We start from the raw sequence: 56,122 nt of genomic DNA on the forward strand, positions 1-56,122 counted from the left end.
CCAACCCCGCGTCGCCACTGCCGATGTTGAAGTGGTGACGCGGGGCCGTTCGGTCAGGACAGCGTGGTGATGGTGAGGTCGCCGTCGGCGTACTGTGCGCGTAGGCGCTTTTTGTCGAATTTGCCGACGCTGGTTTTGGGGACCTCGGCGATGAAGGTCCATCGTTCCGGCAGTTGCCATTTGGCGAATTTGTCGGCGAGGAACTCGCGTAGTTCTTCGGGTTTGGTTTCGGCGCCCTCGGTGAGCACGATGGCGACGAGGGGGCGTTCGTCCCACTTCTCGTCGGGCACACCGATGACCGCGGCCTCGGCGACGGCGGGATGGCCCATGACCGCGTTCTCCAGATCGACCGAGGAGATCCATTCGCCGCCGGACTTGATGACGTCCTTGGAGCGGTCGACCAGGGTGAGGTAGCCGCTGGGGCTGATCTTGCCGACGTCGCCGGTGCGTAACCAGCCGTTGTCGAATTTGTCGGGGTCGATCTGCGCGCCGTCCGGGGAGTAGTAGGAGCCGGTGATCCAGGGACCGCGAACTTCCAACTCGCCCAGGGACTGTCCGTCATTGGGCACCACGGCGCCGTCGTCGCCGACCAGACGCGCCTGCACGCTGGCGGGGAAGCGGCCCTGGGTGAAGCGGTAGTCCCACTCGTCCTCACCGCTCACGCCGGCGGGCGGGTGGGCGACGCTGCCGAGCGGGGAGGTCTCGGTCATGCCCCAGGCGTGCAGGATCCGCACGCCGTGTTTTTCCTGGAAGGTGCGCATCATCGACGGCGGCACCGCCGAACCACCGACGACCACCGAACGCAGGTGGGAGATGTCCTGCGGTTTCGCGGCCAGTCCGGCCAGCACACCGCCCCAGATGGTCGGCACCGCCGCGGCGAAGGTCGGCTTCTGGGCAGCCATCATCTCCAGCAGCGGGCCGGGCTGCAGGAAGCGGTCGGGCATCAGGACATTCGCGCCCGACATCAACGCGGCATAGGGCAGGCCCCAAGCGTTGGCGTGGAACAGCGGCACGATCGCGAGCACATAGTCGGCCTCGCTGAAACCCATGCTGCCCGGCGAGATCACCTGCATGGCGTGCAGCCAGTTCGAGCGATGCGAATACACCACACCCTTGGGGTCACCGGTGGTACCGGAGGTGTAACACATTGCGGCGGCGGATCGTTCGTCGATCACCGGGTAGTCGTAGGTGTCGGGCTGGGTGGCGAGCAGTTCGGTGTAGGAGTGCACCTGCACACCCTCAGGGGCCGCCAGCGCGGCGGCGTCACCGTTGGCCACGATGACGTGGCGGACGGTCTTCAGGTTGGGCAGATACTGGGCGAACATCGGCACCAGCGTGCCATCGACGATCACCACCTGGTCCTGGGCATGGTTGGCCACAAAGACCAGTTGCTCAGGGAAAAGCCGAATGTTGAGCGCGTGCAGCACCGCACCCATCGCGGGCACCGCGATATAGGCGACCATATGCTCGTTGTTGTTCCACATGAAGGTGCCGACCCGATCACCGACACCAATCCCCAACCCGCGCAACGCATTCGCCAGTCGCGCCGACTCGGCGCCCAGCTCGCGGTAGGTCATGGTGCGCACGCCGGTGCCGGTCCAGGTCGATACGGTGGAATCGCCCATGAACGTCGATGCGTAGCGCAGCAACGTCGCCAACGACAACGGCTCGTCCTGCATGGTGCTCAACATCGGTACTCCTTTTTCTTCGGTGGCTACGGCGGCCTGCCGACCATGAGCCACATCACACCCCCGGATGCTACCCAAGCGTAGGTCGACCGGAAGCTCCGACCGCGAATCCCATTGGCAGGCGACTGCCCTCAGTTCCCTGAGCTCAGGCTCGATGTGCGAGGCGAGCCAAAGGGCGGCTCCTCGGACACGTAGGTACCGCCCGATGACTCCGCTCGATAGTCTGGCGCGCCGGTTTGTGCGGTGCCGTCAAACTGCGGAGTGGGCCGGGTAGGCGTGGATGAGTGCGGTGTCGAGTTTGGGGACGGCGTGGGTGAGGGTGTGCTCGGCGCCGTGGGCCAATCGGTGCGCGTCGGCGAGGGTGATGGTCGGGGCGACGTCCAGTTCGACGTCCGCGTGCAGGCGGTGGCCGATCCAGCGCATCCGGAGGCTGCGCACGCCGAGTACACCGGGTTCGGCGACCAGCGCCTGCTCGGCGGTGTTCACCAGTGCGGGTTCGACGCCATCCATCAAGCGGCGGAACACATCTCGTGCGGCGGTCCGCAGCACGGTGAGGATCGCGATCGTAATCAACAGTCCGACAATGGGATCGGCCAGCGGGAAGCCCAGCGCGACGCCACCCGCACCGATCAACACCGCCAGTGAGGTGAATCCGTCTGTCCGCGCGTGCAATCCGTCGGCGACCAGTGCCGCCGAGCCGATGCGCCGCCCGACCCTGATCCGATACAGCGCGACGGTCTCATTGCCGAGGAATCCGATCAACCCCGCCGCCGCGACCCAGCTCACATGCTGGATCTCGACCGGATCGATGAGCCTGCGCACCGCCTCGTACCCGGCGATGATCGCGGACAACGTGATCATCCCGACCACGAACAACCCGGCCAGATCCTCGGCCCGCCCGAACCCATAGGTATAACGCCGAGTCGCGGCCCGCCGACCGATCGCGAACGCGATCCACAACGGCACCGCCGTCAGCGCATCGGAAAAGTTGTGAATGGTGTCCGCCGCCAACGCAACCGACCCGGACACCACCACGATCACAACCTGCAGCACCGCCGTCAGGCCGAGCACCGCCAAACTGATCTGCACCGCCCGAATGCCAACAGCACTGGCCTCCAACGCATCATCGACACTGTCAGCGGCATCGTGACTATGCGGCACAAAGATCTCCCGCAACACCCAGCGCAGCCCACCCGGATGATCGTGGTCTCCACCGTGCCCGTGCCCGTGCTCCGCCCCGTGCCCGTGCTCTGCGCCGCCGCGCCTGCGCTCCGCCCCGTGCCCGTGTTCCACGCCGTGGCTGTGCTCCACGCCGTGCCCGTGCTCCGCCCCGTGCCCGTGCTCCGGGCCGTGGCTGTGCTCGGCGCCGTGCCTGTGTTCGACGCCGCGCTCGTGTTCCACGCCGTGCCCGTGCTCCACGCCGTGCCCGTGCTCTGCGCCGCCGCGCCTGTGCTCCGGGCCGTGCCCGTGTTCCACGCCGTGCCCGTGCTCCGCCCCGTGCCCGTGTTCCACGCCGTGCCCGTGCTCCGCCCCGTGCCCGTGTTCCACGCCGTGCCCGTGCTCTGCGCCGCCGCGCCTGTGCTCCGGGCCGTGCCCGTGTTCCACGCCGTGCCCGTGTTCCACGCCGTGCCCGTGCTCCACGCCGTGCCCGTGCTCCGCGCCGCGCTCGTGCTCCGCCCCGTGCCCGTGTTCCGCGCCGTGCCCGTGCTCCGCGCCGCGCTCGTGCTCCGCCCCGTGCCCGTGTTCCGCGCCGTGCCCGTGCTCCGCGCCGCGCTCGTGCTCCGCCCCGTGCCCGTGTTCCGCGCCGTGCCCGTGTTCCGCGCCGCGCCCGTGTTCCGCGCCGCGCTCGTGCTCCGCGCCGCGCTCGTGCTCCGCGCCGTGACTGTGCCCATGACCGCGCCCCAGTCGATGACTACGCCGGTGCCCACGCCCTGGCCCAGGGTCATGGCCTGCGCCGTGATTCTGTCCGTTGCCGTGCTGATGACCTCGCCTAGGTCGACGACTGTGGCTATGACCGGAAGCGAGTTCGCCTTTCTGCCCAGATCCGTGACCGTGCTCATGGCCGACCTCGAGTTCATGACCGTATTCAGCCCCATGACCGGGCCCGAGTTCGCGACCATCCTCGAGCTCACGGCTGGACTCGCGACCATCCCCGAGCTCACGGCTCGACTCGCGACCATCCCCGAGCTCACGGCTCGACTCGCGACCATCCCCGAGCTCACGGCTCGACTCGCGACCATCCCCGAGCTCACGGCTCGACTCGCGACCATCCCCGAGCTCACGGCTCGACTCGCGACCATCCCCGGGCTCGCGGCCGGGCTCGCGACCATCCCCGGGTCCGCGACTGCGCCCACGGCTGGGCTCAGGTTCATGTGCATGTCCACGCCCGAGGCTGAGATCGTGACCATCGCCTGGTCCGCAGCTGTGCCCATGCTCGGCTGCGTGGCTGTGCTCATGATCGCGGGATTCGCCGCCGACACCGTTGCGATGTCCGCTGTTCGCAATATCGTTGTGCCCCTGGACATTTCGAGACTCGGCGGCATCCGGAATGCCTTGCCAGCGTGCGGGATCGCGTTCGTGGCTCATTTCGATACCGCCCGATCGCGGGAGGGTAGTTCGCGCACGGCGGCACTGCCGCGGTGATGTGCGGGTACGCCGGGGCCAGCGTGTTCGGCGTTGTAGACGGCGTCGACGACCAGTTGGCGGACGTGTTCGTTTTCCAGGCTGTAGAAGATCGTGGTTCCGGAGCGGCGGGTGCGGACCAGGCGGGCCATGCGGAGCTTGGCCAGGTGCTGGGATACCGATGGGCCGGGCTTTCCGATGCAGTCGGCCAGATCGTTGACCGAGAGCTCACGGTCCACCAGTGCCCACAACACCTGCACACGGGTCGCGTCGGCCAACATCCTGAAGACCTCGACAACCAGCCCGACCTGGTCTTCCGCCAGCAGCGGACGCAGCGGCTCGCTATCTGCATTCATACGCAGATAATAGAACATCCGAGTCTAGAACGGAACGGCCCCTTCGGACCGGCCCGGCGGCGACACCCCCTGCACCGTCGCCGACAGACCGGTCCGCTCCACTTCGGACAGCTCATTGCCGCAGCCGAGTCAGTACCGGCGGGCCCCCGCATAGGGCATCGAGGACATCGGCGACATCGTCACACCCGTCCCGTAGGTCGAGGCGTGGATGACCTTGCCGTCACCGGCATAGAGGGCCGAGTGGCCGCCGCCGTAGAACGACACCACATCACCCGGCTCCAGTTCGTCCTCGCTGACCGGAGTACCCGCGGCCAGCTGCTCATAGCTCGTGCGCGGCACCTTTACCCCGGCCTGCCCGTACGACCACTGCACCAGCCCGGAGCAGTCGAAGGCATCCGGCCCCGTCGCGCCCATGCTGTATCCGGTGCCGACCTTGCCGCGCGCGGCGTCGACGGCAATCGCACCATGCGTCCGCTCCGGCGCCACCGCGGGTGCGGGCGTCGGTGCTGGCGGCTTGATGCCGAGAGCACCGGTGAGGAACGCGATTCCGCTACGGAGCGCATCGGTGGGCAACTGAATCCCGGTCCCCGGAATCTTCGAGGGCACCGATAGCTCCAGACCCGGAATGCCAAGGGGCACTGGACGTTCGGTCCCCGGAGTCGTCGAGGGCGCCGAACGTTCCGACCCCGGAACCTGCGTCCCCGGAACCACCGGAGGCGCCGACCGCTCCAACCCGGGCACCGCAAGAGGCACCGACCACTCGAACCCTGGAACCGCTAGCTCCAGACCCGGAATACCAAGGGGCACCGAACGTTCGGACCCGGGAGTCGTCGAGGGCGCCGAACGTTCCGACCCCGGAACCGGCGCCGAAAGCTGCGTCTCCGGAACCGCGGGCGGCGCCGACCGCTCCAACCCGGGCACCACAAGAGGCATCGACCACTCGAACCCTGGAACCGCGGGAGGCGCCGAACGTTCCGCCCCGGGCACCACAAGGGGCACCGACCACTCGAGCCCCGGGACCGCGAGCAGCGCTGAAAAGTCCGACCCCGGAACCGGGGGCGGCGCCGAACGTTCCGACCCGGGCACCGCAAGAGGCACCGTCCACTCGAGCCCCAGAACCGCGAGCGGCGCTGAAAAGTCCGACCCCGGAACGGCGAGCGGCATCGAAAGTTCCTTCCCCGGAATCGCGACGGGCGCGAACTCCGAAGGAGCTATGGGGTCGCCAACCGCAGGAACCCAAGGAAGGGTCGATTGTTCGATCCCCAGAACCCGCAGGGGCACAGAGAATTCCGAGCCGGGACCCGCGCGCGGTGCCGAAAGTTCCTTCACCGGAACCACGTTCGGCGTGAACTCCGAAGGAGCAACCAGGTTCTCGACCACAGGTACCAACGGAAGCGCCGAACGCGCAGCCGCCAAGGACCCGAAAGGCGCCGCGAGTTCCACACCCGGAACCCTGAGCGGCACTGCCAGTTCCTTCACCGGAACGCCGACCGGCGCGACCAGTTCCGCATCCGGAACCCCGACCGGCGCGGCCAGTTCCTTCATCGGAACCCCGAGCAGCGTCGCCAGTTCCTTCACCGCAACCACGGCCGGCGCGATCCCCGACGGAGCCACCGCATCCCCAACCGCCGGCACCAACGGAAGCGCCGAACGCGCGGCCGCCAGCGACCCGAAGGGCGCTGCCAGTTCCTTCACCGGAACCCCGAGCGGCGCTGCCAGTTCCTTCGCCGAAACCACGACCGGCGCGATCCCCGACGGAGCCACCGCATCCCCAACCGCCGGCACCAACGGAAGCGCCGAACGCGCGGCCGCCAGCGACCCGAAGGGCGCCGCGAGTCCTGCACCCGGAACTCCGAGCGGTGTCGTCCGTTCCTTCCCCAGCACCCCGACGGGCGCGATCTCCAGAGCAGCGACGGAATCCTCGACCGCGGAAACCCATGGCAGCACCGAACGCTCGATTCCCAGAACCCGCCGGGGCACAGAGAATTTCGAAGCCGGCATCGCGAGCGGCGCCGAAAGCTCCTTCATCGAAACCGCGACAGGCGCGAACTCCGCAGGAGAGACGGAATGCTCGACCGCAGGGACCAGTGGGAGCGCCGAACGCGCGGCCGCCGAAAATGCGAGGGGTACCGAGAGTTCCACACCCGAAGTCGTGGGCGGCGCTGAATGTTCCTTCCCCGGAACTTCAGCGGGCGCGATTTCCAAGGGAACTACGAATTCCTCGACCGCGGGAATGAATGTGTCCGACGAATGCATATCCATCGGAACCGCGGCGCCGGGAATACCGGCCGGAATCGAAAATTCGTCCGGGACTTCGAATGCCCCGATACCCGGGATCGTCAGCGGCTGTGCCGCGGCCTTTCCTCCCGTGAGCAGTGTCGCGGCGATCGCCGCGCCTGCGATGATCCCTGCGCCGACGGCCCATCGAACCGCGCGCCGCAGGAAGCGGGAATATCGACCCTCCGAAGATGATGCCATGATCCGGTCCTCCGATGCTCGTATCGAAGGTCCTAGCGGGCCGTGCGACGCCGCACTTGCTTTGGCGCCCAGGACTTCACCAAGACCTCGAATGAATTCGAAAACCATCACGGTGATCTGTAGTCCAGCGATCCGATCGCCCATATTTCGGCAATATCAACGAATTACCAGTAACGACACACTATGTCAAGATAACAATACCGTAACTAAACGCAAATACCCCGTCGCGGAATGGCTTTCGCGACAGGGTATTTCGGCAGAAAGATGGCTCAGGCGGTGATCTGCTCCTCGATCTGTTCGGCCAGAGTGCGTAGTTTCGCGGCGAATTCGCGCGCCGCCGCCGGATCGTTGTTCGAGCCCTTGACAACTCGTCGCGTCAGCGCGGCGAATCGCGATTCAACGGTGGCGAACAGATCAACGGCCCGCTCGTTCGCCCCGCCGCGCAGTTCCCCGCGCAGCCACGCCTGCAGCAACGCGACCACCTCGGCCTTGTCGAACCGCTCCGGCAGCAGCGCGACGGCCTCGCGGAGCTTGCCCGCGGTGACCTTCACATCCTCGGTGCCCGCGATCGTGGTGTACACCGTGACCGCCGCATCCTCACCGTGCTGGACCGCGACCGGCAGCAGCTCGCGGACCTGCCCCTCATTGATCGCGGGCGCGACCGGATGCAGTTTGGCGGCGAGCGGCCAGGCCCGAATCAGCTTGTGCGCGTAAGACCGTTGCATATCCCAGCGCTGCTCCACATACTCGTCGAAACTCGCGTGCCGATCCCGGTACAGCCGGCCGTCCCGCACGATCTGCAGCGCCCGCCCGGCCGCCCAGAAGGCGACCCGCAGGCCGTCGATCGACGATTCGCAGACCGTCAACTGCGCCTGCTCACGTTCGTCGAGCGGGCCCGCCAGCGCGGCTTCGCTCGGCGCGGGCAGCGGCATCGTCAGCACATCCGCATCGACGTTCACCTGCGCCAATGGTGCTACCACGTCCACGTCCACGACCACGGCACTCGGCGTGCTCGTGCGCCACTCGGCATCACGCAGCGGCGAGACCGGCGGCGTGTGCTCGGCGCTGTCCGCCAACGGATTCGCGCCGCCGATGACGCCCTTGCCGATGGAACCCTTCCTACGTTGCGGAGGCATCAGGCAGGCACCCCCACCGCGACCCGATACGGACTCACCAACTCGTCGCCGACCTGGAGATACTCCCCCAGGTCCGCGATCGGGTTCTCGGCGCCTTCGCCGACCTCACCGTCGGCCGCCTCCCGATACCATTTCCAGGCGCTCAAATAGGACACGAATACGTCGTAGCCCGCATCCTCCAGATTCCCGCGCTGCGTACGATATTCGGTCGAGACGTTCACGCCTTTCTTCATCGTCACCGGCACCTTGGTCATCAGCACGCGCACCCGGATTTCGCGGCCACTGTCGGCGGCAGCCTCCTCGGCGGCCTTGTACGTACTCGGCACCCGCTTCACTTCCGAGGGACTCACGCTGGTCAACAGAATGAGCTCATCGCTCTGCGGAATGGCGGCCTTGAATATCTCGGCCGACTCGCCACCGGCATCGACGATGATCACGTCATATTTCCCGGAATTGTCGGTGATGCAGTCGTTGACGTGCCGCGACGGGAAGGCGATCAACTCGAAGGGCACCTCGATCTCGCCCTTGACCAGTCGCCGATACCAGGAATATCCGGTCTGACTGAGCGGGTCGGCGTCGATCACGAGCACTCGCAATTCATGGATCTGCGCGAAATATGTGGCCAGGAAAAACGCTGATGTCGTCTTTCCGACGCCGCCTTTGAGATTCCCCAGCGTGATGACCAGGGGTTCGGGCAGATCCAGTGGCGCAACAGAATTCTTCATGGACAGTCCTCCCAAGGGTGAGGAGTGCGGCCGTAGCGACTGCTTGCAGGTCGCTCGAATGATCAGCTGTGCGGGGCAAGTTTCGCACAGCTGAGATCAATTACCGCTGATTGCCGACGCGCCATTTATCCGCGTCCGATGCGGCGCTGTGTCCAATTGGACACAGGCGACCACGCCGCCGCTATCCCACACCGAGCGGGTAGAACGGGTGGCGGCGATCAGCCGTACGAGGTTTATCTGCAGGTGCTCGAGGAGTTGGCGAGCCGGTGGGCCGCGGTCGCCGTGGCGGTCAGCGTGCACAGCCTGTCCTGCCACCCGCTGTTCACCTTCGGCACCGACGAGCAGAAGCAACGCTGGCTCGCGAGCATGCTCTCCGGCGAAACCATCGGCGCCGATAGCCTTTCCGAGTCGCACGCCGGATCCGATGCGGCCGCGATGCGCTGCCGGGCCAGCGCTGTCGAGGGGGGATACCGGATCAACGGGTCGAAGGCGTGGATCACCAATGGCGGTCGCGCCGACTTCTACACGCTCTTCGCCAGGACCGGCGAGGGTTCGCGCGGCATCTCCTGCTTCCTGGTGCCTGCCGATACCGAAGGCCTGAGTTTCGGTAAGCCGGAATAGAAGATGGGCCTGCGCGGCATCCCGACCACCACGGCCGCCTACGACGACGCCTTTCTACCTGATGAAAGACTGATAGGCGTTGCGGGACAAGGACTTTCGATCGCATTCAGCGCTTTGGACTCGGGTCGGCTCGGCATCGCCGCAGTCGCGACGGGCCTCGCCAGCGCGCCCTAGATGATGCCGTCTCCTATGCCAAGGAACGAAAAGTATTCGGCCGCAACATAATTGATCACCGGGGTCCCGGTTTCGTGCTCGCCGATATGGCCGCGGCGGCGGATTCGGCCCGCGCGGCCTATCTCGACGCCGCCCGCCGTCGTGATGCCGGACTGCCCTACTCGCGCCTACTCGCGCCAGGCCAGCGTCGCCAAGCTCATCGCCACGGGCGCCGCCATGCAGGTCACCACCGATGCGGTGCAGGTCTTCGGCGGCTATGGCTACACCCGGGACTTCCCGGTGGAGCGCTATATGCGCGAGGCGAAGGTCATGCAGATCTTCGAGGGCACCAATCAGATCCAGCGCCTGGCCATCGCCCGCCAACTCGCCGGACAATAGGTACGGCGGGGTCCCGCACCCCGCCGTCTAGCTCAGCCGAGTCTCAGCAAACCCCCAGTAAGCTGGGGGCGACCTGGATCGAGGACGAAAGGGGCGCGAGCGGTGCTGTGGCTACTGATCGGCGTTGTCATTCTGCTCGCGGCGGCCTACGTCGTCTTTCTGACGCAGCAGAGCAAGCAGCGCGCGGCAAGGGAATTCGACGACGCGGCCGCCGACGCCAGGCAGATGATCGAGCGACTCGCGGGCCAGGTCTACAACCTCACCGGCAGCAACGAGGCAGCGAAACAGGCGCTCGCGGACGCCTCGGAGCGCCATATCGCGGCCGGATCGCAGATCGAACAGGCGCGCACGCCCGCCCAGGCGCGACTGGCGAAGCAGACCGCGGTCGAGGGGATGTACTACATCCGCGCGGCGCGCACCGCGATGTTGATGGATCCGGGCCCGGTGGTTCCGGCGCTGGACGGCCAGGACACCGCCGGTCGGGTCACCGAGAAGCGGGTCGTCGACTACGAGGGCCGCGAAGTCGCCGCTTCGCCACTCCCCTCCGCGGAGACGCCGAATTACTATCCGGGCGGCCGGGTGGCGGGGCGGCCGGTGCCCGCTGGCTGGTACTCCGAACCGTGGTGGCGGCCCGCATTACTCGCTGGCGCTTGGGGTTTGGGTTCGGCACTGCTGTTCTCGTCGCTGTTCTCCGGAATGGCCGGGGTGGGGTATGACGTGCGGGGGTTCGAAAGTGGTTACGGCGAGGGATATCAGGATGCGCTCGACGCTGCGGGCGGGGATCAGGGGTACGACTCGGGAGATCAGGGCGGGTACTCCGACGATCAGGGCGGGTACGACTCGGGTGCCGGTGGGTTTGATGGTGGAGGATTCGATGGGGGTGGGTTTGATGGTGGGGGGTTCGATGGCGGCGGATTCTGACGGCGCGTTCCGGCGGCCGACTCCGACCACCGACTCCGACGGCCGGGATCTAACGGGCGGGCTCTGACGGCTGGGTTCCGACCGCGGGTTCCGACGACAGATTCTGACCGCCGGGCTATGACCGCGAATTCTGGGATCTGGCACACATTCCGTGACTCCGCGGGATCGCCCACTCACTCAACAGGACTCACCTCTGCACCAAATCACCTTCCGCGCTGTTGGTCGGCCGATCACGTGGAACTGGTGGCGGCATCGGCCGAGAGAGTGCCGCCGTCAGTTCCACGTGATCACTTGTCCAGTAGTGCGTCTCGGGCGGACCGCAGCGGCCGACGATCACGGAATGTGTGCCAGATCCGAATTCTGACCGCGGGTTCCGACCGCCGGGATCTAACGGCGGGCCCCGACGGCAGGTTTTGACCGCCGGGCTCTGACCGCGGGTTCCGACCGGAGGCTCTGACGCGGGTTCCGACGGCAGGCTGCGACGGCGAGCTCCGACGGCAGGTTCTGACCGCCGGGCTATGACCGCGAGTTCCGACCGCAGGCTCTGACGCGGGTTCCGACCGCAGGCGCTCCGACGGCGGGCTCCGACCGCCGGGATCTAACAGCGGGCCCCCGACGGCAGGTTTTAGACCGCCGGGCTATGACCGCGAATTCTGACCGCGGGCTCCGACGACAGATTCTGACCGCCGGGGCTATGACCGCGGGTTCCGACCGCAGGCTCCGACCGCAGGCTCCGACGGCAGGTTCTGACCGCCGGGCTATGACCGCGAGTTCCGACCGCAGGCTCTGACGGGGGTTCCGACCGCAGGCGCTCAGACGGCGGGCTCCGACCGCCGGGATCTAACGGCGGGCTCCGACGGCAGGGTTTTGACCGCCGGGCTCAGCGCGGGCCGATATGAGTGGAGTTGCCCGTGCTGGCACAGGCCGATGCGAACCGGCAGTTCGGCCCGAAGGCGGCTCTTGGCGCTCGCTTCACCGACTGAGACAGTTGGCTAGTTCTCGGCTCCAGTTTTCTGCCATGGCCTTGTATGGGCAACGAGGCCTGGGTCGAGGAGTGGACCAGGGAGGGCTCAATGGCGATGACCACTGCGGATATCCCAGTCGAGAGCTTTCTGCACCGGGCCAGGCGCTGGGGTCGAGAATGCTACGAATGGGCCAAGGTGCCCTTCCTGCCCCGGGTAACCGAGTCAGGCACGTCTACGACGTAGTCGGCCCGCAGACCTCTTCGGCGAGGACTCACTGTTCACTCGGCTACCGGCGCGACCAGCCCGACACCTTGGACGAGGCCAGCCGAGACCTGACCCGTCTGGTGGTACGCGAGGCCGAACTCGGCCCGGACAACATCCGACTCGATGTCGTCTTCGGCTACGGTAATCAGGATTTCCTGTGGGCCAACGAGTTTCGGTCGAAGCAGACCATCGGCATGACTATCGCAACCGAGCAGATCGAGATCGCCAGCCGCCGCGCCGCCGAACTGGAGCTGGAGCATCGAATCCACTACGAATACGGTTCGGCGGTCGATCTACCGCGCGAAGACGAATTCGTCACCAAGGTGACCGTCCTGGAGTTGCCGCTCCACTTCCCTTCCTACACAAGGTTTTTCACCGAGGAGGTTCGGCGTGCTGCAGCCCGGCCGCAAGCTTGTCACCGCGGATATCGTGCCACGCCAACCGTTTATCGAATGCCGTTGTCCGCCTGTCGAATCGCCCATTCGTCCGCAATCTGCCCGCCACGCTGAACGAACGAGACTTCTTCGACATCCGGCGCTATCACCGAGCGCCAATCGATGCCGGTTTCAGCGACGTCACCACGTATTCCATTCGCCGCGAGGTCTATTCACCCCTTGCCGAACACCTGAGCAGGCGCCTACACGATCCCGACATGCGCAAAGTCAACCCGGTCTTGCGCGAAACCCTTCAACCGTCCCGGACTCATACTCTGGGGCCCATGGGCGGACTACATCGTCGCCGTCGGCACGAAGTGATGCACCTTCTCGGGATCCGCACCAATAGATCGGTGCGGATCCCGAGAAGGGCTGCCACAGCTTTCCCGAACCGGGTGGCAGAAGCCGACCTCACGCCAGGGGCCGACGCCTGGCGGAGGTCGGCTCCGCACCAGAGGCGACCTCGGGGTCGACATCTCCGGAGTTGAACGCCCGGCGCACATCCGAGCCGCGTCAAACCGACCGCACCTCAGGAGCCGACCCGCGACCAGGGACCGACCTCCCCGGAGCAGGCCGACTCCGCACCAGAGGCAGACACCAACGCGGGCCCGCTTTCTCCGGAGTCGCGGGCGGATCGATATCGAGCACCAGGCGGCCGTCCCGCAGCGCTCGCGATTCGCAGATCAGGGTGTCGCCCCGGGCGTGCTGTGCGGTGTCGCGACGCTCGACTGCTCCCGCGAGCACCTTGGAGGTGGCACAGAAGCCCTGCCGACACGAATACGACGTTCCCGGAACGGCTTCGGCGACGACATCGAGAATGGCGGGGTGGGCGGACACCAGCGCGACCGGCCCACCCCGCCCCAATTGCATGGTGAAGACCATGCCATCCACGATCGGCAGCGGCGAGAAGCGCTCGTAGCGGAGCGACACCGTCGCGCGGCGCCACCTCCGCACGCACCACTTCCAACATCGCGAACCCGCCCCCGGCCAGCGACAGGATCAGACTCAGCCCCGAAATCGCGTGTGCGGCAACAGGTTCGTCGGGAATCCAATGCGACGGCGAGCGAATGAAATCGAATCGTGGCCGCAGGACCACCGCGTCCTCCGCGGCCCGCACCCCGGCGGGCTTCTCGGATCGAATCCCGTCCATGGCCCACCTCCAGCCTGCGTCATCGCATGCCTGCCGACCCGACAAAACAGACCGAGCCCACCAACAGTCTCAGACAGTCTGCTACTCCGGGTCAACCCCAAACCGATGTCGACCTAGTGACGCCCCCATCACGCCCCACCCAAATCGATGCGGCTCCTACGCACCCGACCCGGTAGACTCCCCGAAGTCCCGGTAGGCGCCCCAGGCACCCACCAGATCAGCCCTCGTAGCTCAGGGGATAGAGCACCGCTCTCCTAAAGCGGGTGTCGCAGGTTCGAATCCTGCCGAGGGCACTTACCTGTTACACGTTTCCGCAGGTCAGCAGGTTTTCTTTACCCGTACATCGCTCTCGCGATTGCCAGCAAAACGAAAAGCGCAGGTCAATCGGTTGCCCGTGCGAATCCACTAGGAAACACAAAACATGGGCAACTGGTGTCGGCAGCACGTGAAAAATGGATCCGGCACAGACTTCGTGATTGACCGGCTTCGGGATGCGAAGGGGCGGTGGATAGTTCATGATGTCGCGGGTGCTCTGATCTTGGTCCGCTGAGTGTCCTGTTTCCCCATCTGGATGGTATGCGGATCGAGGTGATCCGTGCGGCCGGTTCAACAGTGCGGATCGCCGAACAGGTGCCACAGTTGGCGGCTCGGCATGCCCGCCGCCCGCTGATCCTCCAACGTGGATACCTCGGCTAGCGCCGTCGGCACGGTGCGGGTCACCGGGCGGGAGCCAGGACACCCTCGTCGCGCACGCCGCGGCCGCCAGTGTCCCGCTAGACGGCTTCCAGCGGTGGCAGCATTGCAGCTGATAGGGACTGAACCCGGGCCGCGCTGATTCCAGTCTCGACTGTCGAACGGCGCGGTCGAGGCCATGCGCGCCGCACTTGTGAGATCTGGATCAACGGAAGGAACGCCAGGAAGATGACAACCATGCGGTCTCTCGTCGCCGATACATTGGGCGAACCGTCCGAGGTCCTGAACCTGCGGGGCCGCCCGATTCCGGAGCCCGGCCCGGCGAGGTCCGGATCCGGGTGACGGCTGTAGCTGTCCATGCCAACGATCTGCATACCATCCGGGGCAGGTACGGATTCACTCCAGAGTTCCCATCACACCAGGAATCGAATCCGTGGGTGTGATCGACGAACTCGGTAGCGGCACAGATGGTTTGAGCACCGGGGCAACGCGTCATCACAATCGGAGTCCCGGGCACGTGGCAGGAGTATGTCGTTGCCGAGGCCGGGCAGGTCTGGCGTGTTCCCGCAGGCATGAGCGTGCCCGAGGGACGGCCGATTCCCCTCGAAAAGTTCAGCGAAGCGGTGTATTTGGCCGAAGCCCCCGAACATGGGGGCAAACCGCTGTTGGTGTTCGAAGCGAAGCAGACACCGCCACGACCGGTGCATTTCGCGCCTGGCGGTAGAGCGGGGAGCAGGATCACATAGTGAGGACCATGCGGTAGCGAGCTCGGCCTTCGTCCGCGTTCGTGTATGCCTGGGCGGCATCGGCCAAGGGACGCTCCTCGGTGCGGGCCCGGACGCCAGTGAGGACGGCGAACTGCATCGCCTCTTCTACGTCGCGGGCGGTCCCCGCGGGGTGCCCGATCACGCTGTATCCGGGCAGGATCAGCTGCAGGGGACTGATCGGGAGCGGTTCTGTGGCAGCGCCGATCAGTATGAGTTCGCCTTGCGGGCGCAGGCCGCCGATCGTGGCGGCCATCGCTGCCGAGTTCGCGGCGGTTGCCAGCACAACGGACACCCCGCCGAGCCCTCGCAGTGCGTCGCCGACGTCGCCATCGGTGGAGTCCACATAGTGGTGGGCCCCGAGCGCCAGAGCGTCGTCGCGCTTGCCAGTTCCGCGGGCGATCGCGATGGTCTCGAACCCCATCGCGCGGGAGAACTGAATCCCGAGGTGGCCGAGACCGCCGATGCCCAGGACCGCGACCCGATCACCAGGCAGCGCATGGGTCTTGCGGAGGGCGTCGAAGGTGGTGACTCCGGCGCAGCTCATCGGCGCGGCCTCGGTGAAGGAAAGCTCGTCCGGGATGCGGGCGAGGGCATTGACCGGAACCGTGACCGACTCGGCGTACCCACCTGGATAATGCCAGCTCGGAACCTGCAGATTTTCGCAGTGGATGAAGACACCCTGACGGCAGGGAACGCACCGGTTGCAGTGACCGCCGAACCATCCCACCGCGACGCGGTCCCCGACACCGAAGCCATCCACACCGGCGCCGAGCTCGGCAATGATTCCGGCGATTTCGTGGCCCGGGGTCACGGGCCAGGTCATCCCGGGGAATCCACCGTTGACGAAGCCGTGATCGGTTCCGCAGATTCCACACGCGGACACCGCGATTCGGGCTTGACCGGGGTTGGGTGAGCGGGTTTCGACGTCGACGAGGGTCAACTTCTCCCCTGCCGAAGCGACGTGTACTGCTTGATGAGTGGGCATCTTCATCCTCGCTGTCCGTGTCGGGTGCTACTGGGATCAAGCGCTTCCACATGCGAAAACCAGCCGGTCGCCGACCGAGCGACCCGGTCCAAAAGTGCTCGCGAGCATAGGCGGATGTGGCGGTCACGACCGCTCATTCCGAGCCCCGGTTCCTTGCGGCTGCTGGCTGAACCAGCGACCGGGCCCACTTCCGATCAAACCGCTCGGCACAAGCTCAGACAAGAGTCGATGACTGTCTGAACTCGCCACTACCCCAGGGGCACGCCCAGTTGCCCGTGCTCCCCTCCCGGCACCCACTCGGGGTGAGCTCGGGCGATTTCGCCGTTACGTTGCAGGCTGGTGGATAGGCGGTCTGTGCCGACGGTGCGGTCATCGGTCGTGCTGGAGTCGGTTCTCACTCCGTCAAGGGAGAGTGACCATGGACCTGCATCTCGACGGAAAGATCGCGGTCGTCACCGGCGCCGGCCCAGGCATCGGGCTCGCGATCACCGAGCACCTCACCGACGCCGGTGCACACGTGGTTGCGGGAGCACGCACCAAGAGCGATCGCATCGCCGAGCCCCAGTCCAACGGGAAGGCGACATTCGTACCGGGCGACCTCGCCGGCACCGAGGCTCCTGCAGAGCTGGTCGCGGCCGCCTCCCGACTGGGAGGAACGGACATCCTGATCAACAACGCCGGGGCGGTCACCCCGAGACCCGGTGGATTCACCACCGTCACCGACGAAGACTGGGAATCGTCGTGGGCATTGGGAATGATGGCGGCCGTGCGCACCACCCGCTCGGCGATCCCGGAATTGCTGCGCCGGGGTGGTGGCGCGATCGTCATGATCGGGTCCGTCAACGCCTTCTTCCCGGACCCCGGTGTGGTCGATTACTGCGCGGTCAAGGCGGCGCTCACCAACCTCACCAAGGCGCTGTCGAAAGAGTTCGGCCCGCAGGGCATTCGGGCGAATTCGATCAGTGCGGGGCCGGTGCTCACGGACCTGTGGCTCGGCAGCGGAGGAGTTGCCGAGACGGTCGCGAAGGCCAGCGGCAGCAGCGCCCGAGCGGTGGCAGACCAAGCAGTGGCGGACACACCGAGCGGACGATTCACTACCCCCGACGAGGTCGCGGATCTGGCCTTGTTCCTCGTCTCGGACCGGGCAGCCAACATCACCGGCGCCGACATGACCATCGACGGCGGGTTCATCACCACCGTGTAGTCGGCCCGGACCACCATCTCGCCTGGCGGGCGACCGGCCAACCCTCTGCCCTCCTCAGCACATCCGAGATCGATTTCTGCCTGCAGGGCCCGTTCTCCCTGCCTGGTCCGCGCCTCGTAGACCCGTGCGTGGCCACGGCCCCGCGCATCGCTCAGGTCACTCACCGAAAAGTAGGCCGTCTGTGCGGCGGTCATGCCCATGACCGCTCCTTGGGATGCGGCGCTGCCAGAAACCAGCCCTGCACCACAGCCACCCGCTGCACCAAAATGCCCCTGGATTCAGCCTCCATGCGCACGGTCGGCGCCCACTCCGGCCGTCCGTGCCGCAGCCCACGCTCACCCACGGTCGGACCCGTTCCCATGTTGTTCGAATCCTGCCGCAGGCACGAACGTGCGGCAACCGGACCAGAACCGTCACGCCACCTGCTATTTGCCGATGACCAGCAATTTTCGGTATTGCAGGAGGTTGGCGTACTGGTCGATACCCCTCCGGACACCTAACTGTGGCATTTATGCCCCCAAATTCGGGTCCGGGCATAGCCTGGATACCCTGTCCTGGCCGTGCACCGCCACCTGCGGGTTTGCTCCATTCGTGCGTTAAGGATCGTGTCAGATCAACAAACCCTTCAACTCACAATAAACAAGTCACGACTAACTTGCCCGCCTAATTTGAGGCGCGGCAAACCAGCCCAACAACGAGCGATTTCCGCTCGCGTCTCCCATAATGGAGATGTCGCTCCTTGAGGCGTCGGTGTCGTATTCCTCTGAGGAATGGGGCAGATTCATGGGAATCATTTCGCGAGGCTTTCACGGCCGGACGCGTCCAGCGGATGTAAAACTGCCTCCCGGGCAATATCTCACCGACGACTTTCCGGTGCTGTCAGCCGGTCCCACGCCGAGCATCGCACCGGAAGAGTGGGAGTTCACCATCACAACCGAGAGCGGGACACGCCACCGCTGGACGTGGCAGGACCTGTTGGCGCTGCCGAGCGAGCGGCCGACAGTAGACCTGCACTGCGTGACCAAATGGTCGAAGCTGGGCACCGACTGGCAAGGGGTGTCGATGGACACGTTGTTCGCCGGGGTGGAGACGGCGGCCGATTTCGCGCTGGTCCACTCCTACGGCGACTACACGACGAATCTGCCGCTCGAGGACCTGCTAAACGGCGGCGCGTGGATCGCCTACCAGTACCAGGGCGAGGAACTCGCTCCGGTGCACGGCGGCCCGGCCCGGCTGCTGGTGCCGCATCTATACCTGTGGAAGTCGGCCAAGTGGGTGAACGGGATGCAGCTGCTGACCGAGGACGAGCCGGGGTTCTGGGAGAGCGCCGGCTACCACGACTATGGTGATCCGTGGCGCGAGCAGCGGTACCAGGGCGACTGAAGGCTCCCCTGATCTGGCAGGCCGCCCGGTTGGTCGGTCTGCGCGATGAGACGCTTTCGGCCCGAACGCTGGTCTTCGATGTGCCCGGCTGGTCCGGGCACCTGGCCGGTCAGCACGTGGATGTACGGCTGACCGCCGAGGATGGCTACAGCACCCAGCGCAGCTACTCACTGGCTTCGGCACCCGACGGCGACCGGATCGAGCTGACGGTGCAGCGTGTGGCCGACGGGGAGGTCTCGCCGTACCTGGCCGATGTGATGGAGATCGGTGACCTGGTGGAGATCCGGGGGCCGGTGGGCGGCTGGTTCGTCTGGCGCCCGGCCGACATCCGCCCGGTGCTGCTGGTGGGCGGCGGATCGGGGATCGTCCCGTTGATGGCCATGATCCGCACGCGCCGCAGCCTCGGCAGCCGCACCCCCTTCCGGCTGATCTACTCGGTCCGCACCCCCGAGGACCGGTACTACACCTGCGAACTGCGCATCCCGCAGCCCGGTGACGGCGGCCTGGACGTCACCCACCTGTACACCCGGCACACGCCTGAGAGCTGGCCGAGACCCGCCAAGCGCTTGCAACTCGCGGACCTGCAGACCTATGGCTGGCCACCGGAGTTCGAGCCGGTTTGTTTAGTCTGCGGGCCAACTGGCTTCGTCGAGACCGCCGCGGCCCAGCTGGTGGCCCTGGGCCACAACCCCCGCCAGATCAGAACCGAACGCTTCGGCCCCACAGGAAGCTGACATGGACCCACAAGACAACGCAGAGTACGAGGACGGAAACGCTCTCGCCGGCCCCTTCGGTGAACTGTTCACCGCGGACGTCACCACGGCCTCCGGGCGCTGCGCCAACTGCGGGCACACGGCCCTCGTCGCCGATCTGCGCGTGTACGCGCGCGCCCCGGGCCTGGTTGCCCGCTGCCCGAGCTGCGGTGCGGTGATCCTCCGGTTCGTACGGGCCCCCGACGCCGCATGGCTGGACCTGCGCGGCACGGTCCACCTGCGTGTCCCGCTGCCGCCCGCATGAAGGTACATCACCGAGCTGATCGCACCACACACCGTCAGACCATCCCGGAAAGAGCACTGCAGGTCAGGGAAATCACCGAATTGGCCGCTTCAATTGTGTCCACGAAGTCGGGAACACTCCAGGGAGGTGTCGGATGAAGGCGATTGTGGTGACGGATCAGGCCACGGGGACGGCCGGGATGACGCTGGCCGAGCGTCCGGAGCCGGAGGCCGCGGGGAACGACGTCCTCGTTGAGGTTCACGCGTCGGGATTCACCCCGGGCGAGCTGACGTGGCCCGGAACCTGGACCGATCGCCTCGGCCGTGACCGCACACCGTCGATCCCGGGCCACGAGGTGGCCGGAGTGGTCAGCGCTCTCGGCTATGGCACGAGAGGGCTGTCGGTGGGACAGCGGGTGTTCGGGCTCGCGGACTGGACGCGCGACGGCACCCTGGCGGAGTACGTGGCCATCGAGGCGCGTAACCTCGCGCCGCTGCCGGGCACTGTCGACTTCACGGTGGGTGCGAGCCTGCCGATTTCGGGTATGACCGCATGGCAGGGGCTGTTCGTGCATGGCCGGTTCCAGGTGGGGCAGACCGTCCTCGTGCACGGCGCGGCTGGTGGCGTCGGCTCGATGGTGACGCAGCTGGCTCGCGAGGCCGGCGCATACGTCATCGGTACCGGACGCGCTGGCGACCGGCAGGCGGCGCTCGACTTCGGCGCGCAGGAGTTTGTCGATCTCGACAATGATGCGCTGGAAAACGCTGGTCGCGTCGACCTGGTTTTCGACGTGATCGGTGGCGACATCGGGAGGCGGTCGGCGGGTCTGGTTCGATCGGGAGGGATGCTAGTGACAATCGCCGGCCCACCTGAGGCGCAGCCGAAGGACGGCCTGGCGGTTGATTTCGTCGTCGAGGCCGATCGCGCACAGCTGGGTGAGGTAGTCCAGCGGGTCCGGGACGGACGCCTGCGCACGAACATCGGCCAGGTCGCGAACCTCGACCACGCCGTTTCCGCTTTCAACCCGACCGAGCGGGTCAAGGGCAAGACGATCATCCGGATTCGCCCATAAAAGAACACCCAGACAACGGAGATCCCATCACGCGCAACAGGGATAGGCGAGGAGTGTCATAGAGAAAGGGGAGTCACATGAAAGCGATCGTGGTGACGGACCGGGCCGCAGGAACTGCGGGGATGACGCTCACGGAGCGGCCCGAGCCGGACGCGGCCAAGCTCGCCGGTCTCGAAGGCGCGAATTACGGCGATGTCGTCGTTGAAGTTCATGCGTCGGGATTCACCGGGAATGAGCTGGAGTGGCCGTCGACCTGGATCGATCGCCTCGGCCGTGACCGGACGCCGTCGATCCCCGGACACGAGCTGGCTGGAGTGGTCACCGCTCTCAGCTATGGAACGGCGGGGCTGTCGGTGGGACAGCGGGTGTTCGGCCTTACGGACTGGACCCGCGACGGCACGCTGGCAGAGTACGTTGTCGTCGAGGCGCGTAACCTTGCGCCGCTGCCGGGCGACCTCGACTTCACGGTGGGCGCGAGCGTGGCGATGCCGGGCCTGACCGCGTGGCAAGGACTGTTCGATCATGGACGTCTTCAGGCGGGTCAGAGTGTCCTCGTGCACGGCGCGGCGGGCGCAGTCGGTTCGATGGCGACACAGCTCGCACGCGAGTACGGCGCATACGTCATCGGTACCGGACGCGCTGCCCACCGTCAGCCGGCGCTCGACTTCGGCGCGCAGGAGTTCGTCGACCTCGAGAACGACGCCCTGAAAGATGTCGGCGGAGTCGATCTGGTGTTCGATGTCTTCGGCGCAGACATCGGGAAGCGGTCTGCAGGTCTGGTTCGTGCCGGAGGAACACTCGTGACCGTGGCCGGGCCGCCCGAGGCACGGCCGGCCGAGGGCCTAGCGGTCGACTTCGTTGTCGTGCCCGATCGCGCCCAACTGGGGCAGATCGCCCGGCGGATGCGGGATGGACGGCTGCGGACGAACATCGGCCACGTTGCGACCCTCGACGATGCCGTCGCTGCCTTCAACCCAACCGAGCGAATCAACGGGAAGACGATCATCCGCGTTCGTCCGTGAGGGCTCAGGGACAGCGACCGTACGCCCCCACGTGTGGATCAGTCGACCACTCCTGACGCACGCCCGGCAGCAGTAGACGAATCACTTGTTCCAGCTGTTTACCTCGTTCAGGGGTTCCGGTCGTCGTTCGGCGTCGCGCGGTGATGTCCTATGCCCGAAATAATGGAGGTTCCGCATGTACACAAGGGCCGGTGATGTGGTCGCAGATCGGTGAGACGGTGCGCAAGGCGATGAACGGGTGGGCCGTGTTGTGGCGCGTCGTGGTGCTCACCGCGGCAGCGGCAGTGCTGTTACTGGTGGCCGCGTGGTGAGCCCGCAGGCAGATCGCCACGCTTGTCGGCCATATAGCGCAGCACCGCAGCCCACAAGCCGTCGATGTCGCCGAACTGGTACTTGATCACTCCCCATGTCGCGCCGATATCGCGCGCGATCCGGTTACCCGGACGTTTCCGAGATCGAGAACATCACCACCACCGAATCGGTCGACGTGTCCTGCCACCACTCGGTCGACACCTGGAAGGCCGTCGGTTACGGCCGCCCGGTCGATGAGCCGACGATCCCGGACTCGCTCTACATGGGCTGGTACTTCATGCCCAAAGGCTCACTCGGCGCCAACTACATCAAATACCAGGCGACCGGCGACCCCAACATCTACAGCAAACACATGATCTTCCCGCGCAAAGGATTCGACCTGTCGAACCCGGAGAACTTCGCCTCCATCGGCATGACCGTCACCGGACTGCCCGCCGTGAACTCCATCAAATCCGTCGTCGCCGCCCGACCCGGCATCATCACCAGCGCCGACCTGCCACTACGCGCATTCGCCGGCCGATTCAACATCTGAGCGCCCGCCCCACCACACCGGTGGTGCGCCGACTATCGCTCCGGCAATAGGTCGGCGCACCCCTCCCACGCAATTCGCCGACTACCGATCTTCGCTCGTAGAACTGTCCTCACCGCGAATGCCTCCGAGCCAGGTGCAACGGAAGCAGCACAGCGCAGGTGAGTAGAGCCGGAAGCGGCTCAATGTTGTTGTTTTGTAACAAGTCCACTGATCGCCCGCTCAGCGGCATGTCCGTGCGTTCTCTGCACCGAGATGATCTCTGCCCATTGATCTTTCGGGAGCTCGCGGCCGGCTCGGTCGTGCGTCGCGCGGTACGGGAGCACGTTGGTCAGGTGGCCCCCGGATCGGGTGCCGGGATGCGCTCGTGCCCTCCGCTGCGGCGCCGAGCCCGGTGCAATACGCTGCGGCAGTCGAGTTGACAGAAGTTCTGCGGGCAAACCGGGCCGCCCAAGTGCGGGCCTGGTAGTGATCGAGTCCGGCCTCGCCTTTCGCCTGCTGTCCGCGAACTGCCGATACGCCGCGAGTTCCGGGACGCTTGTCCGGTCGGATGCCTCCGTGAGAGCGAGCGTCGCCAGTTCCAGCCGCCGGTGACCGATGTAGGTGGTCACCGGCTCTCCCGCCGCCACCAACGCCCGATGCAGCGTGCGGTTCAAGTGCGCGGCAGCACGCCCAGAAGCGTCGAGGTGAAGGAGGATCGCAGGGCGTCGCGCAGGTCCAGGTGAAGCACACCGAGGGCGGGCTCGTCTGCGTAGGCGGCGAGGAGGCTGGGCGGCGGCGGGACGTACGCCGACAGGGCACCCGCTGAGACCAGGCTCATCAGGCAGAACAGCTGCGCGTCGTCGCCGAGTTCGGGCACGTGGCGGCGCATGAGCTCGGTCATGGCCGCGAGCCTCGCGAGGGAGGACCGCTTGTGCCGCTTGACCACCTCGACCGAGACGTTGTGCTCGAGGACGTTGCCTTGTGCGCCGAAGAGGTCGCACAGGACCACCTGATCCGCTAGTGAACGGCTGAGGATCTCGGCCAGCTGGCCAGCCCGCACCTCCGGCGTCGCGTGCGCCTCGATGCCCTCGGCAAGCTCCTCCGCCAGTTCGGCGAGCCAGCTCCCCAGGAAGTCGTCCAGCAGTTCGAGCAGCACGGCCTCGCGCGACTCGAAATACCGCAGGACGTTCGACTTGGCCAGGCCCACCCGCCGACTGAGCTCGTTGAGGCTCACCTCGGCCACGGGCATCTCGTCGAGCATCTTCGCCGCGGTGTCCAGGATCGCCCGGCGGCGGATCTCGCGTTGCTCCTCGCTGCGCGCCCGCTGAAATGTCACGCCCTCACCCTAGCTTAAAGACCGCCGGTCCCTTGACAGGAGACCGGCGGTCTTTTATGTTTGACCTTTATAAAAGACCGATGGTTCTTAATAAGGAGTACGTCATGAGCGGCAACTGGACCGAGCAAAACATCCCCGACCAGCACGGCCGGGTGGCGATCGTGACCGGCGCCAACACCGGGCTGGGCTTCGAGACCGCCCGGATGCTCGCCGCACACGGGGCGGCGGTGGTCCTGGCCGTCCGCAACATCGAGAAGGGCAGGCAGGCGGCCGCCCGCATCACCGGCGACGTCACCGTCCAGGCCCTCGACCTGACCTCCCTGGACTCGATCCGGTCCGCGGCGGCCGACCTGCGCGCCACTCACCCGCGCATCGACCTCCTGATCAACAACGCGGGCGTGATGTACACCCCGAAGCAGACCACCGCCGACGGCTTCGAGCTGCAGTTCGGCACCAACCATCTGGGCCACTTCGCCCTCACCGGCCTACTGCTGGACCTGATGCTGCCCGTTCCCGGCTCCCGCGTTGTGACGGTCAGCAGCACCGGCCATCGCATCCGGGCCGCCATTCACTTCGACGACCTGCAATGGGAGCGCTCATATAGCCGCGCCGCCGCCTACGGCCAGTCCAAACTCGCCAACCTGATGTTCACCTACGAACTACAGCGCCGGCTCGCACCGCACGGCACCACCGTCGCGGTCGCCGCCCATCCCGGCCTGTCCGACACCGAACTCACCCGCAACTCACCCCCCGCGTTCCGCGTGCCCCTCACCTGGCTCGCGCCGCTGCTCACCCAGAAGCCCGAGATGGGCGCCCTGCCCACCCTGCGCGCCGCCACCGACCCGGCCGCCGCCGGTGGCCAGTACTACGGCCCCGGCAACCTCGGCGAGATCCGTGGCTACCCCAAGCTGGTCACCTCCAGCCCCGACTCCCACGACCAGGCCGTCCAGCAGCGGCTGTGGACCGTCTCCGAGGAACTCACCGGAGTGACGTTCCCCTGCGGTAGAGCGGTGACTCCACAGCTGCGGAAATCCTGAGGCCGCAACCGGATTCGAACCCAGGAGATATCCGATGACCGTTGGTCCCCGCCCCGGATTCCTACGCGAATTCCTGCGCGCCCCACGCACCGTCGCCGCCATCGCCCCCAGCAGTGCAGCTCTGGCGGCGGCCGTCACCTCGCCGATACCGCTGTCCGGTGCACCGATGGTCCTCGAACTCGGCCCGGGCACCGGTTCCTTCACCGCCGCAATCCAGCACCGTTTGGCGGGGCGCGGCCACCACCTCGCCATCGAGCTCAACGACCGCTTCGCATATCGTCTGGCAGCGGAGTTCCCGCAAGTCACAGTGGCCGCCGGTGACGCGCGGAACCTGACGACGATCATGACCGCGAACGGCCACCGCCAGGCGGACGTGATCGTCAGCGGTCTCCCCTGGGCCGCGTTCGCGCCCGGCCACCAAGACAGCCTGCTCAACGCGATCGTCGACGGCCTCGCCCCGGACGGGGCGTTCACCACCTTCGCCTACACCTCGACGCAGTGGATGCCACCGGCACGCCGTCTGCGGCGCAGCCTCACCGACCACTTCGAGGAGGTTATGCCTCGCCGCACCGTGTGGGCGAACCTGCCTCCGGCGTTCATCTACGTCTGCCGCCGACCACGACGTCACCTGCCGACCACACCCGATGCCGCCGCCGCGGAGGCAACGCGCGGACTCGACGAGCGCTATCCGGCCGGAGTAGAGACGAGATCGCGCGATGGCAAGCGGCCCAGCAAGACGATGGCACCACCCGTCTATAACCGATAATCCGCTTCGATCACCAACCGCCCACCCGAAAACCGCAGGTCGTCCCCGTTCCCATGTTCGATGTGCCCCGCCGAGGGCACAATCTGCGACAACGTTTTCGCAGGTCAATGGGATTTCAGGATCCGTGCATCCGGCTTCCGGATCGCGAGCAGAACCGAAACGTGCAGGTCAAACGGTTGCCCTGGTCCGAGCCCCTAGGAAACACAAAACATGGGCAACCATGCCGGCAGTTCGGTTCTGGCAGCCAAGAGCAGGTTTCAATTTCGTCGTGGGCGTGAGGTAGTCGCCGCCCGGCTCCCAGATCTCCGGGAGGACGGTGATCTGCTCTACCCGGGACAGGGTGGCGTTGGCGGCGTCGATGCCGGACTGAACCGCCTCCAGCACAACCGGATTCGCCGACAATTCGGCGACGGTGGCTGCGCGTTCTTGTCCGGGTCGGCCTTGATCCACGCTTTGGCCGCAGGCACCAATTCCTCAACACTCGAGACCAATTCGTCGACCACGCCGACCGACTCGGCCACCGACGGGTTCATCCGCGACAGCGCCGAGCGACGCGGCCTTTCTGCGGTTGGCATCGCGTAATGTAGGCCGGGTGCCGTTGTCGGATCGCGGGGCGGCCGAGGTGCTGGTGGGGCAGAATGTGCTGGTGTCAGAGGGGAATTCGAAGTTGACGATCCGGGTCGATGGTGGCCCGGACGAGTTGCTCGCACTGCTGGAGTGGTTCGGTCACGACGAGGCTCTGCGCGGCCGGGTGGGACCGGACCCGGCGCGTGTCGGCGCGGGACAGATGAGCGGCGGGATGTATGAAGTGCTCGTGGTGACCCTCGGCGCCAGCGGATTCGGCACGGCACTGGCGAGGTCGTTGACGACGTGGCTGACCCACCGCCGCTCGGACGTGAAACTCACTCTCACACGTCACGACGGCACTCACATCGAAATCGATGCCACCCGAGTCGATTCCCCGCAAGTGCTGCACGAATTGTGGGCACTGCTCGACCCACCGAGTACCGGGCAGTGACCGGCGGCGGCGGCGCGGAAAATTCCCGGGCCGTGCTGATCGGCACGGCCCGCTACACACACCTGGCCGCGATCCCGGCCGCCACCGCGAACGTCACCGACCTCGCCGATGTCCTCACCAGACCCGGTGCCGCGTTCACCACCGGGCAGTGTGTCACCGTGCTCGACCCCGACCGTACCGGCGTCGGGAACGAGGTCGGCCGGGCCGCGCGCGGGGCCAGCGGACTGCTGCTGGTGTACTACACCGGCCATGGCCTGCTCGACCGCCGCGGTCGGCTGCACCTGGCCGTGCCCGGCAGCGACCCAGCCGACGTACGCTGGACGGCGGTGCCGTTCGAGACGTTGCGGGAGGAAATCCTCGACAGCCCTGCCCGCGTCCGGGTCCTGATCCTGGACTGCTGCTTCGCCGGGCGCGCGTTCGAAGCCATGGCCGACGTGCCCGGCCTGGTCGCCGGGCAGACCGATATCCGCGGGACGTACACGATCACGTCGTCCTCAGCGAACGAGCCGTCCTTCGCACCGGCCGATCATCGCAACACCGCGTTCACCGGCGCCTTCCTCGCTGTCGCCGCCGCGGCACCCGCCAGCACCCTCGACGAGCTCTACCGGGAAACCGCCAGGCACCTGCACCTCGCCGGGTACCCCCGTCCCCAGCGCCGCAACATCGACATCGCCGCAGACCTGCGCCTGTTCGGGCAACCACAACCTCCCACCACCCCGGCCGCGACCATACCGGGGGCCGGGCGCGACGACACCCCCGCACCACCCGCTCCCATCACACCAGCCGTCTCACCCGGGGGGCCCGCTTCTGGGGACCACCCGCATCACTCGCCTGCTCTGGAACCGATCGAGGACCGTGAACCCGGCAGGCCGGCACCGGACCTCCGCCGCCGGATCGGGCGGCGGCGGGTGCTGACCGGCGCAGCGATCGCTATACCTCTCACCGCAGCGACCGCAGCCGGGATCACCGCACTCCGATCACCGACTACTCCCAACCAGCCCGTCGGAACCAGCGCTTCACCGTCAACACCCGCCCAGCTCGCCTGGACCACCGCTGCGGTCCTCACCGGCCACACCGGCAAGGTGTACTCGGTGGCGTTCAACCCGGCCGGTACCCTGCTCGCCACCGGCAGCTCGGACAAGACGGCACGACTGTGGGACGTGACATCCCGCCAGCTCGTCGGACAACCCCTCACCGGCCACACCGGCGATGTGGAGTCGGTGGCGTTCAACCCAACCGGCACCCTGCTCGCCACCGGCAGTTACGACCAGACGGTGCGACTGTGGGACGTGACATCCCGCGAACTCATCGGACAACCCCTCACCGGCCACACCAACGGAGTGGTGTCGGTGGCATTCAGCCCAACCGGCACCCTGCTCGCCACCGGCAGCTACGACAAGACGGTGCGGTTGTGGGACGTGGCATCCCGCGAACTCATCGGACAACCCCTCGGCCACACCAGCTGGGTGCTCTCGGTGGCGTTCAACCGGGACGGCACTCTGCTCGCCACCGGCAGCTCGGACCAGACGGTGCGACTGTGGGACGTGACATCCCGCGAACTCATCGGACAACCCCTCACCGGCCACACCAACGAGGTGGTGTCGGTGGCGTTCAACCCAACCGGCACCCTGCTCGCCACCGGCAGTCTCGACACGACGGTGCGGTTGTGGGACGTGGCATCCCGCGAGCTCGTCGGGCAACCCCTCGGCCACACCGACCTGGTGTGGTCGGTGGCGTTCAACCCGGCAGGTACCCTGCTCGCTACCGGCAGTCTCGACAAGACGCGACTGTGGGACGTGGCATCGCGCCAGCCCGTCGGGCAACCCCTCACCGGCCACACCGACGGAGTGTTGTCGGTGGCGTTCGACCCCGCTGGCACCCTGCTCGCCACTGGCAGTTTCGACACGACGGTGCGGTTGTGGAAGTAGTGTCACCGGCGCCCGTGCGCGTGGGTCGAATGCCATATCGTCGCCGAGGTGGGCGACAGGGCGGTTTGTGAAGAATCGGATGTCGCATAACCGGTCGCGGTTTATCGATCGAATCGGTTCCTGTGGCTGGTCAGGTGTGAGATTCTGTTCGAAAGTGGCTCTGTCCTAACGGCTCGCGCCACGGCGTTCGAGGGGGATGGTCGATGACGTTGCAAGTCGATCTGGAAAAGCTGCGCGCTATGTCGAAAGCGCTGCACGCCTTGAGCGGTGAGGCGTCCCGGTTGAAGGCGACCGACAGCGTGCCGATAGATGCGCTCTTTCCCATAGGATTCGAGACGAAGCACGGCTTTGGCTTTCGGGATCCGGTTCTGGCTTCGGTCTACGAGGCACGCAGGCTGGCATTCGGTGTTCAAGACAGCTTGATTACGGGGGTGTCCAGACGGCTTGGCGAGATCGGGGAACTCATGCACGCGGTCACAGTCGAGTTCCGGAAGGCCGAAGACACCAATGCGGCGACGCTGGCCGCGACATATACCAAGGCCTCCGGCAATTGGGGATCCTGAGATGACGCTGCACAAAAGCGAACTCGAAAGCTACGACGCCCAGCCCTTGCTGGATACCGCCAACGGGTTCAAGCGCCTCGGTCCGCAGATCGAGAACCTGTTCCAACGCTATGTCACCATCGTCACCGCACCCGATTGGCAGGGGGTGGCCGCCGAAGCCGCGCACACCCGTGCTGTCCGTGACCGCAAGACGGCCTACTCGATGGCCGACATCTTGGAAGAATCGGCGAGTCGTCTCGAACAGGGGTACTGGGATGTCAGCACACCGCTGAAGACCGCTCAGCAGAGTATCGCATCTGCCGAGGCCGCGGGCTTTTCGGTCTCACAGTTACTGTTCGTCTCCCACCCGCCAGGCAGTGATCCGACGCCGGAATCGGAATCGGCCAGGGCCGAATGGGAGCGTCGGATCCTTACCGCCGCCCATGCGGTGGCAACCGAAGATCAGCGTCTTCAGCAGGATCTGTCGACCCTCGGTGAGTCGATGCAGGGATGGTACGAGGCGATCGGCCGAAGTGAAACCACAGACGAGAAACGCTTCATGGATGCGGAGCGCTACATTTTCGAAGAGATCAAGCGCAACATCGACTCCGATACCGTCAAGACGATTCGATCACTGCTCGAGCCGGAGTGGTGGGAGAGGGGCTTTTCCGGTGTTGAGGTTGCCGCAGCACTTGCGCTGTGGGCTTGGAAGGTCGCTCCCGCGGAGAAATTCCCCGGGGAGGACGCCATCGGAATCGGGGACTGGGATCACAAGCCCAAGCTGCGCGACCGTTTCGGCCTCGAACACGACTTCTACTTCCAACAGCCTGGCACCGATCGGCAGGTGTTTTACGACATCTATTCGAATGTCCACTACGGATTCGTCGGTCGGGCAGCAGGATTCGAGTCCGACACCCTGCTCGAGGGGGGAACGGCCGCCGTGGCGGGCCGTACCGACGAGGCAGACCGGATCATGATGAGGGCCGGGATCGAACTCTATGACAAGTACGGCCCCGACATCACCGAGGAGCAGTTCCATCGAGGGCTGATCGCGGCCATCGACAAGATGGAAGTCGCCAAGAGTGAAGGCAAGGAAGTAATACAAATCAAACACGAGAACTGACCCGGCCCATAACTCGGCCGCGAACGTGAGGGCGAACTCGTAGGACGCCCGGTCGGAAACAAGCCTTTCTGGGCCGGCATTTCGGTCGGCTGATCACCCCAGCGTAGCCAGGTTCGCCCTCGTTGAACCTTTTCGGCCTCTGACGACGTGGATACGGCAGGCAGGAATGAGCACCCGATGCCGGCTTTCGTGCGTGCCCATCTGAGAGACCAATCCGCTATCAATGACATCCCAGCTCGAGGCAAACAGCTATCCAGCACCCTCTGGCGGGCTCGAGTGCGCGCTGTTGCCAATGCCGCGCTGTTCAGGGGTGATTTTGCTGTCCTAGGGCGGTTTGGATTCGGGTGGTGGTGAGAACCATGGCAATGAGGAAGTCGGTGAAATGTTCTCGGGTGGTGCCAGCTTCCGAGATGGCTGTGCTGAACGGGCTGCGGCCCGTTCAGCACGGGTCACAACAATTCAGGAGCGAGAGCCGATGATGCGTTCTCTGCACTGGTCGCGCAGCCGCGCGACGGTCGCATGACCGAGTGCTCGGGCAGCGGGGGACCCCAACAGACGCAGCAGTCTCATGTGGAATTCCTTCGGGGGCAACCCGAATCGCACGAACGCCTCCGCGTCATTGCCACCGTAGGGCGCCCACTCGGTGGCGAATTCCAAGACTTCGATCTCGTGTCTGTTCATGCACCGAAGGCCCGTCTAGATTCCGGCCGAGTTCGCGATGTCCAGCGCCTTGTCCACCACCGCGTCGATGCGGGCCGCGGTGGGGATGCCCGCGGCGCCTTCGTTGTGCGGTTCGTCGAGTGCCCTGCGCCGCACGCCTTCACCGATGATGGCGAGTTTCCACAGTCCGAGAACGTGCCAGTAGGCGAGCGCGGAGGGGTCGCGGCCGGTCGTGGATAGGAACAGCTCGGCCATCTCCGCCCGGGAGGGGAAACCTTCCAAGGTCGACGGCGCGAAGTCGCCGCCCGTTGTTTCGCCGGGCTCCGGCCAGTAGGTGAGCAAGGTACCCATGTCGGCGAGTGGATCGCCCAGAGTGGCCAGTTCCCAGTCGAGCGTGGCGACGACCTCGTTCGCGCGCCGGGAGAAGATCAGGTTTCGCAGATGGAAGTCACCGTGCACCAGGGTCAGTTCCCGCTGCTCGGGCATCGCGGCGGACAGGCGGCCGGTGAGGTGGTCCAGTTCGGGTAGTTCGCGGGTCCTGGACTGTTCCAGTTGCCGTGCCCAGCGGCTGAGTTGGCGTGGCGCATACGGCTTGTGGCTGGCGAGGTCGCGAAGTCCGGTCGTCTCCAGATCGACCGCGTGCACGGCGGCGAGGGTGCCCGGCAGCGTCGAGGCGATGGCGTGGCGTTGCAGTGGTGTCAGTGCGTGCGCGCGGTCCATCGTGTCGATGGTGATGCCGTCGACGAATTCCATGAGGACCAACGGCACCTGCAAGGAATCGGATCGGACACCGAAGATGCGGGGAACGCGAACCTCGGTGTCCGCCAAGGCTTCCATGATCCGTGCCTCGCGGGCCACATCGTGTGCCGAGGCCAGAATGCGGCCGAGCGGAGGCCTGCGCAATACCCATGCGGCGCCGGTGGCGTCGGTGACCAGGTAGGTGAGGTTGGATTGGCCCAGGCCGATCCGCTGGAATCGCAGCGGTGCCGTGGCCGGGATTCCCAGGTCGGCCAGCCACCGCTGCACCTCGACCGGGTCGACACCGACGGGATTGCTGTGCTCAGTCATCGCCGATTCCCTTGCCTCGGAACAGGTTCGCGTCGCCGAGACGCTGCCCGCCGTCGATGACGAGGGTTTCCCCGGTGACCCAGCTCGCCGCGTCCGAGGCGAGAAAGGCGACCGCGGCGCCCACATCGGCGGGCTCGCCGATCCGGGCCAGGGCCGTGGCGGAGTTCAGCTCGGTCTCATGGGCTTTCCACAGTGCCTCGGCCAGTCGTGTCCGCACGACGCCCGGTGCCACCGCATTGACCCGCACCACCGGTGAAAGTTCCAGTGCCAGTTGCTTGGTGAGGTGGATCAGGGCGGCCTTCGAGGCGTTGTAGAGCCCGAGATCGGGCTCGAATCCGAGACCTCCAATGGAGGCGATGTTGATCACCGAGCCGCCGTGTTCGCCCATCCACGCGCGGGTGGCGAGGGAAGTCCACAGGATCGGGGCCCAGAGATTCACGCCGAAGGTCTTGGTGAACCGGGCGTAGTCCTGGGTGGTGACCGGCCCGAAGGCAGGATTGGTTCCGGCGTTGTTGACGAGGATGTCGATGCCGCCGAATCTTTCGAGCGCGGTATCGATGCACCGTCGGGCCGCGTCCTCGTCGATGGCGTGTGCGGCGACGCCGATCACGCTGCCGGGCACCTCGGCGGCGGCCGCATCCGCGGATTCCTGTGCGCGCGAGGTGATCACGACATTGCCACCCGCCGCGGCGATCGCCTGCGCGATCGCCAGTCCGATGCCGCGGGACGCGCCGGTGACGATGGCGGTGCGGCCGGTGAGATCGAATCCGGTCATTTGCCCCACCGCACCTGTCGGCGCAGCTCGCCCTTGAGGAGCTTGCCTCCGGCGTTGCGCGGCAACGGCTCGGCGCGGACCGTGACGTACTGGGGAACCTCGAAGTCGGCGAGCCGCTCGCGGCAGTGCGCGATGACGCCGGCGATGTCCAGGTCGGGTCGCTCGCTGTAGAGCACAGCGCCGACCTTCTCCCCCATCACCTCGTCGGGGACGGCCAGCACGGCGGCATCGTTCACACCGGGAGCGGCGAGCAGCACCGTCTCGACGGCGACACTCGAAATGTTCTCGCCACCACGGTTGATGATGTCCTTGATCCGATCCACGAGGTGGACGCGACCGGCCTCGTCTACCCGGACCACATCGCCGGTGCGCAGCCAACCGTCGAGGATGGTGTCGGCGGTGGCGTCGGCGCGGCGCCAGTATCCGGCGGTCACATTCGCGCCGCGGACCACCAGCTCTCCCACATCGGGATCGCCGTCGAAGGAGAGAATGCCCAAATCGACCGAGGGCACGGCATAGCCGACGGAATCGGCGTGCTCGACCGCGTCCTGATCGGGCAGCACGGTGATCAACGATGCGGTTTCGGTCATGCCGTAGCCGTTGAACACGGTGGCGTGCGGGAACGCGGCCTTCAGCGCGCGCACCAGCTCGGGGGTGATGGGGGCGCCGCCGTAGCCGAGCCTGCGGACCGCGGTCACGTCGGCGTCGGCGAAGCCGGGGTGTCGCAGCAGCAGCGCGTAGACCGCGGGAACACTCACCAGGAACGAAATCCGTTCCGCGACCAGCGCCTCGATCAGCACGGGCAGGTTCAGACTCGGCTGGATCACCGCGGTGCCACCGATGTAGGCGGCCACCATTAGCTGCGAGTTGCAGGCGGTGACGTGGAACAGCGGGACGCAGATCAGCGTCCGCAGGTCCGGCCCCTGCTCGCGGGACAGGCCCAGGCATCGGGTCATGTTCTCGGCATTGGTGAGCAAAGCTTCGTGGGTTGTCGGGACGCCTTTGGGCCTGCCCGTGGTCCCGGAGGTGTAGAACAGCACCGCGACATCGTCGGCGCGCGAATCCTCGATGACGTAGGGTTCGCCGTCGGGCAACGGATTCTCCACTGCCAGAGCGACTTTCACGTCGGCGTCACCGAGCACGAAGGCCACCTCCGGTGGCGCCGAGCGGGTGTTCACCGCCACCGCGATACCGCCCGCGAACACGGTGCCCCAGAAGGCGAGCACCCAGTCCACACCGGCGGGATACCGGATGGCCACCCGATCTCCCCGACCCACCCCCAGCGAGCGCAGACCGCCCGCGACCCGCGCCGCGCGATCCCACAACTGGGCGTAAGTCATTCGCGCACCGCCGATCTCGGCCACGGCCTCGGCGTCGCCTCGGCGGTGCACCTGATGCGTGAGCATCTCCACCAACGTGGCGGGCAGGTTCGTGTAGCGCGGTATACCCTGCGCGTCCCGTGCGATTTCCTTGCGCGGGAACGGATTGGCCGATCGCGCGAGCTGCCGGACCGCACAGGCCATGGGCGCGCTTCCAGGCTCCGTGCGAGGCGGATTCGTGTCCATGCTGATTCTCTTTCGGGGCACTTCCGACCGTCAGCGCGTGTTCCGCTGACCGCCATCGCTGATGATGCGATTCACGATAGGAACCGGCTAATCCCCCGCATATGTGGATTCGCCTAGATATCAGTGCCGATTACGTGCGACGGCACATAATCGCGGCCGCAGCGAATGCGAACCGGTCAGCCGTGACGCCCGTTGGCCGAGAGCACCCGCTGGCCGAGTTGGTGTGCGAGCTCGAGGGCGAGCTCGACCGCCAGCCGATGGTCACCGGGAGGATGACCGAGCAGCGTCGCGGCCCGGGCGACCCGCTGTAGCACGGTGTTTCGATGGGTGTGCAGCCGCGCGGCGGCACGTGGCGCGTTCTCGGCCTCATCGAGATAGACCCGCAGCGTCTCGCGCAGGCGTGCCGCGGCGGCGGTGTCCACGGCGAGCGGACCCAATGTCGCGGCGACGAATTCGACCGCCCGGCTGTGGTCCTGCGCGGCCAGCACGGTGACCTCGAGGTCGCGATGCAGGGCCAGCCGCGCGCCGCCGGGATGTCCGGCGAGCAGCCCGTGCAAGTCCACTGCAGCGGCGTGCGAACGCCGGAAACCGGCGATTCCCGGGCTGGTCGGGCCGACCGCCACCCGGACCTCGGGCGGCGCGGCGTCGACCGCGGCACGGAACGCGGCGGTGTCCAGGTCGGAATCGGTGCCCAGCCAAGCCCACAGTGTCGAAGCACCGGCGGTCAGGGTCAGCGGCGGTCGCGCCCCGACGGACCGCGCCAGCAGTGCGGCGGCGGATTCCAGCACGCCCTGCGCGGCGGCCGATCCCTGCGTCCACACCACCAGCGCGGTATGACGGCGCGAGAGTTCGTAACCGAGCCGCTCGCTGGCTCGGCGGCTGTCGATCGGCGCCCCGTCGAGAATTAGGCGTACCGTCTCGGCCCGCCGCGCGAGCACACCACCGAGCAGTTCCTCACGCTCACGCTGAGCGGTCGCGATGACCTGGCCGATCACGTGATCGACGTACTCGAACATGCGCTCCGACGCCACCTCGAGCAGCTGTCCGAGCACCGGGCCCGAGGGAGCGAGACGGATGGCGTGCAGCATGTAGCGCCGCCACGCGATGTTCTGGCCCCGGCGGTAGGACTGGAAGATCACCTCGAGGTCGATCCCGCGGCGAGCGACCGTGCGCGCCACGTCCAGCGCCTCGGGGGGAATATCCAACGCGCTCAGCGCTTCCCGGCGGGCGAAGGTGGTCAGTATCCGCGCGGCATTGGCGCGATTGCTCGCCGACATGTCGGCCACGAGTGCCGCGTCGGCGCCGACCGCGGGAGTCAGGGCGAGCTCGGCGGCGTCCATCTCCGCCACGAGCTCGTCCAGTTCGGCGAGCATCGCCTCGGCGACGACACCCATCAACTCCACCACCTCGGGCGTATCCGCTGCGCTGCGCATACGAGGCAGTGTGCCCGCGCACGCAATCGAGAGCAATACCTGGGCGGCACCACATATACCAGAGGCCGTCGGCTTCCTATCGTGAACTGCATCACCACCAGCGACGGCGGTCAGGAGAACACTCGATGACGATCACCATCGATCGGACACAAACAACGGACTTCGACGTATTGATCGTCGGCGCCGGCATATCCGGGATCGGCGCGGCCGCCCAGCTGGCCGCTCGCCGACCCGGCACCTCGTTCGCGGTGCTCGAGGCCCGCGAGGCGGTCGGCGGCACCTGGGATCTGTTCCGATACCCCGGAATCCGGTCGGATTCGGATATGCACACCTTCGGATACGGCTTCCATCCCTGGACCCGCGCCGAGGCCATCGTCAGCGGCGGTGACATCCTGGCCTACCTGCGCGACACCGTCACCGAATACGGGCTGCAGGACCGGATCCGCCTCGGCCAGCGTGTCACCGCCGCCGAGTTCTCCTGCGCGGAGCAGCGCTGGACGGTCACCACCGAGAGTGTGGCAACCGGTGAGACCACGCGGTTGACCGCACGATTCCTGTTCCTGGGCACCGGTTTCTACGACTACGAGAACGGTTTCACCCCGGAGTTCGCGGGCGTCGACGACTTCGTGGGCCGGATCGTCCACCCCCAGCAGTGGCCGGAAGACCTGGACTACACCGGCCAGCGCGTGGTCGTAATCGGAAGTGGCGCAACCGCTGTCACGCTCATTCCGGCGATGGCCGGGCGGGCCGCCCACGTCACCATGCTGCAGCGCTCACCGAGCTACGTGTTCTCCCTGCCCGCCACGGACCCGATCGCGAGCCTGCTCGAGCGGGTACTCGGCCCGAGTCGCGCCTATGCGATCGTGCGGCGTAAGAACATCATGGTCACACGGGCGATGTTCAAGGCCTGCCGACGCGCCCCGAAACTGATGCGTGCCCTCCTGATCGCCGGTGTACGCAGGCGGCTGCCTCGCCATTTCGACGTCGACACCCACTTCTCGCCCCGCTACAACCCGTGGGAGCAGCGGCTGTGCATGGTGCCCGACGGCGATCTGTTCCAGGCGATCTCGAGCGGGCGGGCGTCGGTGGTGACCGACCGCATCACTCGGTTCACCGAGACCGGTCTTCTGCTCGAATCCCACCGCCACCTCGACGCCGATATCGTGGTGACGGCGACCGGGCTGCGGATGACGCCCTTCGGCAAGATCGCGCTGACGGTCGACGGACGAGTCGTGGACCCTTCGGCCACAACGGTTTTCAAATCAATGATGCTCTCCGGCGTACCGAACCTGGCCTTCTCGCTCGGCTACACCAATATCTCCTGGACGCTCAAGGTGGATCTGGTGTGCGAGCACTTCTGTCGCCTCCTCGACTATATGGACGCCCACGGTTACGCCACCATCGAAGCGGTGCAGGCCGATCCGCACCTGCCCCGGGTTCCGTTGATGGACCTGAGCTCCGGCTATGTGCAGCGCGGCATTTCGGCGTTCCCGCACGCGGGAACGCGCGGCCCGTGGACCGCGGAGATGGCCTACGAGCAGGACGTGACACGGCTGCGTGACGGCGCGGTCGAGGACCCCGCCCTGCGATTCACCCCGGCCCGGTCGGGTCGTCCGGTCTCTCGATCGGAGCGTCGACGGTGACCCACGATCTGTCCTTCCCCAGCCACGGCGTCCGCTGCGCGGCCTGGCACCTGCCCGCCCGCTCCGACGCCATGACCGGTCCGGGCGGGCGGCCGTGCCTGGTCATGGCCCACGGCTTCGGCGGCACCCGCGACACCGGCCTGCTGGGATACGCCGAAGGATTCGCCGACGCGGGCATCGACACCATCGTCTTCGACTTTCGGGGCTATGGCGACTCGGATGGTGTTCCGCGCCAGTATGTTTCCTACCGCCGACAGCGCCAGGACTACCATGCCGCAGTGGATCTGGCCCGGCATCTGCCGGGCGTGGACCCCGAGCGGATCGCCGTCTGGGGCACCTCGTACTCGGCGGGGCACGTGCTCGCCGTGGCCGCCCAGGACCGGCGAATCGCCGCCGCCGTATCGCTGACGCCCGCCACCGATGGCCTCGCGACTCTGCTGCACCTGGTCCGCCACGCCGGAATCGGCAAGCTCGCACGAACGGCCGGTCACGGCCTGCGCGACCTCGTGCACGCCGTCAGCGGCCGGGCACCGCACCTCGTGCCGGTAGTCGGCCTGCCGGGGTCCCCCGCGATGATGACGACACCCGGAGCCCTGGAGTCCTACACCGCGGCAGCCGGACCGACGTGGCGCAACGAGGTGTGTGCGCGGACCGCGCTGGAGGTCGGGCTCAACCGCCCGGTCACCTTCGCCGGGCGATCGGCGTGCCCGATCCTGGTACAGATCGGCAGCAACGACAGCGTCGCCCCGCCTGCCGCGGCTCGCCGGGCCGCGGACCGCATCGGAGCCCGCGCCCGGTTGCGGGAGTACCCCGTCGATCACTTCGACGTCTACGACGGCCCCTGGCAGCAGCGGATACTCGCCGACCAGATCCGGTTTCTGACCGAGGTGCTCGCTATTCTGTAGCAATCGAAACTCTCGGGAGCGGCGGTAGGTCGCGCGCGCCGCGGCGACTCGATCCCCGAAACCCGGGTAGTAGTCCGGCCGCGCCGGTGCCCGGTCCATCGCCGCGCGCAGCTCGGCGAGGAACCGCTGCTTCTGCGGCCAGTCCGCGGGCACGACCGCGACCTGCGCGGCGACGCAGTTGTATCCGTTGTTGTGCAATCGCTGTGTGACTGGGTGTTCGGCCTGGTAGCGCAGGTCTGCCGCGACCAGCGGCCCGGCACCACGACGGTGGGCGAAACCCCGCCCAGCAGCAGCCAGTGCGGTTCTCGCCCATCGGATCTCACCGCCGCGCAGGGCCGCGACGGCATTGTCGGTGGCCGCGGGCGATCCCGCCTTCACGCGGCACCTGCGTCGGCGTCTTCGGCGATCATAGCCGCGGCCTACTCACCGATCATGATCGTGGGCGCGTTGGTATTGCCTCGAACCACGATCGGCATAACCGACGCGTCGGCCACCCGCCCAGGCACACCTAGCACGCGCAGCCTCGAGTCGACGGCGCTGCCGATGGCGCAGGTCAAGGTTGGGTGGTAGAGAGTCTGCGCGGTTCGTGCCGCGAAGTCGAGCAGTTCGGCGTCAGAATCTCCTGTCGGAGTGAGGAACTCGCCGGTGGTCACGTCTCGTAACGCGGGCTGGGCCGCGATTTCGAGCGCGCTGCGCAGACCCGCGATCAGCGCCGCACGGTCCTGCTCGGTGGCGAGATAGTTGTGATGGATCCGCGGCGCGAAACCCGGAGCCGCCGAACGCAGGGTGAGCGAGCCCCGGCTCTTCGGCGCGACCAGACACGGGCCGAACGCGTAGCCGTGTTCGGTCGCCACCCCCATCCCCTCACCGTGGAAAAGCACCGGAGCCATGTGGAATTGGATATCGGGCCCAGCCAATCCGCCTCGGGTTCGGAAGTACCGTGGGGCTGCACACGGAGCACCCACGGTACTGAACACCGGACTCGACTCTATGGCATTTTCGCGGGCTGCGGATCGGGCCGGATGGTTCAGATTCCTCGGTCGATCATGTCGAGCAGTTGGGTTGTGAGCTCGTCGAGTTGGTCGGGTTCGAGGAAGCGAAGGGGTCCGTCGATGGCCAGGTAGGCCAGCCCGTGCACGGTCGGCCAGGCGAGAAACTCTGCGCCGGGCCGCCTTTCGGGCTGGAGCAGACCGGCTTCGACCAAATCGTCGAGCGCCGCGGCGAGCAGTTCGATCGCTGAGCGTCCGGTGGGCCCGGCGGATGCGGGTTCGGAGACCGCGGACACGTCGGTCTGTGTCGCGAAGGCGGTGCGGAACAGCCCCGGTTCCGCGCGGGCGAACCGCAGGTATCCCGCGCCGACGGCGCGGAAACGTGCCCGCGCACGGGAGGCGGATTCCTCGGACTGCGGTAGTGCGTCTTGTTCGGCGGTCATGGTCGCGGCCAGGCGTGCCAGCGCGACGCGGGCGACAGCCTGCACCAAGGCTTCTCGGTCCTTGAAGTGCGTGTAGGCCGCGTTCGGCGCGACGCCGGCGCGGCGGGCGGCCTCGCGCAGGACGATCGCCTGGGGTCCGCCGCCCTCGCGCGCCATCGCCACGCCCGCGTCGAGCAGGGCTTCTCGTAATGCGCCGTGCCGGTAGGTGGTTCGCTGCGCCGGTTGCGCCGCGCTGTCGCTCATGCCGCTCCTGATGGACGAATGTTCTGGACGTCGTTCAGATTCTATCTGGACATCGTCCAGAAGTCGTGTATCTTCTCTTCTGGACAGCGTCCAGATTTGAGGACGGAAGCCCGCACAAGGAGACCCAATGCGCACCCTGATCAGCACCGCGTTCATTTCCCTCGACGGCGTCGTGGAGGCCCCGGGCGGCGAACCCGGCTACCGCAACACCGGATGGACCTTCAAACACCTCGATTTCCTGCCCGAGGCATTCGAGATCAAGGAGCAGGAGCAGCAGGAATCCACCGCGATCCTGTTGGGCCGCAACAGCTATGAGGCATTCAGTCCGGTGTGGCCGGACATGGCGGAGTTCGCCGGCTACAAGGCGATGCCGAAATACGTCGTTTCCACCACCCTGACCGACGGCGACCTGGTCTCCAACTGGGGTGAGACGACCATCCTGCGCTCGATCGACCAGGTCGCGGCCTTGAAGCAAACCGAGGGTGGCCCGATCATCGTCCACGGCAGCGCCTCCCTGAACCGGAGCCTGTCGGACGCGGGCCTGATCGACCGCTACCACCTGCTCGTCTTCCCGCTGCTGCTCGGCGCCGGCAAGCGTCTTTTCTCCAGCACGGACAAGGACACCCAGAAGCTGAAGCTCGTCGAATCGCAGGCCTACGCCAACGGCCTGCAGAAGAACGTCTTCGACGTCGTCCACTGATCATCCAACGGGAGCCTGAACCCCAGACCTATCGGCTTCCGCCTGAGGCGGTTCTATAGCCGCAATGCCGCGAGGTCCCAGGTTGACGAGAGGGTCGGGTGCCACGCAGGATCGACCGTGAGATGGGCGATTCATGCTGGTAGGGCTATTGGGTCCGGTGATGGTGGAGGCCGCGGACGGGACGAGGGCGTCGGTCGGGGGGCCGCGGGTGCGGGCATTGCTGGGGTTGCTGGCGCTCGAAGCCGGGCGAGTGGTGCCGGTCGCGCGACTGGTGGACGGGGTGTGGGGGGAGAACCCGCCGGCGGGGACCGGGAATGCGTTGCAGACCTTGGCGAGTCGGTTGCGCGCGGCGGTGCCGGGGGCGGTGCGCAATGACGGGGGCGGGTATGTGCTCGAACTCGCGCGCGAGGACGTCGATGTGCATCGGTTCACGCGTGAGGTCGAGGCGGGGCGGGCATTGCTGGCGGCCGGTGCGGCCGAACGAGCCATCGCTTGCTTCGATGCCGCGCTCGCGTTGTGGCGCGGGGAGCCGTTGATCGATGCGGGGGAATCGGAGGTATTGCGCGCCGCGGCACTGCGATTGACCGAACAGCGGCTCGAAGCAATCGAACTGCGAGCGGACGCCTTTCGAGCCCTGGGCCGAGGCGGCGAGGTATTGCGCGAGCTCCACGCGGAAGCAGCGGCACATCCGTTCCGGGAGACGCTGGCCGCACGACTGGTGCGGGCGCTGGCGGCAGCGGGACGAACTTCCGAGGCGATACAACAGTTTCAACGAACCGAGACCCTGTTACTGGACGAGCTCGGCACGACACCCGCCGAGGTGCTGCGCTCGGCCCTGGCCGAAATTCACACGAACGCACCCCGTAATCCCGCAGTCGACGAACCTGCCATCGAGACGACGCCCGGATCGGGTCGAACGGGAGTTACCGCAGCATCCCGGACCAGCGGGACATCCAAGGTGTCCGCGCCGCTGCTGCCCAGGCGGTTCACCAGCTTCGTCGGACGCGGACGCGACGTGGAAGGAGTGCGACGGGCGCTGCGCGAGGCCCGACTGGTGACACTGTCGGGTACCGGGGGCGTGGGGAAGACCCGGCTGGCCGCCGAGACGGTCGGGGCGCACGCCGAGGACTGGGCGGACGGTTTCGCTTTCGTCGAACTCGCCGCACTCGAGCGGGAACGGGCCGACCGGCCGGCTGTGAACGCGGTCGGAGTGGCGATAGCGAATGCGCTCGCTCAGTTCGAGCGACCCGACGAACTGTCCTTGGAGTGGGCCGAAGTACTGGAGCGGGCGCTGTCCGGCCGCCGAATGCTGTTGGTACTCGACAACTGCGAGCATGTCGTGGAGGCGACCGCGCGCCTGATCGACGATCTGTTGCAGCGGCTGCCCCTGCTGCGGGTGCTCACCACCAGCCGGGAGCCGATCGGCGTGGACGGCGAGCGAATGTATCCGGTCCGGACCTTGAACCTGCCCGAAGCCGACGCGGGTATCGCCGCGGTCACCGCATCCCCCGCCGTCCGGCTGTTCATCGACCGCGCCACCGCGGCACTCCCGGATTTCGCGCTGTCCGAGAGTAATTCCGCGGATATCCGCGCCATCGTGCGCAGCCTGGACGGCATGCCGCTGGCTATCGAACTTGCCGCCGCTCGCCTGCGGAGTCTGCCGCTGCCGGACCTCAGCGCGCGGCTCACCGATCGCTTCCGGCTGCTCACCAACAGCACTCGCCACGCGGTCCCGCGCCATCGCACCTTGCACGCGGCCGTCGCCTGGAGCTGGGGACTGCTCACCGATGCGGAAGCCGCCGCAGCCCGGCGTTTTTCGATTTTCGCGGGCGGCGCGACCTTGGACGCCATCACCCGGGTGTGCGGTCCGGACGCCATTGACACGGTCACCTCACTGGTGACGAAGTCGTTGGTGGACTTCGATGGACAGCGCTATCGAATGGCCGAGACCATCCGAGCCTATGCGACCGCGGAATTGACCGCCGCCGGCGATGCGGACGAGGTCGCCCGCATCCATGCCGACTGCTTCCTGGAATTCACCGACGCCGCCGCCCCCGGATTGCGCACTGCCGCACAGCCCGATTGGCTCGCGCGCCTGATCGCCGAACACGGCAATTGCGAAACCGCGCTGCGCTGGGCGCTGGACGTCGGCGACGGTGAGCGTGCGGTTCGCCTGTACGCGAATCTCGTCTGGTATTGGCTGCTGCGCGGGTTGCACGGCGACATCTCCGAACGCCGCCGCGAGGTCCTTGCCCGGATCGGCGACACACCGCCGCCGGGGTGTACCGGGGCCTATCTGGCCTGTCGGTACGGCGAGGAGCTGCCCGCGTACTTCACCAACATCTGGTGGGGCCAAATCCGGGAGAACACCGGGCAATTCGAGCGGCTGACCCGCGCGGCCCTCACCGAGGATCGGCCACCGCACCCGATGTTCGTGCTCATACTGGCGCTGCGTGACCTGCTCGGCGACGACGAAAGCCTATTGACCGCGTGCACCACCTCCGACGATCCATGGCTACGCGGAAATGCGCTGATAGCACGAGGTTTCGATGAACTGGGCGGCGACCATCCGGCCCGCGCCCTGCCCACTTTGGAGGCCGCGCTGACCTGCCTGAGCGCGCACGGTGACGCCCGGTCACACAGCCGCGCCCTGATCTCCCTGGCCAGCTACCGGACCCGGATGCTCGGCCTGGACAGCGCCCGCCCGCTGATCGCCAGCGCGCTGGAACTGCTCAGCGCCGACCTGGGCGCCGGTGAACGCATCGGCGTGCTGCTCTTCGCGGCGGAGATGCACCTGGTCGGCGGCGATACCGACAGCGCGGCAACCTATATCGACCGGGCCGAGCCCCTGATCACCCCGCACATCATCCCCGCACCCGGGCGCTTCCTGGCGGCGACGCAGGCGCACCTGGCCCACCTGCGCGGCGACAACGACCGCGCGCTGGAACTCTACCGGCGGATGTCCGAGCAGCCGCTCCCCGCCGGTCCGCCACCCGCCGGACGCCACGATACCGTCCGCTTCGTGAACCTGGCCTTCGTGAGCACCGCGCACGCGGCTGCCCTGGTCGCGGCGGGGCGGCCGGACGACGCACTGCGAGAGCTGGCCATGCCCCGCGATCTGGCCGCCCAGACCTCGGCCGCGCTGCTGGCCGAGGTCGGTATCGGTTACGCCCTGGTCGCTCTGGCGAAGGGTGCCCCGGGGCGCGCGGCCCGCATTCTCGGCGCCACCGACCGGATCAACCGCAGGGCCGGGGTGATCCGCATCGGCCCGCTCCGGCGGCGGGCGCTCGACCAGGCGGAAGCGGCGCTCGGCCCCGTGCGCCTGGGCGCGGAATTCCTTGCGGGCGCCCGGCTTCCGGACGATGCGGTGCTCGAACTGCTGCGTACCGTTCGCTGACAACGACTGTCAGCGAACGGTGCGGGCAGCACTGGATGCTCGGGACGCGTATCCCACCGATCCAGGAGTGCTCATGTCCGTTCCCCCGAACACGGAATCAGTTGTTTCCGTGCGTGGTTCCCGCCGACTCGGCAAACGTCTCGGCATGGCCGGCGCCGTACTGGGAGCCGGGTTCATCATGTCCGTCGGCGGCGGTTATCTGCTCGCCCCGCAGCGAATGGCCTCGGGGTTCGGCTTCGCCGAGTGGCCGCACGTCGAGGCCGACGGCTTCCTGAACGTCAAAGGCGTCCGCGATGTGGTCACCGGCCTGATTCCGCTCGCCTTGCTCGCGGCCGGGCAGCGCCGCGCCGTCGGCGTCACCACCCTCACCCTCGCCCTCATCCCGACCGGCGACATGCTCACCATCCTGGTGCGCCGAGGCTCCACCGCCACCGCCCTGAAGGTGCACGGCTTCACCGCCGCCCTAGTGGCCGCCAGCGGCGCGCTGCTGCTGCGCCGTGAAAACCGGTGAGCGCCCGATGAAGACGCTGGTCAATACCGCTCACATCTACATGATCGTCGGCCTGATCTCCGGGTTCTACTACCGCGAGATCACCAAGATCGAACATTTCACCGGGAAGTCGGAGCTCGCTGTCGTGCACACCCACGTGCTGGCGCTGGGCATGCTGTTCTTCCTCATCGTGCTGGCCTTGGAGAAGCAGTTCACGCTCAGCGCCCGGAAAGGGCTGTACGCCTGGTTCTTCTGGCTGTACAACATCGGCCTGGCCATCACCGTCGCGGTCATGACGCTGCACGGCACCCGCACCGTGCTGGGCAAGAGCAGTGGCGAGGCAATCGCGCTCGGCGCGGGTGTGGGCCACATCCTGCTGACCGTCGGGCTGATCCTCTTCTTCATCACCCTCGGCAAATCCATCGACGACAGCCGAACACCGCACACCGCAGCGGTATTCGCCGAACAGGAGGCATCGTGAACACCGGCGAGGACGGCGCGCTGTGGACGCGGGACGCGGTCTCGCTCGCGGCGCTGATCGCCGCGGGCGTGGTCACCGCGGCCCAGGTCGTCGAGGCGCATCTCGAGCGCATCGAGCAGGTCGATTCCGAAATCGGCGCGCTCACCACGGTATTCGCCGAGGCCGCGCGTGCGGCGGCGGCCGCGGCCGACCGCCGGGTACCGACCGGGCCGCTGCACGGGGTTCCGGTCACCGTCAAGAACAACCTCGATGTCGCGGGCAGCCCGACCACCTGGGGCGTGGCGGGCTTCGGACAGGCCGTCGCGACAGCGGATGCACCCGCGGTGTCCGCACTGCGGCGAGCCGGTGCGATCGTCATCGGGCGAACGAATATGCCGGACTTCGCCACTCGCTGGCACACCGACAATGACGAGGCGGGCCCGACGGTGAATCCGTGGTACCCGACCCGCAGCCCGGGCGGTTCCAGCGGCGGTGACGCCGCCGCGGTAGCGGCGGGCATGACACCCCTCGGCCTGGGCACCGACTTCGGCGGTTCACTGCGGATACCCGCCGCGTTCTGTGGCGTCGCCTCCCTGCGCACCACGCCCGGCCGGGTGGCGGTGGCATCGAGCCTGTCCGGGGCCGCACCCGCACCGACGAACCAATTGTTCGCGGCACCAGGGCCGTTGGCGCGCACCGTGCGCGATCTGACGACCGCCTTCGAGGTCCTCAGCCACAGCGCTGACGTGCGCGATCCCGGATGGATTCCGGTGCGTGACGCGACGGACACCGCCCTGCCCGCGGTCGCCGTCACGCTCGGTGACGATATCGATCCGCAGGTGCGGGCCGCGCTGCTCGGCTGCGCCGACGCCCTCGAACGCGCGGGTTATCCGGTAGCCGAACTGGATCCGCCGCAATTGGACGAGGTGGCGGCGGATTACGGCCGATTGGTCTCCACCGAGGTGGTGGTCCAGCGTCGCGAAGCCATGCGGCGAGTCGGCAGCGCCGGACTGAACACCTTCCTGGACGCCGCGATCGACCTGTTCCCGCCGCTTGATCTGGCGGGCTACATGACCGCGCTGGGTGAGCGCCTCACCCGCCGCGCGGCCTGGTCCCGTTTCCTCGCGGAGCACCCGATCGTGCTCGGCCCGGTCTCGACCGAACTGCCCTGGCCGGTCGGCTACGACCTCGGCGGCACCGCACAGGTCGCGACCATGTACGCGGCGCACCGCCTCACGATCGCCGCCAACTACCTGGCCCTGCCCGCGGTCACGGTCCCCGCGGGCGTCTCGGTCGAGGGCCTTCCCATCGGGGTCCAGTTGATCACCGCCCCATTCGCCGAGGGCCGCGCGCTGACTGCCGCTGCCCATATCGAGGTGGCCTTTCCGATGCCGACACCCATCTCCCCGGCAACCGACCCGACCACCCGGCGCCCTGCCCCGAGCCGGGCTCCGTCCAGTGGCTCGGGCACGACGCGGTGAATGTTTCGTAGCGAAGGGAATCCAGCCCCCGGTGGTGAGCGTTGTCGGCTATACCCTCGGTGGCGGATTGTCGTGGTTCGGCCGCAAATACCGTTGGGCGGCCGACAGCGTCCGGGCCTTCGACATCGTCGATGCCGACGCTCATCAGGCCCGGTCACCGCGGAATCCGACCCGGAGCTGCCGCAGGCTCCGCCGGTAATCGCGATTGCCGCCGCCTATCTGGGCGAACCGGCGCGCGGACGTTGCATCAACCATCCACCTCGGCGTGGTCGAACCCTGATGCATCCGGTTCGACCACGTCGTTTCCGTGGAATGTGTTACGGCGTGTAGGTGTAGGGGAGGCCGTTGCTGAATCCACTGGAGTTGACCACGGTCACCTGCACCTCCCCCGATCCGCCCGGAGCGATTGCGGTGATCTGCGTGGACGAGTCCAGGGTGAACGTCGTCGCGGTGCCACCGAAGTACACCGTGGCGGGACCGGCGAACCCAGTACCGGTGAGCACCACCGAGTTACCGCCCGCGGCCGGGCCCGAACTGGGGACCAGAGAGGTCAACGTCGGCGTCGACGCCGGCGGCCCCCCGTAACTGTAGGAGACGCCATTGCTGACTCCATCGGAATTGACCACGGTCACCTGCACCGTCCCCGACCCAGCCGGAGCGATCGCGGTGATCTGCGTGGACGAGTCCAGGGTGTACGTCGTCGCGGTGGCACCGAAATACACCGTGGCGGGACCGGTGAACCCGGTACCGGTGATCGTGACGCTGTTACCCCCGTTAGCCGGCCCCGACGCCGGAGACACAGAAGTGATTGTCGGCATGATGATGCCTCCTTGCTGATCCGGTGAAACGATTGACAAGGGTTGGAGAGAACTCCTCCGCCCCCGCATGCCGACTCGTTGGTCGGCTACTTTCAGTAAGGCCCCTGTGTCGGTATCCGGGCAATGAGTCCCCCGATCCGTTTTCGATGAACCCCGGATCCGGATCGGTAGACGTCATCGGAATTCGCCTGGTATGCAATCCCGGCGATTCTTTCGCAGGCAAAATGTCAAGGGCGACACCGTTACAAGAGCACCGCGATCGCGCCGCCGCGGGAAAAGCCGACGGACACCGCTCTGGCGGGAAGCGCGAATGTGGCTGGCTGCGTGAGGCTTTGCGATATCGAGTGCGGTGGTGACCGACGTCACGTCGTCGTGGCGTTACGGGGATCGGGTCGTCGGCATCTTGTGTTCGTTCAGTGCGGCAGCACGGAACGTCGGCAGTAGGGACAACCTGCTTTGCCGGCACTCGCCACTGCAGAAAGAACGGAAAGACGTCATGAGCATGGTTTGGTTCGTTACCGGTTCCTCCCGCGGCCTCGGCCGAAACTTCGTCGAGGCCGCATTGTCCCGGGGCGATCGGGTGGCCGCGACCGCCCGGAATACCGAACACCTCGCAGAGTTGGTCACCGCCTATGGCGATGCGGTCCTGCCACTACAGCTGGATGTGACCGACAGGGCTGCGGTATTCGAGACCGTGAAGCGCGCCAGCGAGCACTTCGGCCGTCTCGACGTCATCGTGAACAACGCGGGCTACGGCCTGCTCGGCGCTGTCGAGGAGCTGACCGAGCAGCAACTACGAGATCAGTTGGAGACCAACCTGTTCGGTCCGGTGTGGGTCGTCCAGGCCGCGGTGCCGCAGCTGCGCGAGCAGGGTGGCGGGCATATCATCCAGATCTCCTCGGTCGGCGGCCTCGCCGCATGGCCGCTCGGCGGTGCGTACCACGCCTCCAAGTGGGCCCTCGAAGGCCTGAGCGAATCCCTCGCCCAAGAGGTCACCGGCTTCGGCATCAAAGTGACTCTGGTCGAGCCCGGCTCTTACGCCACCGATGGGGCCGCCGGTGCCGTGCACGCCGAGGCCGACCCCCGCTACGCGGGTCTCCGCGAGGCCTTCGCCGCCTATGCGCAGACGCTCGAGTCCGGCGACCCGGCCGCCGCAGGCCGGGCACTGCTCGACATCGTGGACTCCGCCAACCCACCCCTGCGGGTGTTCTTCGGCGCCCAGGCCAACCAGATTGTGCCGCAGGTCTATGCCGACCGGATCGAGACCTGGGCCGATTGGCGGGAACTCGCGGTCGCGGCTCAAGGCCACACACCCGCGGCCTGACTCAGCGACCGCTCGACGGAACTACAGCGGCCCCACCCGAAACATACGTTTCGGGTGGGGCCGCTTCTTGCCTGGGACGGGCGAACCCGGTGACGCACGCCATATCGACTCCGCGTCACGAAACGGCGCTGTCCCACGTCTGGTGGGTGAAACGGCAGAGGTCCGATCCCGAAGCAGTGGGAGCGCCGATGAGAAGGAGACAGTAAATGTTGGTCGACAGGTTGCCGCGTCGGCGGTTCCGGTGGTGGCAGATGCTCATTACTGTGCCTGCCTTCCTGGTGATGAGTGTGGCGGCACCGGCCGGAGCCGAACCGAGCGGAGACCGAGTGGTCGATTCGACGTTGCCCGGCGACGGGCAGTACATCGAGACCGCGCTGGCGCGTTTCCATTACCGGAAGGCGGGCGAAGGCCCGCCCCTCGTTCTCCTGCCCGGCGGCGCCCTGTGGTCCTATACCTATCGCGACATCATCCCGGCCCTCGCTCGCGACCACACTGTCTACGCAGTCGATCTGCCCGGCGCCGGTTACACCACGCTGCACGAACCCGACTTCGGATACGACGCGGGGGCCATGACGGAAGCCTTGCGCCAGTTCATGTCCGCGGTCGGACTCACGCACGCGGCTGTCCTCGCGCACTCCCTGAACGGTTCTGTCGCAGTGGACTTCGCGGCGCGATACCCGGAGCAGGTCGATCGTCTGGCGCTCATCGCGCCACTCGTCCTGGACACCGACCTCAACCCGAACATGCGACTGATGCGTCAGCCGATCGCGGGCGAACTCGCCACCTCGGTGATGACCGAGGACATCTATGTGGCGGGACTGCGGGGAGCCTACGCGCGTCCCGAGATACTCACCGATGAGCTGGCGCACGCGTATTGGACTCCGCTCAGCCGCACGGAGAACCGGACCGCGATGTGGAAACAGCCGCGCAACCTCGATCTGGCCGCGGTGCAGCGGGAGGCGAGCGCCATCAGGGCGGACACGCTGATCCTGTGGGGCGAGTACGACCATGTCGTCGATCCGTCGCAGGCCCGGCCGCTTGCCCAGCTGATCCCCCACTCGACGCTGCGGATCATCTCCGGCGCCGGACACAATGCCCATGAGGACGATCCCGCCGCGGTCGCGACCGAGCTGACCGGATTCTTCGGTCCACGCTAGCCCGACAGCAGGGGCCGGGGCGGTCACGCGGTCGTCGCGGCTACGCCCCCTGCACAGCACGCTCATCGCCACACCGTGGAGTTGCCGCGAAAGTCGTTGTCGGCGTGACTCGGAGTGCTGTCCGCCGGGAGGGCACGAAACTCCCGGCGGCACAAGCGGCGCGACGATCGGTTGCCGGTAGCGACCTTTCGGTACGGCTCAGCGGTCCGGGGCGAGGAGGGGTTTGAGATCGAGTATCGGTGTGCCGTGCAGGGCTTCGAGGTTGCTGACGTGGATGCGGGTGCCGGCGATGGCGAGGATGTGAATGTGGTGCAGGCCGATCGGGTTGGGCCGGTGCGGTGCGCGGGTGGCGAAGACTCCGGTGATCGCCCGGGTCGCGTCGCCGCGCGGATGGATGGTGAGGGTGTCGCGGTCGGCGCGATCGAGCCAGGTCAGCAAGAGGATGTCCGTGCCTGCGGTGAGGCCGTCGAGGGCGCGGGCATATCGGTCGTCGAGCACCAGCCAGGCTTGCGGAGCTCCCTCATCGGGTTGCCGCGGAGCCGTCGCGAGGTCGGTGAGCACTGATTCGACGTGTCCGATCGGGCGCAACTTGTAGTCGGTCACGATGTCTCCATTTCCCTTCGGCGCCAATCGGTTCGGCGCGGGATTGTGGTCAGAGGGAGGCGAGAGCGCGGACCCGATCCGCGATAACGCGCTGGGCGACGTCGGAGGTGAAGGCGACGGTCTCGAACCTGTGCGGCACACCGGGGTGCAGGTGGAATTCGACCGGCACACCGGCCTGGCTCAGCCGCAGGGCGTAGGCGAGATCCTCGTCACGGAAGATGTCGAGTTGACCGACCTCGATGTAGGCGGGCGGCAACCCGGCCGGATCGGCGACGCGCGCCGGGGCGGCGGAGGCGGGGGTGTCCGGCGTCGGGTGGGGGTGCTCAGGGGCCAGCCGGTAGTCGACCGACAGCATCGAGGTCCCGCTGGCGGACACGTACCGGGAGACCGATCCGTCGAACAGGCCGATGTGGCCGAGGATCATGCCACCGGCGTGCAAGTAGAGCGCGGCCGGGCCGGGCCCGTCGGCGGCGTCTTTTCGTGCGTACCAACGCAATCGGATCGTCGCGCCGTCAGCGGTGGCCAGCTCGTGGTCGGTGATCGTGACATCGTCCGGGAACGGCTGGGCCGTGTTGGCCTGGCCGATCCGTCCCTCGAACGCGATGCGGCGGGCGGCGACATCGCCGACCGGTGGGGGCGTGCTGTCGGCCATCGCGGCGGCGAAGGGAACGAGAGTCTGGGCGACCTGGGGGTCCAAGGTGAAGGGCACGGCTGTTCTCCTCGATGCGGTACTCGGGGTGCGCGGTGTACCTCTCAACGACGGGACAGCTCGGTGAAATGTGAGGTGCGCGAAAGGATTCGGGCCGGCCCTGGTGTGCCTGACGAGCTACGAGCTCGAACTGTTGGGCGCTGGATCGGCCTCACAGTTCGATGCGCTGTCTCGTCGGACCGGTGAGAACACAGATGATCGAAGAGAGTCGGCGACATGATGAACATTGCATCCGAGCCGGGAGACGCCCGTCGCGACCCGAGCCTGAGTGCGATCCTCGGCGAGCGGCGTCACCTGATCAATGTCGGGTACCGGCTGCTGGGCTCCCTGTCCGATGCCGAGGATATGGTTCAGGAGACCTACGCTCGCTGGTATGCCATGTCCGAACAGCAGCGGGCAGCCATCGAATCGCCCGGCGGCTGGCTGACGACGGTCGCGAGTCGCATCTGCTTCGACCTGCTCGGCTCGGCGCGGGCCCGCCGGGAAAGCTATGTGGGCGAATGGCTCCCGGAACCGCTGCCCGATCGCACGCCATGGACCACAGGGCAGTCGAGCGGCGACCCAGCCGACCGGATCACCCTCGACGAGTCGATCACCATGGCCTTCCTCGTCGTGCTCGAAGCGATGACCCCGGCCGAGCGAGTCGCGCTCGTCCTGCATGATGTCTTCGGCTACGCCTTCGCCGAGGTGGCCGATATCGTCGGCCGCACCCCGGCAGCCTGCCGCCAGTTGGCCTCCTCGGCCCGTCGGCGGCTTCGCACCGCGCGGGAACCCGCGACGCCGCAAACCCAGCGTGCCGACATCGTCAGGGACTTCAAACAGGCATGGGCGGCAAACGATCTCGACGCCCTCATCGGCATCCTCGACCCCGGCGTCCGGGCGATCGGCGACGGCGGCGGCCTCGTCGACGCCGCGTCCCGCCCGATCGAAAGCAGCCAGGAGGTTGCGCGCTACCTCATCGATCTCATCAGTAGAGCACCCGAGATGACGATCCTCGAACGTACGGTCAACGGCGAGCCCGGTCTGGTGCTCCAGCGAGCCGACGTCACCGAAGGGGTGTTGGCGTTCGACATTGCGGGCGACCGGATCACGCGAATTTGGGCGATGCGCAACCCTGCGAAGCTCCGCCATTGGATGGCGCCCTGACCAGTGCGAACTGCGTTACGCCACTTCGACGGCGATGGGGCCGCTGACCTGTTGGTCGGCGGCCCCATTCGTGCTCCGGCGCGGCATCCCGCCCGCGCGGCCGCGGGATCGCTGTGTGCCTTCGCCGCTCAGGAACGCCGGATCGCGGCGAGGTCGAACTGCAGCGTCACCTTCGAGCCGACCATGCCCGCGGCCGCCTTCCAGTGCACCCCCCAGTCCTTGCGGTTGATCATGGCGCTGCCGGTGAAACCGAGCCGGAGGGTGCCGTGCGGGTCCTGCTGCGCGCCGGTCAGTTCGAAGTCCACGGTGACCGGCCTGGTGACGCCGCGGATGGTCAGGTCACCGGTGACCTCGACGTGATTCTGGTCGAACCGCTCCACCTCGGTCAGCGTGAAGGTAATCATCGGGTGGTCGTCGACGCCCAGGAACTTTTTGCCCAGCAGATCGTCGCGCTGCCGGTTGCGGGTGTCGATGCTGTTCGCCTGGATCGTGAGCCGGGCGCTCGACTTCGACGGTTCGTCGCCGTCCAGGTGCGCGCTGCCCTCGAACTCCACGAAGTTCCCGCGCACCTTGGTGGCCATCGTGTGCCGGGCGATGAACCCGATCCGCGTGTGGGCAGTATCGAGGACGTAGTCGCCGGTCAGCTCGCTGAGTTCGATCGTGGTTGACATGGTCGCTCACTCCTGGAGAGGTATGGGGGGTGTCGGGACCCTCAGTCGGGTCTCGAGCACAACGACGACATGGCCCCTCGAAATGTGAGGCGACGCGGCCCTCGCCGCTCGTAGTACAACGTCGTATCGCGAATCTCGATCTCGCTCACGGTCCCTGACCTCCTGAATCGACTACGGCAACACGGCGACACCTACGCGCGCATCGGGTGAACACCCCATCAGTGACCCAGCAGCCGGTGCTGCATCTCAGTGACCCAGCAGCCGATGCTGCATCGCGAAGACCGCGGCCGCTGCGCGCGAGTTCACGCCGATCTTCGCGTAGATGTTCTCGATATGGCGGCCGACGGTCTTGACCGATAGCCGCAGGTCCGCGGCGACCTCCTGGTTCGTCCCGCCGCGCGTGATGCGGACCAGCACCTCGACTTCCCGGTCGGTCAACCCTGCGGGACGGTCGGCAACGGGCAGCGTTCCCGCGACGCCGAGCACCGCGTCGGCCGCGGTGCGATCCAGACGACCCGCCCGCACCTCGTCCCGCACCGCATCGGCGACCTGCGCTGGACTCGATGCGGCGCGATACGGGCGTTCCTCCCCCATCGCCGCCACCACATCGGCACAGCCCAGCAACCGTTCGGGCAGGTCGAGATCGCGGGTGCCGCGGTAGTACCCCGAACCATCGATGCGCTCGTGGTGCGCACCCGCGAGGCGGCCCACATCGGCCAGCACCGGGCATCGGGCCAGCGTGCGTTCGGTCAGATACGGATGCATCCGCACGCGCTCCCAATCGGAGACATCGAGCGGGCCCGGCCGATCCCAGATCCCTACCGGCACACCGACTCTGCCCACATCGTGGACGAGTCCCGCCCGCCGCAAACGCAGGATCTGCGCCGATGTCATGCCCACCGCGGTCGCCGCGGCCGCGGCGAGTTCGGCGACCTTCGCCGAATGCCCCAGTGTCCAGCGGGATTTCAGGTCGGCGAACGCGGCGACCGCCAGCAGCGCGCGATCGAGCCGCGCCGCATCGAGCTGCTCGCCGGAGGCATTGGCGGCGAGCATGGCCTGCCAGGCATTGCCGCGGTCGAGCTCACCCAGCACCTCGGGCCCGATCCGGACGCATGCGTCCACCACCGCCGCGTCATAGCCACGACCTCGCCGACCCCGCAGCGCATCGGAGAACCGCCGCGGGTCGGCCCGCCAGAAAATATCCGCGTCGCGGGCCACAACGGCTACCCGCGTGGCCAGCGGTATCTCGAATCCGGCCAGCCCGCTCGGGATCCCGCGGCCGTCCCAGCGTTCATACGCATGCGAAAGCGCCTGCTGGACAGCGGAGTTCACGCCGAGCCCGGCGGCAAGCCGAGATGCCACCTCACAGTGGACCGATAACGTGCGTTCGCCCCCGTGCGGTCGCGCGAGCGCACCGGCGAGCAACGCGGCGCGGCGGTAGCCCGACAAGCCAACGCCCGCAGCGGATATCAGGCGGCGGGCCATATCGATCTTGGATCCCATCACCGCGGGCGCCATCGCCGCGAAGAACGCGATCTCGTCTCCGCCTGCCAAATGCGCAGTGCGCCAAGCGTCCGCCGTACAGCCGAGGAACCTCAGCAACGCGACCTGTTGCAGATCAGCCAGCTCATCCTCGGCGACCCCCAACTCCCGGCCCGCTTCGACCGCCAGCACCGAGGTCCTGATCGCGTGCGAGTACGGCTGGCCGGTCCCGAGATCGGTCGCGACCGAGATCGCACCCAGCAACTCGACGAGCCGCAGCGTGCCGTCCGTGCCCGAGGACGTCATACAGTCAGTATGCGACGCAAAGCCCCCGGCACAGCCCTCTCACCACCGATCGCTATTTCGACAGTTGCGGCCGTTCTGTCCGCCGCCGGACCCAGCGTGTGACCAGGAATCCAACGCCGAGGACCACCAGTGCCGCGACGATCGCGCCGAGCAATGTGGCGCCTCGGAAGCCCGGTGCGTCGACGTCGAGGATGCGCTGGCCCGCGTGTGCGCCATTACCGTCGCCGAGCACGATGGTCAGTGTCATCAAGTTCGGGATCGCGGTCACCAACGCGGCCGCAGCGGATACCGCCGCGATGTATCGGCCGTATCGCCGACGCCAGACAAGCGGAGCGATCAGCAGCAGTATCAGCGGCACCGCGGTGCACAACGTGCCGAACGTCAGCCCCCATCCAATGCCCTTGGCGAAACTCCCGTGCGATAGGTCCGCGATGCGCTGCGCCCACCAGCGCGGAATGAACGCCGCCAGCACAAAATACGAGACGACCAGCACCACGGCCGATACCAGCAGCGCAATGATCCGATTCCGCCAGCGCGGCACCGGCGTTCGACTTTCGGCCGATCCGACCGCGTTTTGCGTAGTCATAGCCACGATTATGCTTGCTTGCGCCTATCTTGTTCGGTAGCAATTTCTTTCACGATCCGAGGGGCCGCTTCGCCTTTACGCGATCGGCCGGCCCCGCCGCGACGCACTATCAGACCGCTCGGTGTCACCTTCGGCGCGACATCATCGAGGGGTGCCCTATGAGCAGCAAGTCGGCCCGCAGCACGGGGCCGCCTCCTCGTCGGTCACCTGCCGCACCGGTTTGACGGCCTGCACGATCGCCGAGTGCATGCCCTCGGCAACCGAGTGCGTCGAGGTGATCTCGATATCGGTGAACCCGGCCGCGGCGAGCCCGTCGCGGTATTCGGCGAACGACAGGGCCCCGGCGATGCAGCCGACATAGTCGCCGCGTTCGGCGCGCTGCTCCGAAGTGAGGGCGTCATCGGCGACGACATCGGAGATCCCGATCCGCCCGCCGGGCACGAGCACGCGGGCCATCTCGG

The 56,122-nt window shown here is 67.1% G+C and carries 50 protein-coding genes, 1 tRNA gene and 4 pseudogenes (1 of these 55 cut by a window edge); 29 read left to right on the forward strand and 26 right to left on the reverse strand.

Features of this window, described 5'->3' with window-relative positions; all coding sequences use genetic code 11:
* Nucleotides 1–53: 53 nt before the first annotated feature.
* Nucleotides 54–1,691: a long-chain fatty acid--CoA ligase gene (locus ACHQ4I_RS04310; RefSeq protein WP_420770359.1), complete on the reverse strand. Its 1,638-nt coding sequence runs from the start codon at nucleotides 1,689–1,691 to the stop codon at nucleotides 54–56.
* 246 nt (nucleotides 1,692–1,937) lie between these two features.
* Nucleotides 1,938–2,981, reverse strand: coding sequence for a cation diffusion facilitator family transporter (locus ACHQ4I_RS04315; protein ID WP_420770811.1), 1,044 nt, complete (start codon nucleotides 2,979–2,981; stop codon nucleotides 1,938–1,940).
* 75 nt (nucleotides 2,982–3,056) lie between these two features.
* Here ACHQ4I_RS04315 and ACHQ4I_RS04320 point away from each other — a divergent pair, with 75 nt between their 5' ends.
* Nucleotides 3,057–4,331, forward strand: coding sequence for a hypothetical protein (locus tag ACHQ4I_RS04320; protein WP_420770360.1), 1,275 nt, complete (start codon nucleotides 3,057–3,059; stop codon nucleotides 4,329–4,331).
* On the opposite strand, the gene ACHQ4I_RS04325 is transcribed toward ACHQ4I_RS04320, so the two are convergent.
* From ACHQ4I_RS04325 to ACHQ4I_RS04340, 4 genes are all read right to left on the reverse strand, one after another.
* Nucleotides 4,271–4,666, reverse strand: coding sequence for an ArsR/SmtB family transcription factor (locus ACHQ4I_RS04325; RefSeq protein ID WP_420770361.1), 396 nt, complete (start codon nucleotides 4,664–4,666; stop codon nucleotides 4,271–4,273). The genes ACHQ4I_RS04320 and ACHQ4I_RS04325 overlap by 61 nt on opposite strands.
* A gap of 129 nt (nucleotides 4,667–4,795) precedes the next feature.
* Nucleotides 4,796–7,144 carry a C40 family peptidase gene (locus tag ACHQ4I_RS04330; protein ID WP_420770362.1) on the reverse strand — a complete coding sequence of 783 codons (2,349 nt, stop codon included), beginning with the start codon at nucleotides 7,142–7,144 and terminating at the stop codon, nucleotides 4,796–4,798.
* A 269-nt stretch (nucleotides 7,145–7,413) separates the two neighbouring features.
* Entirely contained in the window at nucleotides 7,414–8,280 is an 867-nt protein-coding gene (locus tag ACHQ4I_RS04335; RefSeq protein WP_420770363.1) for a hypothetical protein, read from the reverse strand.
* Nucleotides 8,280–9,005 (reverse strand): ParA family protein, encoded by a 726-nt coding sequence (locus tag ACHQ4I_RS04340; RefSeq protein WP_420770364.1) that lies wholly within the window; start codon nucleotides 9,003–9,005, stop codon nucleotides 8,280–8,282. Before ACHQ4I_RS04340 ends, ACHQ4I_RS04335 begins: the two co-directional genes overlap by 1 nt.
* Before the next feature lie 138 nt (nucleotides 9,006–9,143).
* On the opposite strand from ACHQ4I_RS04340, the pseudogene ACHQ4I_RS04345 reads away from it, so the two are divergent.
* The 3 genes and pseudogenes from ACHQ4I_RS04345 (at nucleotide 9,144) to ACHQ4I_RS04355 (ending at nucleotide 12,837) form a co-directional block, all read left to right on the forward strand.
* Nucleotides 9,144–10,178: pseudogene (locus ACHQ4I_RS04345) on the forward strand (acyl-CoA dehydrogenase family protein).
* A gap of 105 nt (nucleotides 10,179–10,283) precedes the next feature.
* Nucleotides 10,284–11,099: a DUF1542 domain-containing protein gene (locus tag ACHQ4I_RS04350; RefSeq protein ID WP_420770812.1), complete on the forward strand. Its 816-nt coding sequence runs from the start codon at nucleotides 10,284–10,286 to the stop codon at nucleotides 11,097–11,099.
* A 1,150-nt stretch (nucleotides 11,100–12,249) separates the two neighbouring features.
* Nucleotides 12,250–12,837 carry an SAM-dependent methyltransferase gene (locus ACHQ4I_RS04355; protein ID WP_420770365.1) on the forward strand — a complete coding sequence of 196 codons (588 nt, stop codon included), beginning with the start codon at nucleotides 12,250–12,252 and terminating at the stop codon, nucleotides 12,835–12,837.
* Between the two features lie 438 nt (nucleotides 12,838–13,275).
* On the opposite strand, the gene ACHQ4I_RS04360 is transcribed toward ACHQ4I_RS04355, so the two are convergent.
* Complete coding sequence (locus ACHQ4I_RS04360) at nucleotides 13,276–13,716, reverse strand: 2Fe-2S iron-sulfur cluster-binding protein (protein ID WP_420770366.1); 441 nt, start codon at nucleotides 13,714–13,716, stop codon at nucleotides 13,276–13,278.
* Between the two features lie 416 nt (nucleotides 13,717–14,132).
* Here ACHQ4I_RS04360 and ACHQ4I_RS04365 point away from each other — a divergent pair.
* Nucleotides 14,133–14,205: transfer RNA gene (locus ACHQ4I_RS04365), tRNA-Arg, on the forward strand.
* A gap of 1,138 nt (nucleotides 14,206–15,343) precedes the next feature.
* Here ACHQ4I_RS04365 and ACHQ4I_RS04370 read toward each other — a convergent pair.
* Complete coding sequence (locus ACHQ4I_RS04370; RefSeq protein WP_420770367.1) at nucleotides 15,344–16,357, reverse strand: alcohol dehydrogenase catalytic domain-containing protein; 1,014 nt, start codon at nucleotides 16,355–16,357, stop codon at nucleotides 15,344–15,346.
* 418 nt (nucleotides 16,358–16,775) lie between these two features.
* Between ACHQ4I_RS04370 and ACHQ4I_RS04375 the strand changes: the two genes are divergently transcribed.
* Nucleotides 16,776–17,561, forward strand: coding sequence for an SDR family NAD(P)-dependent oxidoreductase (locus ACHQ4I_RS04375; RefSeq protein ID WP_420770368.1), 786 nt, complete (start codon nucleotides 16,776–16,778; stop codon nucleotides 17,559–17,561).
* 190 nt (nucleotides 17,562–17,751) lie between these two features.
* Here the strand turns inward: ACHQ4I_RS04375 and ACHQ4I_RS04380 are convergent, their stop codons facing one another.
* Nucleotides 17,752–17,922, reverse strand: coding sequence for a hypothetical protein (locus tag ACHQ4I_RS04380; RefSeq protein ID WP_420770369.1), 171 nt, complete (start codon nucleotides 17,920–17,922; stop codon nucleotides 17,752–17,754).
* Between the two features lie 422 nt (nucleotides 17,923–18,344).
* On the opposite strand from ACHQ4I_RS04380, the gene ACHQ4I_RS04385 reads away from it, so the two are divergent.
* From ACHQ4I_RS04385 to ACHQ4I_RS04405, 5 genes are all read left to right on the forward strand, one after another.
* Nucleotides 18,345–18,944 (forward strand): molybdopterin-dependent oxidoreductase, encoded by a 600-nt coding sequence (locus tag ACHQ4I_RS04385; protein ID WP_420770370.1) that lies wholly within the window; start codon nucleotides 18,345–18,347, stop codon nucleotides 18,942–18,944.
* Nucleotides 18,914–19,678, forward strand: a complete 765-nt coding sequence (locus ACHQ4I_RS04390; RefSeq protein ID WP_420770371.1) for a ferredoxin reductase — start codon at nucleotides 18,914–18,916, stop codon at nucleotides 19,676–19,678. Before ACHQ4I_RS04385 ends, ACHQ4I_RS04390 begins: the two co-directional genes overlap by 31 nt.
* A 1-nt stretch (nucleotide 19,679) precedes the next feature.
* On the forward strand, nucleotides 19,680–19,961 hold the full coding sequence (locus ACHQ4I_RS04395; RefSeq protein ID WP_420770372.1) for a DUF6510 family protein: 282 nt from the start codon (nucleotides 19,680–19,682) through the stop codon (nucleotides 19,959–19,961).
* A 133-nt stretch (nucleotides 19,962–20,094) separates the two neighbouring features.
* A complete protein-coding gene (locus ACHQ4I_RS04400) occupies nucleotides 20,095–21,012 on the forward strand; it encodes an NADP-dependent oxidoreductase (RefSeq protein ID WP_420770373.1) in 918 nt (305 codons plus the stop codon).
* Nucleotides 21,013–21,089: 77 nt separating this feature from the next.
* Nucleotides 21,090–22,034, forward strand: coding sequence for an NADP-dependent oxidoreductase (locus ACHQ4I_RS04405; RefSeq protein ID WP_420770374.1), 945 nt, complete (start codon nucleotides 21,090–21,092; stop codon nucleotides 22,032–22,034).
* Nucleotides 22,035–22,333: 299 nt separating this feature from the next.
* Here ACHQ4I_RS04405 and ACHQ4I_RS04410 read toward each other — a convergent pair.
* A pseudogene (locus ACHQ4I_RS04410) lies at nucleotides 22,334–22,474 on the reverse strand (TetR/AcrR family transcriptional regulator); the annotation flags it as partial.
* 2 nt (nucleotides 22,475–22,476) lie between these two features.
* Here ACHQ4I_RS04410 and ACHQ4I_RS04415 point away from each other — a divergent pair.
* Nucleotides 22,477–22,878 (forward strand): annotated as a pseudogene (locus ACHQ4I_RS04415) (dihydrodipicolinate reductase); the annotation flags it as partial.
* 649 nt (nucleotides 22,879–23,527) lie between these two features.
* On the opposite strand, the gene ACHQ4I_RS04420 reads toward ACHQ4I_RS04415, so the two are convergent.
* Nucleotides 23,528–24,193: a TetR/AcrR family transcriptional regulator gene (locus ACHQ4I_RS04420; protein WP_420770375.1), complete on the reverse strand. Its 666-nt coding sequence runs from the start codon at nucleotides 24,191–24,193 to the stop codon at nucleotides 23,528–23,530.
* 104 nt (nucleotides 24,194–24,297) lie between these two features.
* Between ACHQ4I_RS04420 and ACHQ4I_RS04425 the strand changes: the two genes are divergently transcribed.
* The 7 genes from ACHQ4I_RS04425 (at nucleotide 24,298) to ACHQ4I_RS04455 (ending at nucleotide 30,607) form a co-directional block, all read left to right on the forward strand.
* Entirely contained in the window at nucleotides 24,298–25,230 is a 933-nt protein-coding gene (locus ACHQ4I_RS04425; protein WP_420770376.1) for an SDR family NAD(P)-dependent oxidoreductase, read from the forward strand.
* Nucleotides 25,231–25,264: 34 nt separating this feature from the next.
* Complete coding sequence (locus tag ACHQ4I_RS04430; RefSeq protein ID WP_420770377.1) at nucleotides 25,265–25,996, forward strand: class I SAM-dependent methyltransferase; 732 nt, start codon at nucleotides 25,265–25,267, stop codon at nucleotides 25,994–25,996.
* 210 nt (nucleotides 25,997–26,206) lie between these two features.
* Nucleotides 26,207–26,578 (forward strand): hypothetical protein, encoded by a 372-nt coding sequence (locus tag ACHQ4I_RS04435; RefSeq protein ID WP_420770846.1) that lies wholly within the window; start codon nucleotides 26,207–26,209, stop codon nucleotides 26,576–26,578.
* Nucleotides 26,579–26,588: 10 nt separating this feature from the next.
* Complete coding sequence (locus ACHQ4I_RS04440) at nucleotides 26,589–27,014, forward strand: effector-associated constant component EACC1 (protein WP_420770378.1); 426 nt, start codon at nucleotides 26,589–26,591, stop codon at nucleotides 27,012–27,014.
* A complete protein-coding gene (locus tag ACHQ4I_RS04445; protein ID WP_420770379.1) occupies nucleotides 26,978–28,942 on the forward strand; it encodes a caspase, EACC1-associated type in 1,965 nt (654 codons plus the stop codon). The genes ACHQ4I_RS04440 and ACHQ4I_RS04445 overlap by 37 nt, the downstream gene beginning before the upstream one ends.
* Nucleotides 28,943–29,145: 203 nt before the next feature.
* Nucleotides 29,146–29,505 carry a hypothetical protein gene (locus tag ACHQ4I_RS04450; RefSeq protein WP_420770380.1) on the forward strand — a complete coding sequence of 120 codons (360 nt, stop codon included), beginning with the start codon at nucleotides 29,146–29,148 and terminating at the stop codon, nucleotides 29,503–29,505.
* Nucleotide 29,506: 1 nt separating this feature from the next.
* The gene (locus ACHQ4I_RS04455) at nucleotides 29,507–30,607 is read left to right on the forward strand and encodes a polymorphic toxin type 44 domain-containing protein (RefSeq protein WP_420770381.1); all 1,101 of its coding nucleotides are present in this window, start codon (nucleotides 29,507–29,509) and stop codon (nucleotides 30,605–30,607) included.
* Between the two features lie 459 nt (nucleotides 30,608–31,066).
* Here the strand turns inward: ACHQ4I_RS04455 and ACHQ4I_RS04460 are convergent, their stop codons facing one another.
* The 5 genes from ACHQ4I_RS04460 to ACHQ4I_RS04480 all read right to left on the reverse strand — a co-directional run bounded on the left by ACHQ4I_RS04460 (nucleotide 31,067) and on the right by ACHQ4I_RS04480 (nucleotide 36,108).
* Nucleotides 31,067–31,288 carry a DUF3263 domain-containing protein gene (locus tag ACHQ4I_RS04460; protein WP_420770382.1) on the reverse strand — a complete coding sequence of 74 codons (222 nt, stop codon included), beginning with the start codon at nucleotides 31,286–31,288 and terminating at the stop codon, nucleotides 31,067–31,069.
* Between the two features lie 15 nt (nucleotides 31,289–31,303).
* Nucleotides 31,304–32,335 carry a phosphotransferase family protein gene (locus ACHQ4I_RS04465; protein ID WP_420770383.1) on the reverse strand — a complete coding sequence of 344 codons (1,032 nt, stop codon included), beginning with the start codon at nucleotides 32,333–32,335 and terminating at the stop codon, nucleotides 31,304–31,306.
* Entirely contained in the window at nucleotides 32,328–33,110 is a 783-nt protein-coding gene (locus ACHQ4I_RS04470) for an SDR family oxidoreductase (RefSeq protein WP_420770384.1), read from the reverse strand. The genes ACHQ4I_RS04465 and ACHQ4I_RS04470 overlap by 8 nt, the downstream gene beginning before the upstream one ends.
* Entirely contained in the window at nucleotides 33,107–34,633 is a 1,527-nt protein-coding gene (locus ACHQ4I_RS04475; protein ID WP_420770385.1) for a class I adenylate-forming enzyme family protein, read from the reverse strand. The genes ACHQ4I_RS04470 and ACHQ4I_RS04475 overlap by 4 nt, the downstream gene beginning before the upstream one ends.
* Nucleotides 34,634–34,851: 218 nt before the next feature.
* Entirely contained in the window at nucleotides 34,852–36,108 is a 1,257-nt protein-coding gene (locus ACHQ4I_RS04480; RefSeq protein WP_420770386.1) for a PucR family transcriptional regulator, read from the reverse strand.
* Between the two features lie 125 nt (nucleotides 36,109–36,233).
* Between ACHQ4I_RS04480 and ACHQ4I_RS04485 the strand changes: the two genes are divergently transcribed.
* The gene (locus tag ACHQ4I_RS04485) at nucleotides 36,234–37,751 is read left to right on the forward strand and encodes a flavin-containing monooxygenase (protein WP_420770387.1); all 1,518 of its coding nucleotides are present in this window, start codon (nucleotides 36,234–36,236) and stop codon (nucleotides 37,749–37,751) included.
* Nucleotides 37,748–38,656: an alpha/beta hydrolase gene (locus ACHQ4I_RS04490; protein WP_420770388.1), complete on the forward strand. Its 909-nt coding sequence runs from the start codon at nucleotides 37,748–37,750 to the stop codon at nucleotides 38,654–38,656. The genes ACHQ4I_RS04485 and ACHQ4I_RS04490 overlap by 4 nt, the downstream gene beginning before the upstream one ends.
* A 24-nt stretch (nucleotides 38,657–38,680) precedes the next feature.
* On the opposite strand, the pseudogene ACHQ4I_RS04495 reads toward ACHQ4I_RS04490, so the two are convergent.
* The 3 genes and pseudogenes from ACHQ4I_RS04495 to ACHQ4I_RS04505 form a co-directional block, all read right to left on the reverse strand.
* A pseudogene (locus ACHQ4I_RS04495) lies at nucleotides 38,681–38,943 on the reverse strand (aldehyde dehydrogenase family protein); the annotation flags it as partial.
* A gap of 132 nt (nucleotides 38,944–39,075) precedes the next feature.
* Nucleotides 39,076–39,546, reverse strand: a complete 471-nt coding sequence (locus tag ACHQ4I_RS04500; protein ID WP_420770389.1) for a GMC oxidoreductase — start codon at nucleotides 39,544–39,546, stop codon at nucleotides 39,076–39,078.
* 137 nt (nucleotides 39,547–39,683) lie between these two features.
* Nucleotides 39,684–40,331, reverse strand: coding sequence for a TetR/AcrR family transcriptional regulator (locus tag ACHQ4I_RS04505; RefSeq protein ID WP_420770390.1), 648 nt, complete (start codon nucleotides 40,329–40,331; stop codon nucleotides 39,684–39,686).
* 127 nt (nucleotides 40,332–40,458) lie between these two features.
* Between ACHQ4I_RS04505 and ACHQ4I_RS04510 the strand changes: the two genes are divergently transcribed.
* The 5 genes from ACHQ4I_RS04510 (at nucleotide 40,459) to ACHQ4I_RS04530 (ending at nucleotide 46,859) form a co-directional block, all read left to right on the forward strand.
* Nucleotides 40,459–41,031 carry a dihydrofolate reductase family protein gene (locus tag ACHQ4I_RS04510; RefSeq protein ID WP_420770391.1) on the forward strand — a complete coding sequence of 191 codons (573 nt, stop codon included), beginning with the start codon at nucleotides 40,459–40,461 and terminating at the stop codon, nucleotides 41,029–41,031.
* Between the two features lie 133 nt (nucleotides 41,032–41,164).
* On the forward strand, nucleotides 41,165–44,428 hold the full coding sequence (locus tag ACHQ4I_RS04515) for an AfsR/SARP family transcriptional regulator (protein WP_420770392.1): 3,264 nt from the start codon (nucleotides 41,165–41,167) through the stop codon (nucleotides 44,426–44,428).
* Nucleotides 44,429–44,501: 73 nt separating this feature from the next.
* Nucleotides 44,502–44,939: a DUF4267 domain-containing protein gene (locus ACHQ4I_RS04520; RefSeq protein WP_420770393.1), complete on the forward strand. Its 438-nt coding sequence runs from the start codon at nucleotides 44,502–44,504 to the stop codon at nucleotides 44,937–44,939.
* A 7-nt stretch (nucleotides 44,940–44,946) separates the two neighbouring features.
* Nucleotides 44,947–45,399 carry a DUF2871 domain-containing protein gene (locus ACHQ4I_RS04525; protein WP_420770394.1) on the forward strand — a complete coding sequence of 151 codons (453 nt, stop codon included), beginning with the start codon at nucleotides 44,947–44,949 and terminating at the stop codon, nucleotides 45,397–45,399.
* On the forward strand, nucleotides 45,396–46,859 hold the full coding sequence (locus ACHQ4I_RS04530) for an amidase family protein (protein WP_420770395.1): 1,464 nt from the start codon (nucleotides 45,396–45,398) through the stop codon (nucleotides 46,857–46,859). Before ACHQ4I_RS04525 ends, ACHQ4I_RS04530 begins: the two co-directional genes overlap by 4 nt.
* Nucleotides 46,860–47,176: 317 nt before the next feature.
* On the opposite strand, the gene ACHQ4I_RS04535 is transcribed toward ACHQ4I_RS04530, so the two are convergent.
* Complete coding sequence (locus ACHQ4I_RS04535; protein WP_420770396.1) at nucleotides 47,177–47,677, reverse strand: IPT/TIG domain-containing protein; 501 nt, start codon at nucleotides 47,675–47,677, stop codon at nucleotides 47,177–47,179.
* Nucleotides 47,678–48,173: 496 nt separating this feature from the next.
* On the opposite strand from ACHQ4I_RS04535, the gene ACHQ4I_RS04540 reads away from it, so the two are divergent.
* The gene (locus ACHQ4I_RS04540; RefSeq protein ID WP_420770397.1) at nucleotides 48,174–49,001 is read left to right on the forward strand and encodes an SDR family NAD(P)-dependent oxidoreductase; all 828 of its coding nucleotides are present in this window, start codon (nucleotides 48,174–48,176) and stop codon (nucleotides 48,999–49,001) included.
* 206 nt (nucleotides 49,002–49,207) lie between these two features.
* A complete protein-coding gene (locus ACHQ4I_RS04545) occupies nucleotides 49,208–50,158 on the forward strand; it encodes an alpha/beta fold hydrolase (protein ID WP_420770398.1) in 951 nt (316 codons plus the stop codon).
* Between the two features lie 198 nt (nucleotides 50,159–50,356).
* On the opposite strand, the gene tsaA is transcribed toward ACHQ4I_RS04545, so the two are convergent.
* Together tsaA and ACHQ4I_RS04555 are read right to left on the reverse strand one after the other, a co-directional pair.
* Complete coding sequence (tsaA, locus tag ACHQ4I_RS04550) at nucleotides 50,357–50,761, reverse strand: tRNA (N6-threonylcarbamoyladenosine(37)-N6)-methyltransferase TrmO (RefSeq protein WP_420770399.1); 405 nt, start codon at nucleotides 50,759–50,761, stop codon at nucleotides 50,357–50,359.
* 49 nt (nucleotides 50,762–50,810) lie between these two features.
* The gene (locus ACHQ4I_RS04555; RefSeq protein WP_420770400.1) at nucleotides 50,811–51,470 is read right to left on the reverse strand and encodes an alpha/beta hydrolase; all 660 of its coding nucleotides are present in this window, start codon (nucleotides 51,468–51,470) and stop codon (nucleotides 50,811–50,813) included.
* A gap of 216 nt (nucleotides 51,471–51,686) precedes the next feature.
* Here ACHQ4I_RS04555 and sigJ point away from each other — a divergent pair, with 216 nt between their 5' ends.
* The gene (sigJ, locus tag ACHQ4I_RS04560; protein WP_420770401.1) at nucleotides 51,687–52,616 is read left to right on the forward strand and encodes an RNA polymerase sigma factor SigJ; all 930 of its coding nucleotides are present in this window, start codon (nucleotides 51,687–51,689) and stop codon (nucleotides 52,614–52,616) included.
* A 128-nt stretch (nucleotides 52,617–52,744) separates the two neighbouring features.
* Here the strand turns inward: sigJ and ACHQ4I_RS04565 are convergent, their stop codons facing one another.
* From ACHQ4I_RS04565 to arsM, 4 genes are all read right to left on the reverse strand, one after another.
* On the reverse strand, nucleotides 52,745–53,287 hold the full coding sequence (locus ACHQ4I_RS04565; RefSeq protein ID WP_420770402.1) for a YceI family protein: 543 nt from the start codon (nucleotides 53,285–53,287) through the stop codon (nucleotides 52,745–52,747).
* A 246-nt stretch (nucleotides 53,288–53,533) separates the two neighbouring features.
* Nucleotides 53,534–55,075 (reverse strand): HD domain-containing phosphohydrolase, encoded by a 1,542-nt coding sequence (locus tag ACHQ4I_RS04570; protein WP_420770403.1) that lies wholly within the window; start codon nucleotides 55,073–55,075, stop codon nucleotides 53,534–53,536.
* A 52-nt stretch (nucleotides 55,076–55,127) separates the two neighbouring features.
* Nucleotides 55,128–55,661, reverse strand: a complete 534-nt coding sequence (locus tag ACHQ4I_RS04575; RefSeq protein WP_420770404.1) for a permease — start codon at nucleotides 55,659–55,661, stop codon at nucleotides 55,128–55,130.
* 156 nt (nucleotides 55,662–55,817) lie between these two features.
* Nucleotides 55,818–56,122: the end of an arsenite methyltransferase gene (gene arsM, locus ACHQ4I_RS04580; RefSeq protein WP_420770405.1), read on the reverse strand. 508 nt of this gene lie beyond the right edge of the window; only the last 305 of its 813 coding nucleotides appear in the window; its start codon lies beyond the right edge, outside the window; the stop codon is at nucleotides 55,818–55,820.

The sequence above is a fragment of the Nocardia nepalensis genome (genome assembly GCF_048910785.1).
Lineage (GTDB): Bacteria > Actinomycetota > Actinomycetes > Mycobacteriales > Mycobacteriaceae > Nocardia > Nocardia nepalensis.

What these genes read in the sequence shown, in the direction of transcription:
- ACHQ4I_RS04465 (WP_420770383.1), bottom strand. Translation starts at nt 32,335, where the DNA reads ATGACTGAGCACAGCAATCCCGTCGGTGTCGACCCGGTCGAGGTGCAG.
- ACHQ4I_RS04455 (WP_420770381.1), top strand. Translation starts at nt 29,507, where the DNA reads ATGACGCTGCACAAAAGCGAACTCGAAAGCTACGACGCCCAGCCCTTG.
- ACHQ4I_RS04500 (WP_420770389.1), bottom strand. Translation starts at nt 39,546, where the DNA reads ATGGCTCCGGTGCTTTTCCACGGTGAGGGGATGGGGGTGGCGACCGAA.
- ACHQ4I_RS04395 (WP_420770372.1), top strand. Translation starts at nt 19,680, where the DNA reads ATGGACCCACAAGACAACGCAGAGTACGAGGACGGAAACGCTCTCGCC.
- ACHQ4I_RS04355 (WP_420770365.1), top strand. Translation starts at nt 12,250, where the DNA reads ATGGGCCAAGGTGCCCTTCCTGCCCCGGGTAACCGAGTCAGGCACGTC.
- ACHQ4I_RS04520 (WP_420770393.1), top strand. Translation starts at nt 44,502, where the DNA reads ATGTCCGTTCCCCCGAACACGGAATCAGTTGTTTCCGTGCGTGGTTCC.
- ACHQ4I_RS04340 (WP_420770364.1), bottom strand. Translation starts at nt 9,005, where the DNA reads ATGAAGAATTCTGTTGCGCCACTGGATCTGCCCGAACCCCTGGTCATC.
- ACHQ4I_RS04515 (WP_420770392.1), top strand. Translation starts at nt 41,165, where the DNA reads ATGCTGGTAGGGCTATTGGGTCCGGTGATGGTGGAGGCCGCGGACGGG.
- ACHQ4I_RS04475 (WP_420770385.1), bottom strand. Translation starts at nt 34,633, where the DNA reads ATGGCCTGTGCGGTCCGGCAGCTCGCGCGATCGGCCAATCCGTTCCCG.
- ACHQ4I_RS04570 (WP_420770403.1), bottom strand. Translation starts at nt 55,075, where the DNA reads ATGACGTCCTCGGGCACGGACGGCACGCTGCGGCTCGTCGAGTTGCTG.
- ACHQ4I_RS04330 (WP_420770362.1), bottom strand. Translation starts at nt 7,144, where the DNA reads ATGGCATCATCTTCGGAGGGTCGATATTCCCGCTTCCTGCGGCGCGCG.
- ACHQ4I_RS04400 (WP_420770373.1), top strand. Translation starts at nt 20,095, where the DNA reads ATGAAGGCGATTGTGGTGACGGATCAGGCCACGGGGACGGCCGGGATG.
- ACHQ4I_RS04380 (WP_420770369.1), bottom strand. Translation starts at nt 17,922, where the DNA reads ATGGGAACGGGTCCGACCGTGGGTGAGCGTGGGCTGCGGCACGGACGG.
- ACHQ4I_RS04545 (WP_420770398.1), top strand. Translation starts at nt 49,208, where the DNA reads ATGTTGGTCGACAGGTTGCCGCGTCGGCGGTTCCGGTGGTGGCAGATG.
- ACHQ4I_RS04450 (WP_420770380.1), top strand. Translation starts at nt 29,146, where the DNA reads ATGACGTTGCAAGTCGATCTGGAAAAGCTGCGCGCTATGTCGAAAGCG.
- ACHQ4I_RS04460 (WP_420770382.1), bottom strand. Translation starts at nt 31,288, where the DNA reads ATGAACAGACACGAGATCGAAGTCTTGGAATTCGCCACCGAGTGGGCG.
- ACHQ4I_RS04425 (WP_420770376.1), top strand. Translation starts at nt 24,298, where the DNA reads ATGAGCGGCAACTGGACCGAGCAAAACATCCCCGACCAGCACGGCCGG.
- ACHQ4I_RS04385 (WP_420770370.1), top strand. Translation starts at nt 18,345, where the DNA reads ATGGGAATCATTTCGCGAGGCTTTCACGGCCGGACGCGTCCAGCGGAT.
- ACHQ4I_RS04480 (WP_420770386.1), bottom strand. Translation starts at nt 36,108, where the DNA reads ATGCGCAGCGCAGCGGATACGCCCGAGGTGGTGGAGTTGATGGGTGTC.
- ACHQ4I_RS04565 (WP_420770402.1), bottom strand. Translation starts at nt 53,287, where the DNA reads ATGTCAACCACGATCGAACTCAGCGAGCTGACCGGCGACTACGTCCTC.
- ACHQ4I_RS04430 (WP_420770377.1), top strand. Translation starts at nt 25,265, where the DNA reads ATGACCGTTGGTCCCCGCCCCGGATTCCTACGCGAATTCCTGCGCGCC.
- ACHQ4I_RS04310 (WP_420770359.1), bottom strand. Translation starts at nt 1,691, where the DNA reads ATGTTGAGCACCATGCAGGACGAGCCGTTGTCGTTGGCGACGTTGCTG.
- ACHQ4I_RS04405 (WP_420770374.1), top strand. Translation starts at nt 21,090, where the DNA reads ATGAAAGCGATCGTGGTGACGGACCGGGCCGCAGGAACTGCGGGGATG.
- sigJ (WP_420770401.1), top strand. Translation starts at nt 51,687, where the DNA reads ATGATGAACATTGCATCCGAGCCGGGAGACGCCCGTCGCGACCCGAGC.
- ACHQ4I_RS04470 (WP_420770384.1), bottom strand. Translation starts at nt 33,110, where the DNA reads ATGACCGGATTCGATCTCACCGGCCGCACCGCCATCGTCACCGGCGCG.
- ACHQ4I_RS04505 (WP_420770390.1), bottom strand. Translation starts at nt 40,331, where the DNA reads ATGAGCGACAGCGCGGCGCAACCGGCGCAGCGAACCACCTACCGGCAC.
- ACHQ4I_RS04370 (WP_420770367.1), bottom strand. Translation starts at nt 16,357, where the DNA reads ATGCCCACTCATCAAGCAGTACACGTCGCTTCGGCAGGGGAGAAGTTG.
- ACHQ4I_RS04435 (WP_420770846.1), top strand. Translation starts at nt 26,207, where the DNA reads ATGGGCAACCATGCCGGCAGTTCGGTTCTGGCAGCCAAGAGCAGGTTT.
- ACHQ4I_RS04575 (WP_420770404.1), bottom strand. Translation starts at nt 55,661, where the DNA reads ATGACTACGCAAAACGCGGTCGGATCGGCCGAAAGTCGAACGCCGGTG.
- ACHQ4I_RS04540 (WP_420770397.1), top strand. Translation starts at nt 48,174, where the DNA reads ATGAGCATGGTTTGGTTCGTTACCGGTTCCTCCCGCGGCCTCGGCCGA.
- ACHQ4I_RS04375 (WP_420770368.1), top strand. Translation starts at nt 16,776, where the DNA reads ATGGACCTGCATCTCGACGGAAAGATCGCGGTCGTCACCGGCGCCGGC.
- ACHQ4I_RS04325 (WP_420770361.1), bottom strand. Translation starts at nt 4,666, where the DNA reads ATGAATGCAGATAGCGAGCCGCTGCGTCCGCTGCTGGCGGAAGACCAG.
- ACHQ4I_RS04485 (WP_420770387.1), top strand. Translation starts at nt 36,234, where the DNA reads ATGACGATCACCATCGATCGGACACAAACAACGGACTTCGACGTATTG.
- ACHQ4I_RS04335 (WP_420770363.1), bottom strand. Translation starts at nt 8,280, where the DNA reads ATGCCTCCGCAACGTAGGAAGGGTTCCATCGGCAAGGGCGTCATCGGC.
- ACHQ4I_RS04510 (WP_420770391.1), top strand. Translation starts at nt 40,459, where the DNA reads ATGCGCACCCTGATCAGCACCGCGTTCATTTCCCTCGACGGCGTCGTG.
- ACHQ4I_RS04535 (WP_420770396.1), bottom strand. Translation starts at nt 47,677, where the DNA reads ATGCCGACAATCACTTCTGTGTCTCCGGCGTCGGGGCCGGCTAACGGG.
- ACHQ4I_RS04525 (WP_420770394.1), top strand. Translation starts at nt 44,947, where the DNA reads ATGAAGACGCTGGTCAATACCGCTCACATCTACATGATCGTCGGCCTG.